Raw genomic sequence first — 55,243 nt, 5'->3', positions numbered from 1 at the left:
GCTGTTTGACGCCTCACGGTTCTGTCTCCCCGCCAGGATTATGTTCCCGGTCGATGGGGTCAGCGTGCCAGAGCCCTTTACCGAATCGCTTAATAAGCCTGGTTAATCAGCGTTCACCGGTGTGGCTTCGATTCTCATGATTGATAGAAGCTTGGCTGACATGATTGACGAGACCTTGCAGCGTCCCGCACAATTCGTCACAGCACGGCCGCGATTTGCTTGAAGTTCACGGCGATCGGGCACATCTGTGACGTGATATCTTCCCTTCAAGCCAGCAGGACAGCTTCGTGACCTTGACGACATCGCGCACGCCTTCGCCGGCCACCGGCGCCGCTTCCGATCTGTTCGATCAGTCCGGCCTGCAGACACTCGCGGAGCGGCTCGTCGCCGCGGCGCGCCGCGCCGGTGCCGATGCCGCCGATGCCATTGCAGTGCGCCACGTCTCGCAGTCGGTGGAAGTGCGCGACGGCCGGGTTGAAGAAGCCGAGCGTGCCGAAGGCGACGATGTCGGGCTGCGCGTTTTGGTCGGCCAGCGTCAGGCGGTGGTGTCCACCAATGACATGTCGGCCGATCTGATCGAGCAACTCGCCGAGCGCGCGGTGGCGATGGCGCGCGTTGCGCCTGACGATGCCTATGTCGGTCTTGCCGATCCGGCGCTGCTGGCGCGCGACTTCCCCGATCTCGATCTGCTCGATCACGTCGTGCCCAGCGCTGCGGATCTGGAGAGCCGCGCCATGGAAGCCGAGGCGGCGGCGCTCGCGGTCAAGGGCGTCACCAAATCGGGCGGCGCGTCGGCGTCATCGGGCATCCGCGGCATGGTGCTGGTCACCAGCTCCGGTTTTGAAGGCGCGTTTCTGCGTTCCAGCCACGGCGTCTCGATGACGGCGATCGTCGGCGACGGCACCGCGATGGAGCGCGACTATGATTACAGCTCGGCGGTGCACGCCGCCGATCTTGAGGACTCGGCGAAAGTCGGCCGCACCGCGGGCGAGCGCGCGGTGGCGCGTGCCAATCCGCGCAAGGTCGCGACCTGCAAGGCGCCGTTGGTGTTCGACCCGCGTGTCGCCGGCTCGCTGGTCAGCCATCTGATCAACGCCGCCAAGGGCTCGGCGATCGCGCGCAAGACCAGCTTCCTCAATGGCCGGCTCGGCGAGCGGCTGTTCAATCACGGCGTCAGCATTATCGACGATCCGCTGCGCCGCCGCGGCCTGCATTCGCAGCCATTCGATGCCGAGGGCGTTGTGGTGCAGCGCCGCGCCATCGTCGATGACGGCGTGCTCACCAGCTGGCTGCTCGACTGCGCCACCGCGCGCGAGCTCGGGCTCACCAGCACCGGCCACGCCCATCGCGGCGTGTCGTCCTCGCCCTCGCCGGGGCCTTATAATCTGCATCTTGCCGCCGGCGAACTCAGCCCCGAGGCCTTGATTGCCGACATCAAGCAGGGCTTTTACGTCACCGACCTGATCGGGGTCGGCGTCAATCCGGTGACCGGCGATTACAGCCGCGGCGCCGCCGGGTTCTGGATCGAGAATGGCGAACGCTGTTATCCGGTCAGCGAGGTCACCATCGCCGGGCATCTGCTGGAGATGTATAAGCAGTTGACGCCGGCCAGCGACCTGACGTTCCGCTACGGCACCAATGCGCCGACGCTGCGCATCGAAGGGATGACGATTGCAGGCCGCTGACCTCGATAACACGATCGCTACCGACCGCAGCGCCGACGCCGCGCTGCTCGCCGACACGGTGCGGGAAGCCGGCGCGCTGGCGCTGTCGATGTTTCGCACCGAGCTGCGCAACTGGACCAAGGGCGCGTCATCGCCGGTGTCGGAAGCCGACATTGCGGTCGATGAATTGATCCATGCCCGGCTGCAGACCCCGCGGCCGGATTATGGCTGGCTGTCGGAGGAGAGCGTCGACAATCCGCTGCGGCTGCAAAAATCCCGGGTCTGGATCGTCGATCCGATCGACGGCACCCGCGGCTATCTGGCCGGCCGCGAGGATTGGTGCGTCAGCGTCGCGCTGGTGGAAAATGCCGCGCCGGTGCTGGCGGCGGTGTTCGCCCCGGTCAGCGACGAATTCTTTTTTGCGGTCCAGGGCGCGGGCGCGACGCTGAACGGCATGCCGCTTGCGGCCAGCGGCGGCGTCGATTTCGAGCTGTCGCGGGTCGCCGGGCCGAAGCCGCTGCTGGAGCGGCTCGGCCTTGCTGAGCCGCCGTTGACGCTGCATCCGCGCATCAGTTCGCTGGCGCTGCGGTTGTGCCGGATCGCCGATCGCCGGCTCGATTTGGCTTTTGCTGGTGGCCAGAGTCGAGATTGGGATTTGGCCGCGGCCGATTTGATCGTTCGAGAGGCGAATGGTAGATTGACCGACCTCGCGGGCGATTGCGTCGTCTATAATCTCCCCGAAGTGACGCATGGCGTGCTGGTGGCTGCGGGGCACGAGCGTCATGCCCGCATCGTCGAACGTCTCAGGGCCCGGCTGTCGCAGTGAGCGTTTCGCGATATCCGTCCGCCGCGCTAGGAAAGCCGAATGTCTGAAGACCCGCAATTGCTGCATCTCGTGCTCGGCGGCGAGCTGATCGATCTCGAAGGCAACACCTTCAAAGACTTATCGCAGGTGGACATCGTCGGCCTGTTTCCGGATTACGCGTCGGCTCACGCCGCCTGGCAGGCCAAGGCGCAGCAGACCGTCGATAACGCCCATATGCGCTATTTCGTGGTGCACCTGCACCGGCTGCTCGATCCGGGCCAAGACGCCAAGATCGCCGGTTGACGATGCGGATCATCCACCGTTCGCGCGCCACGGCGGTCGTGGCCGCTGTCGTTGCTCTGCCAGCTGCCCAACCGCGAGTGGACGCGAATGGCTGATCGGTTGCCGCTGCCTCTGCGCCTGTACCGGCGACTGTCGGCGGCGCTCACGCCGCTCACACCCTTGTTGATCCGCCGCCGCCTGGTGCGCGGCAAGGAAATCGCCGAGCGCGTCTCGGAGCGGCGCGGTATTGCCACCGTGGCCCGGCCGCATGGCCCGTTGATCTGGATTCACGGCGCCAGCGTCGGCGAGGTGCTGGCCGCCGCGGGGCTGATCGAGCGGCTGCGCGCCATGAACATGCGCATCCTGCTGACCTCGGGCACCGCCACCTCGGCGGCGATCGTGGCACGGCGCTTTCCGCCCGACATCATCCACCAATTCATTCCGCTCGATACGCCGCGCTATGTGGCGCGCTTTCTCGATCACTGGCAGCCGAGCCTGGCGCTGTTCATCGAATCCGACCTGTGGCCGAACCTGATCCTGGCCAGCGCCGCGCGGCGGCTGCCGATGATGGTGATCAATGGCCGAATGTCGCCGCGCTCGTTCCCGCGCTGGCAGCGCGCCTCGGCGACCATCGCGGCGCTGCTTGGCCGCTTCGACATTTGCCTCGCGCAATCGCCGGCCGACGCCGAGCGGTTCGCCGCGCTCGGCAGCCCCAATGTGGTGACCACCGGCAATCTCAAGCTGGACGTGCTGCCGCCGCCCGCCGACGACGCCAAGCTGGAACGGCTGATGGCGCTGACCCGCGGCCGGCCGGTGTGGGTCGCGGCCTCGACCCATCATGGCGAGGAAGAATTTCTGCTCGAGGCGCATCGCGCGCTGCAGGCCCAGTTCCCGCAATTGCTGACCGTGATCGTGCCGCGCCATCCCGACCGCGGCGAAGCGGTCGCCTGCATGGTGGCCGCTGCCGGCCTGCAGGTGGCGCTGCGTTCGCGCGACGAGATGCCGGGCGCCGGCACCGCGATCTATGTCGCCGACACGATCGGCGAACTCGGGCTGTTCTACCGGCTGGCGCCGGTGGTGTTCATGGGCGGCTCCTTGGTCGAGCATGGCGGCCAGAACCCGATCGAGGCGATCAAGCTCGGCGCCGCGATCCTGCACGGTCCGCACGTCACCAATTTCATCGACGTCTATGAGGCGCTCGATCGCGCCGGTGGTGCCATCAAGGTCGATAGCGCCGAGATACTGGCCCGCGACGTCGCCAAGCTGTTCACCGACGCCGCGGCGCGGCAATCCGCCGTCAAGGCCGCCGATGGCGTGGTCACCGGGCTCGGCGGCGCCTTGGAGCGCACGCTGGCGGTGCTCGAGCCCTATCTGCTGCAATTGCGCATCGAAAAGGATGCCGCCAATGCGTGAGCCGGCGTTCTGGCAGCGCCGGTCGCTGCCGTCCGCCGCGCTGCTGCCGCTGGCCGCGCTTTATGGCGCGATCGCCGCTTGGCGCATGAAAAAGCCCGGCCTGACGCCCTCGGTGCCGGTGCTGTGCGTCGGCAATTATCACGGCGGCGGCGCCGGCAAGACCCCGACCACGCTGGCTGTGGTGCGACTGCTGCGCGAGCTTGATGAAACCCCGGTGGTGCTAAGCCGCGGCTATGGCGGCCGGCTGCAAGGTCCGGTGCTGGTCGATCCGGCCACCCATCAGGCCGGCGATGTCGGCGACGAGCCGCTGATGATGGCGCGCGAGGTGCCGGTGGTGGTCGCCAAGGACCGCCAGGCCGGTGCCGCGCTGGCGCTGTCGCGCCGGGCCAGCGTGATCGTGATGGACGACGGCTTTCAGAACCCGGCTCTGGCCAAGGATGCCGCGCTGATCGTGATCGATAGCCAGCGCGCGATCGGCAATGGCCGGGTGATGCCGGCCGGTCCGCTGCGTGCGCCATTGCCGCTGCAGCTCGAACGGACTTCGGCGCTGGTGATTGTCGGTGACGGCCGGGCGGCCGAGCCGCTGGCGGCAGCGGTGCGCGAGCAGGGCGGGCGGGTGCTGCGCGCTGCGTTTCAGCCGGATGCGGCGGTGCTGGAGCGACTGCGCGGCCGGCGGCTGCTGGCCTTTGCTGGGATCGGCGATCCGGATCGGTTTTTTGCCACGCTGCGCGGCCACGGCCTTGAGGTCGCGGCGACCGTGCCGTTCCCGGACCATCATCCGTTCAGTGCCGCCGAGATCGCCGAGTTGGCGGAGCGGGCGCGGCGTGACGGCCTGGTTCCGGTCACCACCGACAAGGATCTGGCGCGGCTTGGCGCCGTGCCGGAGCTCGAAGCGGCCGGGCTGACCAGCTTTCCGGTGACCCTGGGCTTTGATGATGAAGCGGCGCTGCGCCGCTTTCTGGCCGTTCAGCTCGCCGCGGCGCGCGACCGGCGTAGGACCGGCGCGCGGCGCTGAACAAGGTCAGCGCTTGAACGCGCTTGGGTGGTGGCGCTCCAGCACGGCGGCCGGGGTCGCGTAGGCTTCCTTGAGGTCGACGCTCCAATATTTCAGCTCGTCGAGCGGGATATGCACGCCGGTCACGCCGCATTTCACGTAAGTGCCCGGGGAAACGACGCGGAAATCGCCGTCGAGATATTGAACCTGGGCTTCGCCAAGCCCCGAGGGGCCGAATTTATTCAGCACGTTGCTCTCCCGATCTGGTCAGCGTCTCTCGCGCGGGGGGGATGCCCCACAAATAGGACCTTTGCCGGCGATTTGAAACCCCGTCAGCCGGGGTTGTAGGACATCGGCTTGGGCTCGGGATCGTCATGGTCGGCCGGCATGGCGGCCTGGTCTTCCATATTGTCGATCGCATAGAGCAGCGAAGCTACCCGGCGCGCCGACGACCGCCAGTCCGCCAGCCGCTGATAATTGTCGACCACCCAGTTGATCGCGCCCTGCACGGTGACGAACGCCGCCGCGCTCTGGGTCACCTCGCCGAGCGTCATCATGCCGCTGCCGTATTTCGGCACGCACATGATGTAGGCCGCGATCGGCGCCATCAGGAAGTTGGAATGCGAGACCAGCGTGGTCTTGATCAGTTGCGTGCGCAGATCGCGCCAGGACGCCATCACGCCGTCGAGCCGCTGCTGTAGCCGTTCCCTGATGGTCCGGGCCTGGCGGGGCGTTTCGGGGTGATCGCCGCGCATCACCTCGGCGGCGGCGCGGAATTCCGCTTCCGCCTGGTTCTTGCCCTCGATCACGCTCTGCATGCGCCGGCCCATCAGCAGCATCAGCGAGGTCATGATGGTCGAGTACAGGATCACGCCGATCACCAGATAGCCGGGGATCTCGGTGTAACCACCGAACAGCCGGAGTTCCAAACTGCCGCCGACCGTCCAGAGCACGCCGAAAAAGGTGGCCGCGGTCAGGCCCGAGGAGATGAACGCCAGCGTCAGGTCGATCGGCGCGTCGGTGGCGACCCGGACGTCCTCGGCGATCCGGTATTCGGGATTCTCGGCGCCATCGACGCCGGAGGGGAACGGGCCGTCGTGCTTCTTCTTCGACCAGGCGAGGATGATCTCCTTGGTCATCGACTCGCGCCATTTGCGCTGCGTGGTCATCCGGCCCCACACCGAGATCGCGGCGAGCGCGACGCTGCCGGCGGCGAGCGGAAAGAACAGCTTGGCCTGGTACCACATCGCGTAGCTGTCGCGGCGCTCGAGCGCGTCGAAGAAATGCCGGTTCCAGAGGTTGAGATAAACCTGCACTGCAAGCTGCAGCAGCACCACGCTCAGCATCAGCACCACAAGGGCAACCACCGAGCTACGGCCGCTGAACCAGAAGCGGCGCGATATCTCGCGGAACAGCGCCAAGCGCCGAATGTCGGAGGGGGTGGTGGAGGTCAGTAGGCTCATCGGGATGCGATTGTAAGCGCTGCTCTGGCCACGGTGAACCGGATAGTCCGTCTAACGCGGCGTTGCAGCGCAGCACATCGCCCGGCGCAGGACTGACGCGGCAAGTTTAATTGGTTTTGCGGCGAAGTGGATGCCGGCCGGCAACGATCAACAAGCGGCACTGAGCCCGTCGGCGAACTCGCCATAAAGCTGAGGTCGCTTTGAGACACAACGCGGACGGGTGCTGCGCAGGCCGTTGATCCCGGTATTCAACCGAGGCGTTCGATTAATTTTCATGTAACGCCGCGGCGCTCTACTCGGGCGCGGATAAGGAGGGCCTATTGCAATGATGACGCTTGAGACCACCGACTTGAAGGAAGCCCGTCGCTCGCGCATCGCGCAGTTCAGCGGGCGCAGCGCAACGCTGACGGTGGGCGGAACGTCCGTGACAGGATTGGTACGCGCCGTTCGCGAAGACAAATCGGGTGAGGTGCCGCGCTGGCTGGTAACGGTGATCGCCGATCCGCCGCGTGTGGCATCAGCACGGATCAGCCGCGCCCAGGCTTGATCGGCGTGGTCGCCCGTTCGGGCGGCACGAAATGCGCGGCATTGCCACCGATCCTGGTTTTGGCCTTGGCCAGTTCCGCCCGGGAGACGACGTTGAGATGCACTTCGTCGGGGCCGTCGAGATAACGCATCGCGCGCCCCCAGGTCCACAAATAGGATAGCGGCGTATCGGGCGACAGCCCCATGGCGCCGAACACCTGCATCGCCCGGTCGACCACCCGGGTCTGTAGCTGGGCCGCCACCACCTTGATCGCCGAGACATCGACCCGCGCCGCGGCATTGCCGTGGCGGTCCATGCGATGGGCGGCCTGCATCACCAAGAGCCGCGCCTGATCGATCTCAAGCCGCGACTGCGCGATCCAGTCACGCAGATTGCCGAATTCGGAAAGATGCGCACCGAAGGCGCGCCGCTCCAGCGCGCGCTCGCACATCAGCTCCAGCGCCAATTCGCATTGCCCGATGGTGCGCATGCAATGATGCACCCGCCCGGGACCGAGCCGCTGCTGCGCCAGCTTAAAACCCTGACCCTCGACGCCGAGCAGGTTTTCGGCCGGCACGCGCACGTCGCGGAACAGCAATTCGCAATGCCCCTCCGGCGAGTGATAGTGCATGATCGGGATGTTGCGCACGATCTCGATGCCGGGCGTATCGATCGGCACCAGCATCATCGAATGGCGCTCGGCCGAGCCCAGCTCCAGATCGGGATTGGTGATGCCCATCACGATCGCCAGCCGGCAATGGGGATGCAGCGGTCCGGTGATGAACCATTTGCGGCCATTGATCACGTAGTGATCGCCGTCGCGGATCATGGTGGTGCGGATGTTGCGCGCGTCCGACGAGGCGGTGTCAGGCTCGCTCATCGCAAAGCAGGAACGGATTTCGCCGATCAGCAGCGGATCGAGCCAGGCGGCGCGCTGCTGCGGCGTCGCGGCCAGATGCAACAGCTCCATATTGCCGGTGTCGGGCGCGTTGCAGTTGAAAATCTCCGGCGCCCAGTGCACCCGGCCCATGATCTCGGCGAGCGGCGCGTATTCGACATTGGACAGCCGCTGGCCCGGCTCGTCGTCGCGCAGTCCCGGCAGGAACAGGTTCCAGAGGTTTTCGGAGAACGCCCGCGATTTCAGCCGCTCGATCAGCTCAAGTGGATAATGCCCGGCGGCAACAATGCGATGCCAGTCATGATTGGCGGGCTCGACATAGAAGCGCATGAAATCGCCGAGCTGAGCCCGCAGCCGCTCGACCTTGGCGCTGTGTTCAAAATCCATCCCGGCAGCCGATCAATCGCGTTTCAGGCTCAGGATGTAATGCACGATTTCATCCGCGTCACTGGGCTGAATGATGATGTTCGGCATGTTGGCGTGCGGCGTGCGCAAGAACACCTTGAGCGACAGCGCGGTGGTCGCTGGCATATTGGCGATCTTGCGCAGGTCCGGCCCCTGGCGCTTGTCGGTGCGGACCACGGCATCGCCGTCGATGGCGTGGCACTCGACGCACCACGCTTCGACCAGACGTTGCCCCTTGCTGGCCTGCGCCGGCGCAGTGCCGTCGGCGCGATGCAGCCTGACCAGCAGCAACGCCGCCGCCACCACCAGCGCCGTGACGATCAGCCGGACCCAGCCGGTGCGGGTCATGGTCGCCATCAATGCGTCGCCGATGACGGGGGCGGCAGGTCATGCTCCAGCGCATCGACCGTCACCGCATTGCTGCAATAGGCCTCGTAATGCGCGGCCAGCGAGCCATCGGCGATGTCGTGATCGCATTCCTTCTTGTGCTGGCACAGCGCGCACACGCGCTCCATGTCACGCAACACCAGCGGCTGGGTGCGGGCCACGGCCTGTTCGTCGATGCCGACCGACTTGAGCAGATGCGGCAGTTCCTCGACGCTGTGCGAACCATGGCGCACCAGTTCATCGAGATCGGAGGACGTCACGCCGAGATCGTGCGCGATCCGGCTGAATTCCGCGGCATCGAACTGACACATCTCGGAGACTTCCTGACGATGCTTCAACCAGTCAGCAAACACTCCGATCAGCCGATCGACCAGTGGGTACGGCGTAGTGCTGGGCATGATGCCCTCCGCATTGCTGATTCATGGTACAACTATCCGCTCGCCTCGCGGCCGCAACATTGCGGTAGATCAACCTCGCGAGGCTGAAAGCGCTAGTCGAAACAATGGTTTGCGGTTTTGTCCGGGGAATTGCGGAGGGCGTCGCGGCTGTTAGTGCCGTCCGCCGCCATAGTGCCGGGCCGGGCGCAGGCGCGCCGGCTCGGGGTGCCGGCCATGGATCGCCCAGCGCAGTTCGTCGCGGATGGGGTCCACCGGCTTGATCTCGTCGAGATACACCGGCTTGGAGAAGTAATAGCCCTGCGCGTAGCGAATCCGGGTCGCGGTCTGCAGGTACAACACCTCTTCCAGCGTCTCGACGCCTTCCGCGATCACGGTCATGCCGAGCGCGTCGCTGATCGATTCGATCGCACGCAAAATGCTCTGGCTGCGCGGCCGCTGATGGATATCGGTGATGAACGACCGATCGATCTTGATTTCATCGGCGGTGATATCAGCCAGCGCCGATAGCGATGAGTAGCCGATGCCGAAATCATCGATCGAGATCCGTACCCCGATCTGGCGCAGCATCGGCAAGATCTCGGTCTGGAATTTCGATTTGGCGACGAACGCGTCTTCGGTGACTTCGACGATGAACCGTTCCGGGCAGCCGGTCGCCGCGAGCGCCGCGGTGAAGGACGTCATGAAGGCGAGGTTGCAGGCCTGCTTGGCGGCGACGTTGACGCTGATGCTGACATCGGCGCCGAAGGTTTCGTCGATCAGGTCGATCGATTGCATGATCTCGTCCAGCACCAGATGGGTGAGTTCGTCGATCAAGCCGAGTTCGACCGCCAGATTGATGAATGATCCCGGCGCCAGGATCTCGCCGTTCTCGTCGCGCAACCGGACCAGCGCCTCGATGCCGCGCACCTGCTGGGTGCGCATCTCGACCTTGGGCTGAAACGCGCAGCAGAAGCGCTTGTCGAGAATCGCCCGCCGCAGCGCCTGTTCGGTCTGCATGCGCTGCTGCGCTTCCTGCTCCATCGCCGCATCGAAGATCACCGCGCCGCCTTTGGTGGCGTTCTTGATCTGATACATCGCGACGTCGGCATTGTGGCGCAGCTCGCCAAAAGTGCGGCCGTGCTCGGGATAGATGCTGACGCCGATCGAGGCCGAGGCAAACAGCTCAGTGTTGTCGATATAGAACGGCGCGCGCAGCCGCTGCACTACGAACTCGACATAGTCGTCGACTTCGCTGCGGCTCAGCACCGGGGTCAGCAGCAGCAGGAATTCGTCGCCGCTGATGCGCGACAGCATGTCGGTGCTACGCAGATTGTGGCTGATGCGCTTGGTGAATTCCACCAGCAGCGAGTCGCCGACCGCGTGGCCGTAATAATCGTTGATCTGCTTGAAATTATCGAGGTCGAGAAATGCCAGCGCAAAGCTCTGCTCGCTGTGGAGCAGACCATTGGCTTTGGTTTCGATCACGCTGCGGTTCGGCAGGCCGGTCAGCTCGTCGAAATAAGCGCGCTCGAACAGGTTTTGTTCGAGCAGCTTTTGATCGGTGATTTCGGTGGCGCTCGACAGCAACAGATCGAGGCCGGCAATCCGCACCGGCTTGTGCGCGGTGCGGAATATCCGGCTGCCGTCCGCGCCGAGCACGGTCTCTTCGCACACCACGCTGCGGCGTTCGCGTAGCAGCTCGATACCCACTTCCCGGCGGCGCAGCAGCGCGTCGCTCGGCGGCGGGCTGTCGGGCGCGATCCGCACCAGATCGCTGGCCGGCAACAGGAATTGCGTGGCAGCCGCTTCATTGACGAGCAGAAAACGGCCGTCGCGATCCTGCACGGTCACCGCAGCAGGAAGCGATGCGACGATGCGCTTCAGCATCGCCAGATCGGTCGCCTGGTCTGGGCTTAGCCTTCCCTGCAGCAATGGCGCGGGGGCGTCATCGTCCGGTGCGTCGCCAGCAGATGTGGGCAGCTCGCTGTTATCAGCATTGAACATGGTGCCGGCACTGTGTCAGCGGTCGTTGTAGTTTTGGTTAAGTGGGGGAGCCAAAGCGTTCGCAATCGCGGTACTGCTGTGGGGCGGCTTGCGGCGCGGCGAATTGTCGTTAACAGAGCATCACCAGCCGCGATTTCGTTTCGCGGAAAACCAACGGGGAGAACGAGAGGGCACGGTTGGAGGGCAAGGTTGCGGTGATCACCGGCGCAACCAGCGGCATCGGTCTGCGCACCGCCGAGGTGTTCGTGGCGGAGGGCGCCAAGGTGGTGATCGCCGGCCGCCGCGTTGCGGCCCGCCGAGACCGAACTATTGATCCGTGCCCACCATGACCGGATGCTGGAGGGTGGCGGCTCATTGTATGACTGCCTGGCGCAGGAGGCCGAACGCTCGTTCACGGCGGTACCTTGCGATAGGATTCGGCATGCAGCAAGCACGCGGCGCGGGGCCGCGCGCGCCGGGTGCTTGCACAAGTGGCTGGCGTTTGCAGTCCGCGCGGCGGTGCAATGCGGCCGTTTCCGGCCAAGTGCGGCGCTTCCGCCGGCGTGCTGCTGGGGCTGATTTCTGGCTGCGATTTCAGGCGTTTGCCGCAAACCGCGACGCGGCGCCGCAGCCGATCTGAAGGGGGCAATCTTGAGCGGCGCATTGCCGCTCCCCACTTGTCGGCTGTGCCGCGGGTTCGTAAGCCGCGGCTCGGAGGAGAACACGATGAGTTATTTCAAGACCGCAATCCTGCTGGCCGGGATGACGGCGCTGTTCATGGGCGTCGGCTATCTGATCGGCGGTTCCTCGGGCGCTCTGATTGCGCTGGCGGTCGCCGCGGCCACCAACGTCTTCGCCTATTGGAATTCGGACAAGATGGTGCTGTCGATGTACGGCGCCCAGGAGGTCGACGCCCGCTCTGCGCCCGATCTGGTGCGCATGGTGGCCGATCTTGCCGGCAACGCGCAGCTGCCGATGCCGAAGGTCTATATCATGGACAATCCGCAGCCGAACGCGTTCGCCACCGGCCGCAATCCGGAGAACGCCGCGGTCGCGGTCACCACCGGCTTGATGCAGTCGCTATCGCGCGAAGAACTCGCCGGCGTGATCGCCCATGAGCTCGCGCATGTGAAGAACCACGACACGCTGTTGATGACGATCACCGCGACCATCGCCGGTGCGATCTCGATGCTGGCGCAGTTCGGCATGTTCTTTGGCGGCGGCAACCGCGAGGGCGAGAACAACAATGGCGGGCTCGGCATCATCGGCTCGATCCTGATGATGATCCTGGCGCCGTTCGCCGCGATGCTGGTGCAGATGGCGATCAGCCGTTCGCGCGAATACGCTGCCGACGATCTCGGCGCGCGCATCTGTGGCCAGCCGGCCTGGCTCGCCTCGGCGCTGGCCAAGATCGAGAACGCCGCGCATCAGGTGCCGAATTACGAGGCCGAGCGCGCGCCGGCGACCGCGCATATGTTCATCATCAACCCGCTGACCGGGCAGGGCATGGACAATCTGTTCGCGACCCATCCCTCGACCCAGAACCGGATCGCGGCGTTGCAGCAGCTCGCCGCCAAACTCGGCATCCGCCCGCCGCAGCCGGCCGCCGCCCCCGCGCGGCGCGGCCTGTGGGGTGGTCGCGGCCCCTGGGGCTGACCATCGCCTGAGCCCATCGCTGTCCACCATCACGAGCCGCGGGCATCCCCCGCGGCTCACGGCGTTTGATACCAACGGCGATTGACACCAACCCATCTGCACGTCATGGCCGGGCTTCGTCCCGGCCATCCACGTCTTTGATCTTGCTGCGCGTTCAAGACGTGGATGCCCGCGACAAGCGCGGGCTTGACGGGTCAATGGCATGAGCCGCTGGTATTATAGCGTTTTCGAGCGAAGTGGATCCCGGTTCGCGTCAACAAAACGCGTCAGAACATACAGCTCTAACGGTGTCAGGGACATCCTCCCTTGTGTCCGGTTCCAGGATTGGCAAGCTGGCGGTCTCTGCAACGGAGTTCTTTGGCAATGCTCGGTCGTATTTTGTTGATTGGTTCGCTCTGTCTGTTTGGTGCCACGGCGGCGCGCGCCGACGCCACCATTCCCACCAAGGATATTGCAGGCGCGCGCGATAACCCGCTGCTGAAGCGCTACGAAGGATCGTTCATCGTCAGCTATGAGCGGCTGGCCTTCTCCGATTTCAAGCTTCCGACTGCGAAGCTGGAGCGCACCGACACGATCGACCGATCCAATAACTACGTATTCAAGCCGAAAACCGAGCTGGAAGTGGAAGGCGCACGCACCCGGATCGCCTATCTGTTGCCGGCTGGGCGCTCGCCGCTCGAAGTGCTGCGCAATTATCAGGACGACGTGCAGGCCGCCGGTGGCGAAATCCTGTTCAGCTGCAAGGGTGAGGAGTGCGGCGGCGACCCGACCCGCTCCAGCTCCGGTGGCGGCGGCGAGATGAGCCTGATGATGTATTTCGTCACCGAGGCGCAGCTCAAGGACGCGCCGTTCTCAAACGGCTCCTGCGCGCTGACCTCGCGGATCGGCGATCAGCGGTTCTTCAGCGCGAAAATTCCGCAGGCTGGGGGCGACGCCTATGTCACGGTGCAGACTTTTCAGGTGAAGGACGATCTGTACTGCAAGGCGTTCCACGAGCGCACCGTGGCGCTGGTGCATATCGTTGAGCCGAAGCCGCGTGAGCAGAAGATGGTGCTGGTCAAGGCCGATGACATGGCCAAGAGCATCAACGCCACCGGGCGCGTGGCGCTGTACGGCATCTATTTCGACACCGACAAGGCCGAGCTGAAGCCGGCCTCCAACCCGACGCTTGCCGAGATCGCCGATCTGCTCGGCCGCGATCCCAAGCTTGCGGTGCTGATCGTCGGCCACACCGATAATCAGGGCGCGTATGACTACAATATCGATCTGTCGCGGCGCCGCGCCGATGCGGTGGTCAAGGCGCTGGCTGCTAACTTCCGCATCGATCCGAAGCGGCTGCGCGCCGCCGGCGTCGGCATGGCGGCACCCGCGGCTTCCAACGACGCCGAGGACGGCCGTGCCAAAAACCGCCGGGTCGAGGTGGTCAAGCTGAACTGATACCCACCGCGATTGATACCAACTACTGCGCACGTCGTGGCCGGGCTTGTCCCGGCCATCCACGTCTTTGATCTTGCGGCGCTTTGTAGACGTGGCTGCCCGCGACAAGCGCGGGCATGACGGTTATTGGTACAAGTGGATGGTATTATATCATGCGACGACCATGATGCTCAGCGCCGCGTTTCGCGGCAGCCGGCGGCTTCGGCTTCCTCCACCGAGCAGAACCAGCGCGTGCCTTTGCTGACATGCATCTTGATCTTGGCGTACCAGCGGCTTTCCGGCCGGTGATAGATGCAGTGCCCGGAGCGGTTGACGTTGCCCTTGATGGTGCATTCCGGCGACGGCGCCACCGGGCCGGAAGCCGAGGCCAGCAGGATCGCGCTGGCAGTGTCCGGCGGCTTCACCGCGCCGAGCACCGTGGTCTTCTTGTTGCGCACCCGCCAGTCCCACGGCGCGAAGAACGCGCCAGCCCACAGCCCGGCCTTGGCGGCGCGCGCGGCCTTTTCCTCGGCTTCGTAGTCGCGCGCATATTTGACGAACGCCAGCGCCCAGCCGTGCTGCACCAGCCATTTCTGGATGTCTTCGCCGTCGACCGTGCACTGCGCCAGCATGCGGCCGCGCCGGTCGAGATGCAGGGTCTTGCAATGCCAGCTCTTGGTGCCGACATGGCGGATCAGCTCGTCGCGCGCCGCCACGCCGCAGCTCCAGCGCTCGCCTTTGCTGTCGAGGCACAACTGATCGACCGACGGCGCATCGACGCCGTGCAGCCTGATCCTGGTCGAACCGATCACGATCTGATCGGCCTCGCGGATTTTCGGCACGCCGTTGATCTCGGCGGCATTGGCCGTCATCGGCATCATCAGCGCGATCAGCGCCGGCAAGAGCAGTCGTCGCATGGTCGTCATCACCCGCAATCACCACCGTCCCAGCATGGCAAGCGATTGTGATGCGAGTTCGGCACGCGCGCCAGTGCAGATCAGCACAGGGCCGGCATGCCGGCAGCGAAAGTCGCGCGCTCAGGACAGCGGTTGGTGCTGACGTAGCACGCGCCGCGCCAGCGCCAGCGCCATCAGCACGAAGGCCGAGGTCACCTCCGGGCCGCCGACCAGAATGCGGGTCGGCGTCTTCATCTTGTTCCACTCATAGGCCTTGAACGGCACCTTGCGACCGCCTTCGCCGAGCTGGTTCAGGATACAATGCAGCGGCGCCGCAAAATGGCGTGGCTCGGCGCCGAGATGGCCGAGCGCCAGCAGCGCCAGCGCGGCGTCGAACGGGTTGATCTCATGGGTGATCAGCTCATCTTCGACATAGCGCAGCACGCGCTCGCGCATCTCGGCAAAGGCCTGATCGGGATCGATGACGCGCTGAGCCGCTTCGGGCAGCGCGCGGAACGCGGCGTAGCAGCGCCCGAAATAGGCGGCGTACAATTCCGGCAGATAGTAGATGTGCGAGCGCGGATCGGCAAAAGCGCCGCTGCCGATCAGGCGGCGGTGGAAACCGATGATCCGTTGCAGCGTGGCGAGCCGCGAAGGCGTCTCCAAGATCTGCCAGCGCTCGAGATGGCGCAGCGACACTTCCACGACGTCGAGATTGAGCGTCGGGTCGAGATCGTTGCCAAACGGCCGCTCGCCGGCAAAACTGTCGATCCAGGTGACGATCGCGCCGTCATAATCGATATGCTCGTTGAGCGGCACCGTGACCTGCGGGGCGTTGCCGCCGGCGCGGATCTGGTACAGCGCGTAGAAATCGATCAGCGGCTGCTGCAGCATCGGATCACTGGCGCCGGCCTTGGTGGCGGCGGAGAACGCGCAGGCCGTGGTGTCGCAATCGGGCACGTACACGTCGAAGCCGAGCCGCTGCTTGATGTCTGCAAAAAACCGGCTGAAGCGCGGATGCGGCGGCGGTGGCAGCGCGGTCACCACCGCAAAGCGGTCGCGATCGCGGCCGCGCACGAATTCGCGGCTGGTATTTAGGCAAAACGCCACCATCTCGTCGATCGCGTTGCGGGCGTCCGCGACTTCCTCGGTGGTGGCGAGTTCGGTGTCGAGATAGCTGAGCAGCGCCTCGATGAAGAACGCATCGTAATAGGCGGTGCGATGCCTTATCTGCACCGGCGACCACATCGGTTCGGCGATCCCGGTCCAGGGCGGGTTGATGACATCGCGCGCCGGCGAGCGGGCGATGAACACCCGCGCCAGATTGAACAGCAAGGTCGAGTTCTTGTAGCCGCGCGCGTTCAGCCCGGTGAGCGCCATCTGCAATTCGCGGCCGCGGCAATCGGGGTCACCGAGCAGATTGAAGGTGGCATAGGCCGGGATGAAACCATTGCGCTCGAACGAGCCGAGCAGATGCGTGCCGCAGGCGCGGATCGCCGCTTCGATATCAACGAGCCGCGGCAGATGGCTCGGAGCGCTGACCGGCTTCGGCTTGGGATGCGACAGCGTGATGGTGTCGAGCAATTGCGCGACCGGCGCGCCGATCGCCTGCCAATCGGGCTCGGCGTCGTCGCGCGCGGCGAGCAGCGCATCGCGCAGCGCGCGAAACCGGATCGGGTCGTTCAGCTCGGGCAGGCCGGCGCGGCGCAGCAGCGGCCGCAGCGCCGGATTGCCAAGCGCGGTGCGATAGAAATCGGCGAGATGATTGCTGCCGCGCTTTGGGCGCAGCAGCGCGCCGTCGCAGATGTCATAGAGCGAGGGGCCGTCCTTGACGGCGGTCAGCGCGCGATAGGCTGCGCCGGCCATGCGGAAAACATCCATCTGAAGGTCCAAGCGATCCGCGTTTTCAGTTCCGCCAGATGGCGTGTCCGCCGCTCCGGCCAAGCTGCAAGCCGATGTTGAATCGCACGAACCACCGCCGATGACAAATCGCGCGGCGCCATGGCCGCGCGGCGCAGCGCCGCGGCGGCAAGCTCGATGGTGAGATGGTGAAAAAAACAGAACCGCGCGTGGCGGTTCTGTTATCATGGTGCTGTGAGCTGCGGGCAGGGCGCGCTGGCGCCGCGCCCGTTACTTCCAGTCGAGGTCGTGGCGCGCCATGATTCGGCGCACTTCGTCGACGAGATCGAGTTCCGGCACCTTGCGCTGCGCGTCGGCCTGACGCTGCAGATAATCGTCGCGGTCCTTGTCGAGCGCGGCCAGTTCGGCGCCGAGCCGCAGATCCTTGACGATCACTTGCGGACCTTCCGGATCGTTCTTCTCGTCCGAGCCCTGGATGATCACGCAAGGCGCGTTGCGCTTGTCGGCATATTTGAGCTGGTTGCCCATGCTCTTGGGATTGCCGAGATAGAGTTCGGCATGGATGTCTTCGGCGCGCAGCCGCGCGACCATCTTCTGATAGTCGGCGATCCGGTCGCGGTCGAACACCGTCACCACCACCGGGCCGAGCGCCGGCGCGGTGTTGATCTTGCCGATCAGCGTCAGCGCCGCCTGCAGCCGCGATACGCCAATCGAGAAGCCGGTGGCCGGCACCGGCTCGCCGCGGAACCGCGACACCAGCCCGTCATAGCGCCCACCGCCGCCGACCGAGCCGAACCGCACCGGGCGGCCCTTGTCGTCGTTGGTCTCGAGCAGCAGCTCCACCTCATAGACCGGGCCGGTATAGTATTCGAGGCCGCGCACCACCGAGGGATCGATACGCACGCACTCGCCATAACCGCCGGCATCGGCGAGGCTGGCGATCATTGCCAGTTCTTCGACGCCTTCGGTGCCGATCTTGGAGTTGGCAACGCGCTCGCGCATATTGGCGATGGTCGCGGCATTGTCGCTGCCGCGCGCGCTCGCGCCGGCGTCCTGCGGATTGCCGATGAAGCTGATGATCTCGCTGATCTGCGCGTCATTGAGGCCGGCGCCCTTGGTGAAGTCGCCTTTGCCTTCTTCGCCGCCATCCCAGCGTCCCGGACCGAGCAGCTGAATGATATCGGCGATCGGGAATTTGTCGGCCTTGTCGATGGCGCGCATCACGGTCAGCCACTGCGCGTCGCTGTCGATGCCCTGCGCTTCGCGGATGCCGTCCAGCACCTTGCGGTTATTGACCTTCACCACATAGCTGCCGCGCGGGATGCCCAGCGCTTCCATCGCGTCCGCGGCCATCATGCACATCTCGGCGTCAGCGGCCGGCGAGGCGCTGCCCACGGTGTCGGCGTCGAACTGCATGAACTGGCGGAAGCGGCCGGGGCCGGGCTTCTCGTTGCGGAACACCCAGCCATGCCGGTAGCTGCGATAGGGCTTTGGCAGGTTGTCGAAATTCTCGGCGACGTAGCGTGCCAGCGGCGCGGTCAGGTCGTAGCGCAGGCTGATCCACTGCTCGTCGTCGTCCTGCAGCGAGAACACGCCCTCATTGGGCCGGTCCTGGTCGGGCAGGAACTTGCCGAGCGCGTCGGTGTATTCGAAGGCCGGGGTCTCGACCGGCTCGAAGCCATAGCGCTCATAGACCTCGCGGATGGTCTCGACCATCTGGCGGGTGGCGGCGATCTCCGCCGGGCCGCGGTCGGCCAGCCCGCGGGGCAGCCGGGCGCGCAATTTGGCGGGTTTCTTAGGTTTTTGCATCTTGTCGGACATGGCGGGCGTCGTATCAGCGCCGCGGCGGAGCGGCAAGCCAGCCGTGCGACCAGACGCCCATTGCCGGGGCCGGCCCGGCGGAATAGTTGATCCTGCTCAAATGGATGGCTTTCGCCGTTTCCGCGCGGGCCCGAAGCTGGTAATCTACCTAATGGCTGGCCAGTGTGCCCGCGATCCCCCCAAAAGAGGACAGACATGCTCGACAAAAGCCCAGCGTCCGCCGTCAGTGCGCCGAACGATCTTGCCGCGTTCTGGATGCCGTTCACGGCGAACCGCGCTTTCAAGCGCACGCCGAAGATGATCGCTGGCGCCAAGGACATGCATTATTTCACCACCGATGGCCGCAAGGTGATCGATGGCGCCTCGGGCATGTGGTGCACCAATGCCGGCCATAGCCGCGACGCGATTGCCGCCGCGATCGCCAGCCAGGCCAAGGAACTCGATTTCTCGCCGCCGTTCCAGTTCGGCCAGCCCAAAGCGTTTGAACTGGCGACCCGGATTGCGCAATTGGCGCCGGCCGGGCTCGAGCAGGTGTTTTTCTGCAATTCCGGCTCGGAAGCCGGCGACACCGCGCTCAAAATTGCGCTCGCCTATCATGCCATCCGCGGCGAGGGCACCCGCACCCGGCTGATCGGCCGTGAGCGCGGCTATCATGGCGTCGGCTTTGGCGGCACCGCGGTCGGCGGCATCGGCGCCAACCGCAAAATGTTCGGCAACCTGATCGCCGGCGTCGACCATCTGCCCGCCACCTATGATCGCGACAAGCAGGCCTTCACCAAGGGCGAGCCGGACTACGGCGCCCATCTCGCCGACGAGCTGGAGCGGCTGGTGGCGCTGCACGGCGCCAACACCATCGCGGCCGTGATCGTCGAGCCGATGGCCGGTTCGACCGGCGTGCTGCCGGCGCCCAAGGGCTATCTGCAGCGGCTGCGCGAGATCACCCAGAAGCACGGCATTCTGCTGATTTTCGACGAGGTGATCACTGGGTTCGGCCGGCTCGGCTACGGCTTCGCCGCCGAGCGCTATGGCGTCACCCCGGACATGATCACCTTCGCCAAGGGCGTCACCAACGGCGCGGTGCCGATGGGCGGCGTGGTGGTGCGTGACACCGTGCATGATGCGTTCATGACCGGCCCCGAGCATGTCGTTGAGCTGTTCCACGGCTACACCTATTCCGCGCATCCCTTGGCCTGCGCCGCCGGCCTGGCCACGCTCGACATCTACCGCGACGAAAAGCTGTTCGAGCACGCCCGCCAGCTCGAAACCGTGATGGCCGATGCGGTGATGACCCTGAAGGGCCAGCCCAACGTGGTCGATATCCGCACCGTCGGCGTCACCGCCGGCATCGACCTCGCGCCGATCGCGGATGCGCCCGGCAAGCGCGGCTATGACGCGATGAATGCCGGCTTCCATGACCACGACCTGATGCTGCGCATCGCCGGCGATACCCTGGCGCTGACCCCGCCTTTGATCGCCAGCGACGCCGACATCGGCGAGATCATCGACAAGGTCGGCCGGGTGATCCGCGCCGTGGCGTGACCCAGCGGCGATCGGCGAATGAATCCAGTGGATTGAGTCGCCGATTCGCCAATGATGGCTCACCTCTTGCCCGGCGGGCGTATACCGTAAGGCGGGAACCGGCCTTGCGGCCGGACGGCGTCACTTTGATCACTGGGGCTGAGGCTGGTCGGCTGGCGCTCGCCGGCAGGCTTGCGCCCTGGAGAAAACCCGCGTTCGATGATTCGCATTTCCACGATATTCATCGCCATCTGCATGGTGCTGGTTTCGGCCTCACTGGGGATGGTGCTGTATTCGATGGCCCGGTTCAGCTTTGGGGAATCGGCGATCGTCGCAATGACGGTGCTGACCTTCATGCTGCTGTACAATGCGGTGTCGATGCGGCTGCGCGAGCGTAATGACGCCACCGGTCAGGTCGAGAGCCTGTCGCGCGGCACCGCCGATCTGGCGCGCCAGGTCGCCGAATTCGGCCGCCGGCTGTCGGTGCTGGAAAGCAAGGCCGCGATCGCGCCGGTCAGCAATGGCAACGGCCATGGCGCCGAGCAGTTGCAGGCGGTCGCCGGCGAGATCGGCGAGCTCGGCACCATGGTCAAGCATCTGGCCAGCAGCGTGTCCGCCCATGAAGATTTGTTGATGGAACTGGCCAAGCTGGCGGAAGCGCAGGCGTTGGCGATGCCGCCGCCCGCCGCGCCGGCCGCTGCTGTGCCGCCGCCGCCCCCGGTGGCGCCGGCACCGATCGTGGCCGCTCCGCCGCCCGTCGCGCCCATGGTCGCGGCCCCGGTCGCTCTGGCCCCGGTTGCCGCTGCGCCGATGGCGATGAGGCCGCCGGCCGCGCCGCCGATCGTACCGACCGTGGTGCCGTTGCCGATGGCGCCGGCCGCCGCGGCTGCGGCGCCGGTTGCGCCAGTTGCCCCGATCGCGATGCCGCAGCCCGAGCTGGTGTCCGGAACAGGGCCAGATCTGCGGGTGGTACAAGCGGTGCAGGCCGCGGTCGAGGCCAACCGGCTCGATCTCTATCTGCAGCCGATCGTCAGCCTGCCGCAGCGCAAGGTACGGTTCTACGAGGCGGTCACCCGGCTGCGCGATGCCGACGACCAGGTGCTGACCGCCGAACAATTCATCGACGCCGCCGAGAGCGCCGGGCTGATGACGCGCATCGACTACATTCTGCTGTTGCGCTGCATGCAGGTGCTGCGCCGGCTGCTGGTGCGCAACAAGGATGTCGGCGTGTTCTGCAACCTCGCCGCGGCCACGCTCAGCGACCGCCGCGCCTTCGCGCAGTGCCTGTCGTTCCTGGAGGCCAACCGCGCGCAGGCCTCGTCGTTCGTCATCGAATTCAAGCAGAGCGCGTTCCGCAATTTCGGTCCGCTCGAGATCGAGCATCTGGCGGCGCTGGCGCAGCGCGGCTACCGGTTCTCGATCGACCACGTCACCGATCTGCGCATCGAGCCGCGCGAACTGGCCGATCGCGGCGTGCGCTTCTTCAAGGTGCCGGCCGCGCTGCTGCTGGAGCATAGCGAGCAGGTGCCGGCCCATATCCATCCGCATGATCTGCCCGATCTGCTCGGCCGCTATGGCATCGATCTGATCGCCGAGCGCATCGAGGGCGAGCGCGCGGTGGTCGATCTGCTCGATTACGACGTGCGCTTCGGCCAGGGCTTCCTGTTCGCCGCGCCGCGTCCGCTGCGCCCGGAAAACGCCAACCAGGCCCGGCCCGCGACCGCCGCGCGGGCGGTCAATTCCAATAAGAACTCGCCGTCCGATAGCAATCGGACTGAAGCGTCACGCCTCACTGGCAATGCCGCGTTGGTGCGGCGTGCGGCTGGCCCGTACTGAACCCCTCGGACCTGATGACAACACTCCGTTACGTCGATCATTTGCGCGACCTCGTTGGCGAGGTCGATGTGCTGTTCAGCGACATCTGGGGGGTCGTGCATAACGGCGTCGCCGCCTTCCCGGAGGCGTGCGCCGCGCTGCGCACCGCCCGCGACCAGGGCCGCACCGTGGTGATGATCACCAACGCGCCGCGCCCCGCGGACTCGGTGCAGCGGCAGTTGCGGCAGTTCGGCGTGCCCGATGATTGCTACGACGCGATCGTGTCGTCCGGCGATCTGACCCGCAACTATGTCGCCGACCATCCCGGCCAGTCGGTGTTCTGGCTCGGCCCGCAGCGCGACAATTCCATCTATCGCGGGCTCGACACCGTGCTGACCCCGCTCGACCAGGCCGATTACATCATCTGCACTGGGCCGTTCGACGACGAGACCGAATGCGCCGAGGATTATCGCGGCATGATGGAACAGGCGCTGGCGCGGCGCCTGACGCTGGTCTGCGCCAATCCCGACATCGTGGTCGAGCGCGGCGACCGGCTGATCTATTGCGCGGGCGCGATTGCCGAGCTGTATCGCGAGATCGGCGGCGAGGTGATCTTTTACGGCAAGCCGCATCTGCCGATCTATCAGCGCGCCGCCGCGATCGCCGAGAGCCTTCGCGGCGCGCCGACTTCGCCGGCGCGGGTGCTGGCGATTGGCGATTCAGTGCGGACCGATCTGATCGGCGCGCAGTCGTACGGCATCGATTGTCTGTTCGTGACCCGCGGCATCCACGCCGAGGATTTTAACGGCACCGGCACGCTCTCGCCGGCGGCCGCTCAGCAATTGTTCGGCGAGCCGCCGTTGGCGCTCACGCGCGACCTGCGCTGGTAGTTATCACCGGGGTCTGCACCACTAAGTTGAGTATTGCTGCGGTGTGTTGTCGCGGCGGGTCGTCTGCAGATACGAAAAACGCGCCCAATGGGCGCGTTGCAGCAGTCCATCCAGATCGGTGCAGGCTTACGCCGGCACCGGATCCGGAAACACTGCTTCGATCTTGGTCTTCAGCGTCGCCGCGTTGAACGGCTTGACGATGTAGTTGTTGACGCCGGCCTTCTTCGCCGCGATCACGTTTTCGGTCTTCGATTCCGCGGTGATCATGATGAATTTGGTCATCGCCAGATTGGGATCGGCGCGAACTTCCTTCAGCAGATCGTAGCCGGTCATCGGCTCCATATTCCAGTCGGAGATCACCAAGCCGTATTTCTTGGTGCGCATCTTGGCCAGCGCTTCCGAGCCATCGCTGGCGTCATCGATGTCTTGGAAGCCCAGTTGCTTGAGAAGATTGCGAATGATGCGGATCATGGTGTTGTAATCATCCACCACCAGTACCGGCATCGACAGATCGACCGCCATCTTGAACTCCCACAGCGCGCGCGGGGCGCGTTGAACACACCAATTGAACAATTATTGCCGGGGTGCCCGACATGTTTGAAGGAGGGGAAAACCGCCGTCCTTGGAGGCTCATACCTAGCATCCGTGGTTAAACAGCGCGTTAACCCCCCACGCGCGGTTGCGCTCTTTGCGGCATCCACGATGTTGCAATGCCAAGGAAATTTGGCGCCGCGGCAGGATTGCTGCGCCGATCGTCGATCTCGACTAAATTTCTCCTAATCACCAGTGTCCGCAGTGCGAAACAGTTCGCGCCGCGGCCAGTTCCGGGCTAGTGCTGGATCATGAACTATCGTCACGCCTTTCACGCCGGTAACTTCGCCGACGTCATCAAACACATCGTGCTGGTGCGGATCCTCTGCTACTTGCAGGAAAAGCCGACCGCGTTCCGGGTGATCGACACCCATGGCGGCGCCGGCCTGTACGATCTGACCAGCGCCGAAGCGACCCGCGGCGGCGAATGGCTGACCGGGATCGCGCGCGTGCTGCAGGCCCGGTTCACGGACGAGGCCGAACAGCTGCTGCGGCCCTATCTCGATATTGTGCGCGCCTTCAACCCGCCCGGCCAGTTGATCGCCTATCCGGGCTCGCCTCTGATCGCGCGGGCGCTGCTGCGGCCGCAGGACAGCATGGTGGCCTGCGAGCTGGAACCGACCGCACGGAAATCGCTGATCAACGCGCTGCGCCGCGACACCCAGGCGCGGGTGGTGGACCTCGACGGCTGGGTTGGGCTGCCGGCGTTTGTTCCACCGCAGGAGCGCCGCGGGCTGGTACTGATCGACCCGCCGTTCGAGCGCAAGGATGAGTTCGAGCAGGTGGCCGAGCGCTTAGCGATCGCCTCGGCGAAATGGCAGAGCGGCGTGTACTTGATCTGGTATCCGGTCAAGAGCCGCCGGGCCACCGACACGCTGGCGAGCCAGGTGGCGGAGATCGCCGCGCGCGGTCCGAAGCCGGGCAGCTGCCTGCGCCTTGAGTTCAGCGTTGCGCCGCCCTCCGAGCAAAGCGGGCTGGTGTCGAGCGGGCTGCTGATTGTCAATCCGCCTTGGACGCTGGCCGATGAGCTGCGCGTGATCCTGCCCGAACTCGTCAGGCCGCTCGGCCAGGGCGGGCCCGGCCGCTACCGGCTGGAAATCGCGAAGCCGTGAGCATACTCCGTTGCGAAAAGTCGCAACTACCCCGTAGGCAATTCGTAACAAACCGTATTATGCTTACGTCTACTGGACTGGCTTGACGTTCCGCTTTCGCAAATGGGAGCGGCGGAGTGATACGGCCTCGACGCGTATTTCACCGGCAGGTCGCCCCCTGCCTCGATCGCATGGCCACGCTTTCCGCGCGCAATGACCGGTCGACCGATCTGTTGCGCGCGTGCGTGACGGGTGGAAGCAATGCGGGGGAGAGGAGTGTTTCCCGATGGCGATGACGGGAACGGTGAAGTTCTTCAACGGCGAACGCGGATACGGCTTTATCAAGCCGGACGATGGCGGCCGCGATGTGTTCGTCCACATCACGGCAGTCGAACGCGCCGGCTTGAAGGACCTGATCGAGGGCCAACGGATCAGCTTTGAAGTCGAGCCGGACAAGAAGGGCAAAGGCCCCAAGGCCGTCAATCTGGTCGTGTCGTAGCGCGACGCGGCTAAGTAGTTTTGCGGGGTGCGGCGCGAGCCGCGCCACCGCATGGCTTTGGCTGCGCTGCGGATAGGCGCGGCGGCATCGGCAGTGTTTTGTCGAAGGTGCTGTTTGTTGAAGGTGCTGTTTGTTGAATGCGGTGTTTTGTTGAAGGCGATGTTTTCCGGCAGGCCGTGGGGCCGGTGCAAATACGCTGAAGGCAGCACCTGCTGACGACAATGCCGCTGAAGGGGGCGCTAAAGGGGCAATGTCTCGCTGACGAGACAAGGCCGCTGTAGCGGCATCTCCGCTCATTCCGCAGTGGCGTATCGGGCGCAAGATCTTGGGCGCATAGCCGCGTTTCAGGCGGCGCGGTATTGGGGCTGCGGCCAGCCGGAACGCTGGCCTCGGCACTGGCCGCGTTTGTAGCTACGTTTGTAGCTCGCGGTCAGCGTCCCTCACTCACCAAGGGCTGCGGTTCGGATCGGGCCCGCAACGCTCGGCAATCTGGAAGCAGCACGGAGCGAGCGAGGTAGCTCTCGGCCGGTGCTCTGGCTTGCCGCGCGGCGAGCTGTTGGCTCAGCGCTCGCGGATATGGCCGGTCTGAAATGACAAAACGCCCGGCCGTTGGTGCGGCCGGGCGCTGTTTGGCTGTCGAAGCTTCTTGTTGTGCCCCTAAAAGTGATAGTTGACGCCGAGACGGACGACGCCGAACTGATAGCCGTTCGAGGCGCCGGTAGATGAGAAGTAGCTGTTGTTCAGGTCGACATAGAGATACTCGACCTTGGCGCTCCAGTTGGACGTCAGGCCGAACTCGGCGCCGACACCGACCGTCCAGCCGGCATTGGTGTGGGACTCGGACCAGCCCGCGAACTGTCCCTTGAGTTCACCGAACGCCAGACCGCCGGTGCCGTAGAACATCACGTTGCTGAAAGTGTAGCCAATCCGGCCACGCACCGTGCCGAACCAGGGATTGGAGAATTTGTACTGGGCGAAGGTGTCCTCGGCGCCAGACAGCTGCAGGTCGCCTTCCAGGCCATAGACCAATGCGCCGGACTGCCAGTTGTAGCCACCCTGGATACCGCCGTTCAAACCGGAGGGTTTGGCGGCGTTGTTGTGGATGTCGCCCCAGCCATAGCCGAGATTGCCGCCGAGATAGGGGCCGGCCCAGCTATAGGCGTTCAGCGGCTGGTTGACGGTGTAGGGCGCGCGCGAACCATACGAGAAATCGGCGGCCTGGGCCGAATACGGCGCCGCGAGCAGACCCGCTGCCACCGCTGCCACCGCTGCCATCGCCGTCATTGCGATCCTGCACATCTTAGATGCTCCTTCGCTGCACCGGCCGGGTTCGGTCGGCGGGCAAGCGAGGTGTTGGATGGTTACCGAATTGCCTCTCTTACCGTTCAAATTTATCGAAAATGGGCAGTTAAGCAGTTGTTAAACCGCAAAGTCGGCCGCGGCGGCATCAATGGCGATGATTAAAGGTTCCTTACCAGGCCAGGATCGCGGCTGTACGCTGTGCCGCCTTGCGCTCGCGGCCGCGGCCGGCCGCGTCCTTGGTCAAGAAAACCCGTGAAAACAACAGTCTAGGATGGCGGGTTGGTTTCTATCAGGCGCGCTTATGCTCTAGTTTAGCGCCATGATCGACGACCCAGAGCCCCGTCCGGACAGCCCGCCCGGTTCCGAAGCTGCGTCCGCGCCGGCGCCCGCGACCAGCCGCGGCGCTGCGACGCAGGACATCGACGCTGCGACCGCCAGCCTGGCGCAGGAGGACGATGACGAGGGCCGGTTGCCGGAGCCGATCGAGCCGGAATTGGAGGAGCAGGGCGGCGAGTCCGGCCGCAACAGCGGTATGGCGATCGGCCGCTCGGCGATCGCGCGCGCGGTGCGGCTGGCGCCGACCTCGCCCGGCGTGTACCGCATGCTCAATGCCACGCGCGACGTGCTCTATGTCGGCAAGGCCAAGAACGTCAAAAAGCGGCTGGCGTCCTATGCCCGGCCGACCGGCCATGTGCTGCGCATCGCGCGCATGATCGCCTCCACGGTCGAGGTCGAGGTGATCTCGACCGCGACCGAGCCCGAGGCGCTGCTGCTGGAAGCCAATCTGATCAAGCAGCTGCGGCCGCGCTTCAACGTGCAGCTGCGCGACGACAAATCGTTTCCCTACATCCTGATCACCGGCGACCATTGGGCGCCGCAGATCCTGAAGCATCGCGGCGCGCAGTCGCGGCCGGGCCGTTATTTCGGGCCGTTCGCCTCGGTCGGCGCGGTCAACCGCACCATCACCGCCTTGCAGCGCGCGTTTCTGGTGCGCTCCTGCTCGGACTCATTCTTTGAAAGCCGCACCCGGCCGTGCCTGCTGTATCAGATCAAGCGCTGCGCCGGGCCGTGTACCGGCGAGGTCGATTTCCCCGGCTATAGCGCGCTGGTGCGCGAGGCCACCGACTTCCTGTCGGGGCGCAGCCGCGCCGTGAAACAGCAGCTCGCCGAGGAGATGGAGAAGGCGTCCGAAGCGCTCGAATTCGAGACCGCGGCGCTGTACCGCGACCGGCTGGCGGCGCTGGCCGCGGTGCAGTCGCAGCAGGGTATCAATCCGCGCACCGTGGAGGAGGCGGACGTATTCGCCGTGCACCAGGAGGGCGGTTACTTCTGCGTCGAGGTGTTCTTCTTCCGCACCGGCCAGAACTGGGGCAACCGCGCGTATTTCCCGCGCGCCGAAAAGACTTTTACCGCCGAGGAAGTGCTGGGCGCGTTCCTGACGCAGTTTTACGACGACAAGCAGCCGCCCAGGCTGATCCTGCTGTCGCACGCCATCGAGGATAGCGAGCTGCTGACCGAGGCGCTGGCGGTCAAGGCCGGCCGCAAGGTCGAGATCGTGGTTCCGCAGCGCGGCGAGAAGAAAGAGCTGGTCGGCCACGCGCTGACCAATGCCCGCGAGGCGCTCGGCCGCAAGCTCGCCGATACCGCCACCCAGACCCGGCTGCTGGAAGCGCTGGTGACCACGCTGCAACTGCCGCGGGTGCCGCAGCGCATCGAGGTTTACGATAACAGCCACATCCAGGGCACCAATGCGGTCGGTGCCATGATCGTCGCGGGGCCTGATGGCTTCATCAAGAACCAGTACCGCAAATTCAACATCCGCTCCGAAACGCTGAACCCCGGCGACGACTATGGCATGATGCGCGAAGTGCTGGAGCGCCGCTTCAAGCGGCTGCTGGCCGCGCCGGCCGACACGGCGGCGCCGGCGCGGGAGGATGACGTGCCGCAATGGCCGGATCTGGTGATCATCGACGGCGGCCGCGGCCAGCTCAACGCCGTGATGGAGATCGTCGCCAAGCTCGGGGTCGACCGGGTGATGCTGATGGCGGTCGCCAAGGGGCCGGACCGCGACGCCGGGCGCGAAACGCTGTTCATGCCGGGGCGCGAGCCGATCAAGCTCGAACCGCGCGACCCGGTGCTGTACTTCATCCAGCGGCTGCGCGACGAGGCGCACCGATTCGTGATCGGCTCGCATCGCAAGCTGCGCAAAAAGGATATTCGGGAGGCGGGATTGCAGGAGATCCCCGGCATTGGACCAGCGCGCAAACGGGCGCTGCTGCACCATTTCGGAACCCTGAAGGAGATCGAGCGCGCGTCGCTGGGCGATCTCGGCAAGGTGCCGGGCATCAGTGCGGAAAGCGCCAGGCGAATCTTCGACTATTTTCACCCACAACCGGGCTAGGGATTACGTGGCAATGGTTTTAGAACTGGTCTGCGTCGCGAGGCCCCCGCTTTGCCGGGAGAGCCGTCCAGAGCGAAGGTTGACCTTGGTGCGCCAGCAGGGTTGGTAGAGCGTATGAACACCGTTTCGACCCGAAGGGTAGCGAAGCACACGCTGGCTCTTCCCAACATCCTCACCTACGCCCGGATCGCCGCGGTCCCGGTGGTGGTCGGTTGCATCTATGCGCAATCGATCATGAACGGCCCGCTCTGGCTGCGCTGGGTCGCTCTGGCGGTTTTCGTATTCGCTGCGGTCACCGACTTTTTCGACGGCTATCTGGCGCGGATCTGGGACCAGCATTCCGCGTTCGGCCGCATGCTCGACCCGATCGCCGACAAGCTCTTGGTGTCGTCGTGCCTTTTGATGCTGGCGGCGGATGGCATCATCTATGGCTGGACGCTGTGGGCGGCGATCGTGATCCTGTGCCGCGAAATCCTGGTGTCCGGGCTGCGCGAATATCTGGCGGCGCTGCGCGTCAGCGTGCCGGTGACCCGGCTCGCCAAATGGAAGACCACCGTGCAGCTGGTGGCGATCGGCTTTCTGCTCGCCGGCGAGGCGGGCGACCGGGTGCTGCCCTGGAACAGCATGATCGGGCTGTCGCTGCTGTGGGTCTCGGCGCTGCTGACCATCTACACCGGCTATGATTATTTCCGGGCCGGCATCCATCACCTGATCGAAGAGGACGCGGCATGAGGGTGAAGTATTTCGCCTGGGTACGCGAACGGATCGGCAAGGATGAAGATGATTTTGAACCGCCGGCCGAGGTGCGCACGGTCGGCGACCTGATCGGCTGGCTGGCGCAGCGCGACGACAATTACGCCGCCGCGTTCGATCGGCCGCAGGTGATCCGCGCCGCGATCGATCAGTGCCACGTGCAGGCCGACGCGCCGCTCGCCGGGGCGCGAGAGGTGGCGCTGTTTCCGCCGATGACCGGCGGCTAGCGCCGCGATGGCTGCGCCTGTCACCATCCGCATTCAGGATGCCGATTTCGATATCGCCGCGGAGATCGATGCGCTCAGCCATGGCCGCAGCGAGATCGGCGCGGTGGTGTCGTTCACCGGCCTGTGCCGCGGCCGCGACGACGGCCGCGATGTCGCGGCGCTGACGCTCGAACATTATCCCGGCATGGCAGAGGCTGAAATCCGCCGCCATGTCGATACCGCGCTGGCGCGCTGGCCGCTCAGCGCGGTCACGGTGATCCACAGGGTCGGCCGGCTGGTGCCGGGCGATCGCATCGTGCTGGTCGTGACCGCCTCGGCGCATCGCCAGGCGGCATTCGCCGCCGCGGAATTTCTGATGGACTATCTCAAGGCCCATGCCCCGTTCTGGAAGCGCGAGGAACGCGCGGACGGCAGCGCCTGGGTCGAGGCACAACAGCATGACGACGCGGCTGCCGCGCGTTGGGAGAAGCAATAATGGCCACTATCGACAGCACCAGCCAGCCGTCTTCGGCGCTCCTGCCGCCGGCCAAGCCGGGCGAGCTGTTCACGCTGCTGGATTTTCTGCGCTACGCCGTCAGCCGGTTCGTGGCCGCCAAACTGGTGTTCGCGCATGGCACCACCGATCCGGTGTCGGAAGCCGCGTTCCTGATCGGCGAGGCGCTGCACCTGGCGCCCGATCAGTTCGACACCTTTGCCCATGCCCGCGTCAGCACCGCGGAAGCTGAAAAACTGATCGATCTGATCGAGCGGCGTATCACCACCCGCAAGCCGGCGGCCTATCTGGTCAACAAGATCTACATGCGCGGCGTGCCGTTCTATGTCGATGAGCGGGTGATCGTGCCGCGCTCCTTCATCGGCGAATTGCTGTCGTCGCATTTCGGCGATCCGCAGCTTGGTGACAGCGCCGCGCTGATCGACAACCCCGACGCGGTCGAGAACGTGCTCGATCTGTGCACCGGCTCGGGGTGTCTGGCGATCCTGGCCGCGCTGCATTTCCCAAATGCCCATGTCGATGCCGTCGATCTGTCGGCCGACGCGCTGCAAGTCGCGGCGCGCAACGTCGCCGATCATGATCTGTCCGATCGCATTGCGCTGCATCAGGGCGATCTGTTCGCACCGCTGCGCGGCGCGCGCTACGACCTGATCATTTCCAATCCGCCCTATGTGGATGCCGCGGGCATGGCGTCGCTGCCGCCGGAATGCCGCGCCGAGCCGAGCATGGCGTTCGACGGCGGCGCCGATGGCATCGATCTGGTGCGCCGGATTCTCGAAGCGGCGCCGACGTATCTCGAGGCCGATGGCGGGCTGCTGTGCGAAGTCGGCCGCTGCCGCGACGCCATTGAGGAGGCGTTCCCGGAGCTGCCGCTGCTGTGGCTCGACACCGAGGATTCCGAGGGCGAAGTGTTTTGGATCGCCGCCGCCGATTTGTGAGGCAACAATCGCCCTCACGCGGTCATTCCGGGGCGCGCGAAGCGCGAACCCGGAATCCAGAAGTTGTTGTCAATGGATCGAGATTCCGGGTCTGCGCCGCCGCGCGGCGCATCCCGGAATGACGGCCTGAATCGTCACCCCGCACTGACTCGTCATGCCCGCGCTTTGTCGCGGGCATCCACGTCTTGAAAGCGTTTCAACGGGCAAAGACATAGATGGCCGGGACGAAGCCCGGCCATGACGTGCCAATGAGTGATGATCAGTCGTTGGTGTCGGGCGCGCCGAATTTCAGGAACGTAAATTCCGTGTCGTCGTAAGCGCGGCGTTCCAGTTCGGCAAACCCCTCCGGCGCGGTGAAGCCGGCATCCTTGGCTTCCTCGACAATCACCAGCGCGTCCGGCTCGAGCCAGCCGCCATCGCGTAGCGAGGCCAGCGCGCGCTCGGCGAGCTGCTTGCGGTACGGCGGATCGCAAAACACCAGCGCAAACGGCTCGACCGGATGGGCCGGGCCGAGCTTGGTGGCGTCGCGGCGATAGATCTTGCTGACACCGCCAAGGCCCAGCGCCTCGACATTGTTGCGCAGCAGGGCGCGCGCCTCGGCGCCGTCATCCACAAACAACGTGAATTTCGCACCGCGCGACACCGCCTCGATGCCGAGCGCGCCGGTGCCGGCAAACAGGTCGAGCACCCGGGCATCCAGCATCGGGTTGCCATAGGCATGGGCGAGAATGTTGAACAGCGACTCGCGCAGGCGGTCCGCGGTCGGCCGGATCGCTTGCGAGCTCGGTGCTGCCAGAGTGCGGCCTTTCAGCCGTCCACCAACGACACGCATCATATCGCTCCGCTTAGTTCTCCCTCCCCCCGCGAGCATCGCGAGTGGCGGGGAGGGTGGCCGGCCGCAGGCCGGTCGGGTGGGGGGCTCAATGACCCCTCTACATTGAGGTGATCAGGGATTTCGTCATCAGCGCCGATGCCGTGGTCCCCCCACCCCGACCCTCCCCCGCAAGGGGGGAGGGAGCAGGCAGGGGACCATCACGAGGCTTACGAACAGTGGCGGTGATAGCACCGCCACCGCCAATATCACTCCTCGCGCGGGCCGAGGTCGCGCTTGCCCTTGTAGCCGCGCTTCGGGCGTTTCGGCGGGCCGCCAAGGGTGGCTTCCAGCTCGTTGCGCTCGCGCGCTTCGTCGCTGCCGGCGCGCTGCACCAGCACGCGGCGGCCCTTGCGGTCTTCAACCGTGGAGCGCTTCAGCACCGGCTTCTTGACGACCACCGGATCAAGATCGGTGTCGCCCTTGCTGGGCAGCTGCCGGGCGAAATTGGCGCCGGAGGCGGCGATGATCCGCTCGCCGAGCTGCTCGCGCAGCACCCGGGTCTTGACCTCATCGACCTGGCCTTCCTCGATTTCGCCGAGCTGGAACGGGCCATACGACACCCGGATCAGCCGGTTCACTTCGAGGCCGAGATGGCCGAGCACGTTACGCACTTCGCGGTTCTTGCCTTCGCGGATCGCCACCACCAGCCAGACATTGGCGCCCTGGTCGCGTTCCAGCTTGGCTTCGATCGGGCCGTACTTCACGCCGTCGACCTCGACGCCGTCGGCGAGCTGATCGAGCTGCGCCTGGGTGACCTCGCCATGGGCACGGACCCGATAGCGTCGCAGCCAGCCGGTGTCCGGCAGTTCCAGCGTTCGCGCCAGCCCGCCGTCATTGGTGAGCAGCAGCAGCCCTTCGGTGTTGAAGTCGAGCCGGCCGATCGAGATCAGCCGCGGCAGCCCTTCCGGCAGATGGTCGAACACCGTCGGCCGGCCTTCAGGGTCGGAGTGGGTGGTCATCAGCCCGCGCGGCTTGTGATACAGGAACAGCCGGGTGCGCTCCGGCGCCGGCAACGGCTTGCCGTCGACGGTGATCACGTCGCGGTCGGTGACGTCGAGCGCCGGCGAGTTGATGACGCGGCCGTTCACGGCGACGCGGCCTTCAGTCACCCACAATTCGGCATCGCGGCGCGAGCACAGCCCGGCGCGCGCCACCACCTTGGCGACCCGCTCGCCGGCCTTCTTGGCCGGAGCCGGACGCGCCGGGCGGCGCTCGTCGGCCGGGCGCTCGCGATAGGCGCCGCGGCCGCCAAAGGCCGGACGCTTGGCGAAAACCTTGCTGTCGTCCTCATTGTCGCGGCGCGGCCGGTCCGAGAACCGCGGACGGTCGCCGCGTTCACCACGCTCTCCGCGTTCGCCACGCTCGCTGCGCGGATGCTCCTGCCAGCGATCCTGGCGCGGCCGATCGAAGCCGGGACGATCCTCGCGCGAACGCGAAAAACGCGGACGCTCTGCGCCGCGCTCATCACCGCCGCGCTCAGCGCGCCGCTCGTCGCCGAAGCGGCCACGCGGCTTCTTGTCGGCAAAGCCCTTGTCGTCGTCGCGCTGCCACGGCTTGCTGTCGCGGCGCGGCCGATCGCTGAAATCGCGCTCGCCATGGGGCTTGCGATCGCCGAATTTGCGGTCGCCGAACGGCTTGCGCTCACCAAACGGCTTGCGATCGCCGAACGGCTTGCGGTCGCCGAACGATTTGCGGTCGTCGTCCTTGCGGAAACCTTCGCCGCGCGGCGCGCGCGGTTTGCGATCGTCAAACTTACGATCATCGAACTTGCGATCGTCGAACTTCCGTTCGCCGAAGGATTTGCGCTCGCCAAAAGACTTGCGCTCGCCGAACGGTTTACGTTCACCGAACTTCTTGTCCGAGAACCGGCCTTCACCACGTCCTTCACCACGTCCTTCACCGCGCGGGCGGAAATCCTCGCGCGGGCCGCGCGCTGGACGATCGTCGCGGTCAAAGCGCGGCTTGCGCTCATCGTCGCGCCGGCCGCCAAAGCCGCCGCCGGCCTTGGCGTAGGGCTTCTTGTCGAACGACTTTTTGCCAAAGCCGCGACCTTCCTCGCCGCGCTCCGCGCCGCCGCCAAAGCCGCGCTTGGCGAATTTCTTCTCCGGGCCGCGCGCGGCGCCGGAACGGCCCTTGCCGCCGGGTTTGCCGCCCGGCCGGCCAGCGCCTGGCCGGTCACGCCGGCCGCGCGGAGAATCGTTGTGTTTGTCGGTGTCGCGGGGCATGAAAGTCTCGTTTCGGTGTCCGGGATCTGGTGGGAACGGCGGCGTCAACGGGTTCGCGTCGCGACTGGCTGTCGTCGAGGCGAAGTCTCACGCAAAACCGGCATCCACTTTTGCTGAAAGCGGTCTCCTAGCAGAGTTTTGTCGAAGACACGAGGCATGTCCGCACCATCTTTCATGGATTTGGCGCTCGAAGCCGCCGAGGCCGCCGGCGCCGCGGGCGAAGTGCCGATCGGCTGCGTGGTGGTGCACGGCCAGCGGGTGATCGCCAGTGCCGGCAACCGCACCCTGACCGACCGCGATCCGACCGCCCATGCCGAAATTCTGGCGATCCGCCAGGCGGCGGCGCTGCTCGGCAGCGAACGGCTGATCGACTGCGATCTCTATGTGACGCTGGAGCCCTGTACCATGTGCGCGGCCGCGATCTCGTTCGCGCGCATCCGCCGGCTGTATTACGGCGCCGCCGATCCCAAGGGCGGGGCGGTCGATTCCGGGGTGCGGTTCTTCGCGCAGCCGACCTGCCATCACGCGCCGGAGGTCTATTCCGCGCTTGGCGAGCAGCGCGCCGCCCGGCTGTTGCGCGAATTCTTTCAGGCGCGGCGCTAGCTTTTGTCTCTCAGAACAGCCAACGCGGCGTCTGCTGCGCATAGGCGGTCCAGGCCGCGCCGAACCGTGCGGCGAGATGCTGTTCCTCGCGGCGGATCGCCAGCCGGTCGACGAGCAGCGCCGAGACCGGCGCGCCGACGATGAACCAGGCATTGCCGCCCGCAAGGCCGATGCCGAGCAGCAGCAGCGAATTGCCGAGATAGATCGGGTTGCGGCTGAAGCGGAATGGGCCGGAGGTGACGAGCTGATCGGCGGCGCGGTGCGGCAGCACGTTGGTGGCCGCGCGGCGCATGGTGGTGATCGCCCACACATCGAGGCCAAGGCCGATCGCGACCAGCAGCACGCCGGGCAGCGTCAGCCACCACGCCTCGAACAAGGGTAGCGGCAAGATCATGCCGAGCCCGATCGCGGCCAATGCGGTCGCCACCATCAGCATCGGCGGCCAGGGCAGTTTGTTCGGGCGGTTGGCGCGATCGTCGGTCATGGTCATGAAGCTCCGTGGCCGTTCGTTATACGACAATGGTGCGGAGCTGCAATTTTGCCAGCGGTCCCGGTTCCGCGCCAAGCCGAACCCGGACCGCTGTGGAGTTCGTGACGCCTTGGCGTCAAGCCTGGTGTTTAGTTGCTGCCGCAGGTGCAGTTGCCGCAGCAGCCTTCCTTGCTGCCATGGCCATGCTCATGGCCGTGATGGTGGTCATGGTGATGGTGGTCATGATCGTGGTCGTGGTGATGGTGGCCATGATCATGGTGATGATCGTGACCATGCTCATGATCATGGGCGTGCGGTGCCGAGGTCTGCAACCGGCCGGCGACATAGTCGGTCACCGCGGTGACCGGGTCGGTCTCATCGGTGGTCAGAGCGGCGATGCCGCGCGCCGCCATCCGGTTGATGAAGCCGGCGCCGGCGCTGCCGGCGATCACCACTTGCACGCTGTCGAGCGGGTGCGGGCCATCGCCCTTGAATTCGTGGATCGCCTGATCCTTGGCCAGTTCGATCCGCTCCACCTCGGCGCAGGGCTGGCCGGCGGCGGCTTCAAACACCATGAATCGGCGGGTCATGCCGGCATGGCCGGTGATGGTGCGGAAATTCTGGCTGGCAACGGCAATACGCATCGGGGTCTCCAATCGGGCCAAAAAAACGGCCGGCGGCGCGGATTGCTCGCGTCGCCGGCCGCGGAGGTAGCTGGCGGGATCGATCAGGCGGTCTGGCCGATCACGATCTTGCTGTCGGACAGGAAGTCGTAGGGTACCAGCGCCAGATTGGCCGGCGCCGGGCCGGCGCGTACGCGGCCCGAGGAGTCGTATTGCGAGCCGTGGCACTGGCAGAACCAGCCCTGGTAGTCACCCTGATGATAGGTCGGAATGCAGCCGAGATGGGTGCAGATGCCGACCACCACCAGCCACTGCTCATGGCCAGCCTTCACGCGCTGCTCATCGGACTGCGGATCGCGCAGGCTCTGCAGGTCGGTGTTGCGGGCGAACGCAATTTCTTCGGGCGTGCGGTGATTGATGAAGATCGGCTGGCCGCGCCAAAACACCTTGATCGATTGGCCTTCGGCGATCGGCGCCAGATCGACTTCGATCGGCGCACCGGCGGCCACCGCGGAGGCGTCCGGATTGAGCTGCGAGATGAACGGCCACGTCACCGCAGCAGCGCCGACGGCCGCAACGGCGCCGGTGGCCACGAACAGGAAGTCGCGGCGAGTGGGTGTGGCAGGTAGGGCTGTTGTCATTTAGGACCTCCTATCGGCATGGCGCTTGGCGCCATCGCCAGTGAAACGGCAAACAGATCGATCGAGCGGCGCGTGTTACGCCTTGCGCAGCTCCGTGGCAGTACGGGCAAGGATCGCCACCAGTTCGGCTTCAGCTTCCGGATTGCGGGCCAATTGCTGAGCGGCGACTTGTTGTAAATTGAGTAGTGCGGCCCGGAGCAGCGCCGGCAGCCCGGAACCGAGTTCGTCGCGGCTTTCGGCCTGATCATCGCTGCGCTGGCGCAGCGCGCGTTCGCCGAGCGCGGCCAAGCGGCTGAGCACCGCTTCGGCGATGGCGCGATTGTCGGCGAAGTGACCGCGGCCTTCCTCGGTGAGCACATAGAGCTTCTTGGTGCCTTCCTGCTGCGACGACAGGTAGCCGAGATCTTCCAGGAAAGTAAGGGTCGGATAGACCACGCCGGGGCTCGGCGCATAGACGCCGGCGGTCTTTTCTTCTAGCACCTTGATGATGTCATAGCCGTGGCGCGGCTGCTCGGCGATCAGCGCCAGCGCGATCAGGCGCAGATCACCCTGTGCCAGAATCCGGCCGCGCATCATTTCGCCATCGCCGCCAAACCCGCGGCCCAGGCCCCGACCAAAGCCGCGACGGCCGCCACCATGGCAGCCGAGGCCGCCGCAGCGCCGTCCACCATTGTCGCTCATGCTCATGGGCTAGGTCTCGCCTTCGATAACGAGCTTTAAGATATAGCGGGAAACATATCCCTTCAAGATATATCTTTAGAGGTTCTAATCAGTCCGACCGGTGGTCGGGAGCAAGGCTGAGGGCCGGATGCCAGCGGCCGCGCGGGGGGGCGTCAAATCGGCGCTATACACCACTCAACAGATTGAAATTGTGTTGAGACGCTGCCGGCGACCACCGCGCGGAATTCGCGGCGCAACTTTGCGTGGAGCGGCGCGGCGGGCGCGCTTGTGCCGGTTTAGGGGGCGCGGCACAATCTCCGCCTCAAACGCGGCCGGGCAGCGGCCGCCACCAACAACGGAAACGCCTCGTGACTGACACCTTGACTTCGTCCGCCTCCCATCCGTCCCAGGCCGCGGCTCGCTCCGGCCCGCTCGCCGGCCTGCGCATCGTGGAATTCGCCGGGCTCGGGCCCGGGCCGTTCGCCGCGATGATGCTGGCCGATATGGGCGCCGAGGTGGTGACGCTGACCCGCGGCGCCCAGCAGCTCGGCCTGCGCGGCGGGGTGATGATGCGCGGCCGCCGCGAGATCGTCGCCGATCTGAAAGACCCGCAATGCGCCGCCGCGGTGCTGAAACTGCTGGACGGCGCCGATGCGCTGATCGAAGGCTTTCGCCCCGGGGTGATGGAGCGGCTCGGCTTTGGTCCCGATGTGGTGCTGGCGCGCAATCCGCGGCTCGTTTACGGCCGCATGACCGGCTGGGGCCAGTCCGGCCCGCTCAAGAACGCCGCTGGCCATGACATCAATTATATCGCGCTGACCGGCGCGCTGGCTGCGATCGGCCCCAAGGACAAGCCGGCGCCGCCGCTCAATCTGGTCGGCGATTATGGCGGCGGCGCGCTCTATCTGGTGGTCGGCGTGCTGGCCGCGCTGCTCGAAGCGCAGCGCTCTGGCCAGGGTCAGGTGGTCGATGCCGCGATGTGCGACGGCGCGGCCTCGCTGATGTCGCTGTTCTGCGAATTGGCGGCCGCCAAGCGCTGGAAGGATGGCCGCGACAGCAATCTGCTCGATGGCGGCGCGCATTTCTACGGCACCTATGAGTGCAAGGACGGCGAGTTCGTCGCGCTTGGTTCGATCGAGCCGCAGTTTTATGCCGAGCTGCGCAAGCTCGCCGGGCTCGACGATCCGCTGTTCGACCGGCAGATGAGCCCGAAGGATTGGCCGGCGCTGAAAGAGAAGATGGCCGAGGTGTTCAAGACCAAGACCCGCGCCGAATGGTGCGCGATCATGGAAGGCACCGACGTCTGTTTCGCGCCGGTGCTGTCGCTGACCGAAGCGCCGCACCATCCGCATATGGCGTCCCGTCAGGTGTTCGTGGAGCATGACGGCATCACCCAGCCGGCGCCGGCGCCGCGGTTCTCGCGCACGCCCTCGGCAATCCGCGCCACCGAAAGCGCCGATCTCGCCGCGGTCACTGAGGAGTGGCAGCGCGCGCGTTGATGATCTGAAGTCTGATGCGGCGAGGCGTGAGCTCTGGCTACGCCTCCCGCTATTTGCCTTCGCGCAGCCAGGTGGCGGCGAGGGCGCCGAGCAGCAGCAACAGCCCGATCAAGCCCGCAAACACCGGCAGCACGCCGACGCCGGTGACGACGCTGGCGTCGCGCATCCGCACGCCGAGCCAATTGTCGCCGCGGAATGAACCCGCCGAATGCACCGGCACGATGCGCGGCAGCTCCACTTGGCCGGCGCTGGCGATGCGCCGCGCCGCGCCGCCGGTCGCTTCGCTGAGCGGCTTCAGCACCTCGGTGGTCGAGGTCACTTCCGAAAACTCTTTCGGGTTGAGCGGCCCGACATTGATCAGCGCTTTCAGATTGCCGTCGCTGGCCTGCCACAGCCCGAGTTCATCGGCCGGAACGGTGGCGCGCCAGGCGCCGGGATCGCCGGCGCTCAGCGTCAATTCGCGGCGGATGCCGGACGGCGAGGTCACCGTCACCGGCTTGACGCTGTCGGCCATGGTCTGGCGCAGCACCATGAGATCGCGGCCCTGCACCGACAGTTTCAGCGCTTCCTCTTCGAGGTCGGGCTGCTTCATCAGCCAGTGCGACATACGCCGCAGCAGATCGAGATGCGGGCCGCCGCCCTCAAAGCCGCGCGCCCACAGCCAGATGTGGTCGGACAGCAAGAGCGCGACCCGGCCCTCGCCATAGCGCGACAGCAAGAGCAGCGGCTTGCCGTCGGCGCCGGTCATCACCGGCGGCACCGCGACATTGCGGGTATCGACCGTGCGGAAGAACCGGCTCCAGCGCGGCGGCTCGGAGGCCGAGCCTTCCAGCCCGCGCGTCACCGGATGGCGCTTGCCGCTGTCGCTGAGATGGGCGTGGAACGGCTTTTCGGTGACGCCGACCGGCTCGGCCGGCAGCACCGTATCGAGCGGCGTGCGCCAGATCGAGGTGATTGAGGCGTAGTCCGGCCCGGCCGACACCAGCACCGCGCCGCCATTCTTCACATAGCGCGCGATGTTGTCGAAATAGGCGATCGGCAGCACGCCCTGCCGCGCGTAGCGATCGAAGATGATCAGCTGAAACTCGTTGATCTTCTGCTGGAACAGCTCGCGGGTCGGGAAGGCGATCAGCGACAATTCGTTGATCGGCGTGCCGTCCTGCTTCTCCGGCGGGCGCAGAATGGTGAAATGCACCAGATCGACGCTGGCGTCCGATTTCAGCAGATTGCGCCAGGTGCGCTCGCCGGAATGCGGCTCGCCCGACACCAAGAGCACGCGCAGCTTGTCGCGCACGCCGTCGATCGCGATCACCGCGCGGTTGTTGACCAGCGTCAGTTCGTTCTCGACCGGCGAGGCTTCGATTTCCACGATATTGGCGCCGGCGTGCTTGATCTCGATTTTCACGCTGGCGATTTCGCCGCTCGCCATGGTGCGCTCGGCCACGGTCTCGCCGTCGCGGCGCACTGCAACGCGGGCACGGCCGCCGCTAATGCCCTGATCATCGAGCCGGAACGTCACGGTCTGAAACTGGCCGACAATGCCAAAGCGCGGCGCGGCGGTGATGGCAATGCGGCGGTCGCGCTCGTCCTTGCTGCCGGTGATCAGCGCATGCACCGGCGCCTGAAAGCCGAGCGCGGCGGCATTGGCCGGCACGTCATGAACGCGGCCGTCACTGATCAGGAACGCGCCGGCGACCCGGTCGGTCGGCACATCGGCGAGCGCAGAGGCGAGCGCGCCGAATAATTGCGTGCCGTCGGTCTCGCCATCGGCGCGGCCGGCTTCGACCACGCGCACTTCCAGGCCCTTGATCTGCTGCAGCCGTTCCAGCAGCGCCTCGCGCGCCGCGGCGGTTTCCTGCCGGCGCGTGCCGAAATTCTGGCTCGGGCTGTTGTCGATCACCACCGCGGCGACGGAACTGAGCGGTTCGCGCTGCTCGCGCGTGAACGACGGGTTGGCGAGCGCCAGCACCAGCAGCGCCAGCGCCGCGATGCGCAGCAACGCGCCGCGCCGCCGGCCGATCAGCAACAGCGCCGCGATCAGCAGCACCGCGCCGAGCGCGACCCACAGCACCAGCGTCGGAACCAGCGGTGCGAACACGATGCCGTAGTGCATCAGCACTCCTTCCTTCCGCTGTCATTCCGGGGCGCGCGCAGCGCGAACCCGGAATCCAGAGGTTGTTGGATCGAGATTCCGGATCGATCCGCTGCGCGGATCGTCCGGAATGACGAGCTGATTGTGTTGCGGACGCCCATCCTACTGCCCCAGCCGTTCGATCAGTGCCGGGGCGTGCACCTGGTCGGCCTTGTAGTTGCCGGTCAGGGTGTACATCACGATGTTGACCCCGGCGCGGAAAGCGAATTCGCGTTGGCGCGGCTCGCCGGGCGTCATTGGCAGCATCGGCAGGCCATCGTCGCGCAGCGCCCAGGCGCCGGCGAGATCGTTGGAGGTGATGATGATCGGCGACACGCCGTCGCCGCCGCGCGCCGGCCGGGCCGCGCCGTCATCATCGTCATCGCCGCGCGGCAGTGTTTCGACCCAGGTCTGGCCGCTCTCGAACCGGCCGGGGAAGTCGCGCAGCAGATAAAAGGTTTTGGTCAGCACATGCTCGCGCGGCACCGGCTCGAGTTCCGGCACGTCGAGCGAGGAGAGCAGCGTGCGCAGCGTCGCCATGCCGGGGGTCTGCGCTTCGCCATTGGCGCCGGGCGGCGCCTCGATCGCATCGCGGGTGTCGAACAGCACGGTGCCGCCCTGCTTCATATAGGCGTCGATCCGGTTGATTGCTTCCTGCGGCGGTTTGGGCGCGCCGGCCACCACCGGCCAGTAGATCAGCGGATAGAACGCGAGCTCGTCCTTGGCCGGATCGATGCCGACCGGATCGCCAGCTTCAAGCGCGGTGCGCTGCGCCAGAAACAACGTCAGCCCGTTCAGCCCGGCTTTGACGATGGCATCGACATCGGCATTGCCGGTGATCACGTAAGCGAGCCGGGTCTGCGACACCGCCTTGATGGCGGCATCATCCGTGGCCGCGGTTTTGGCCACGGGGTTTTTGGGCGGGGTGTTGCGCGCTTTGCCTTGCGCCAGCGCTGCCGACGATGACAGCGCCAGCGTCGCCGCCAGTGCTGTGATCAAGACGGCCGCGGTCGCCGAGCGGCGGCGCAGCAGCATCGCAAGCCCGCCGCCGAGTAGCGCGATGATGATGGCGTCGAGTACGAACAGCCCGAGCGCCGCGCTCAGCAGCATGCCGCGCAGATCGTTCGGCTCGCCGGTGCCATAGCTGGTGCGGCGTGCGGACAGCGGCGAGGTGTCGAGCGCGGTCAGTTGATCGGTCGCGGTCAGCGCATTGAGCGCCACCGGGCCATCGGCGACGCCGTAGAAGCCGGGCGGGTGGTCGGCATTGGCGCGGCCACGGAAATCGGCGTCCATCGGCTTGGCGGTGGCGGGCGGCGGGCCGAGCGCGCCAAAGCCGTCGAGCGTGCGCAGCGGCGCCACGGTTTCCGCAGTGGTTTCGCCATTGCCGCTTCCGCCGGGCGCGGCGGTGTAGCCGGACAGATCGACAATCCGGCGCAGCATTTCGACAAAGCTGCCCGACATCGGCAGGTCGGACCAGCGCATGTCGGCGCTGACATGGAACAGCACCAATAGCCCCTTGCCGCGCCGTTCGCCGGTGACCAGCGGCGTGCCGTCGGCGAGCGAGGCCCAGCTTTTGGCGGGCAGGCTGGCGTCGGGCTCGGCCAGCACCTGGCGGCTGACGGTGACGTCCTTTGGCACGGCGAGCCCGGCGAACGGGCCATCGGCGGCGAAGGCTGCGAGGCTTTGCGGCTTTTCCCAGGTCAGGCTGCCGCCGAGGCTACGGCCGCCGCGCCGCAGCCGCACCGGCACCAGATCGTCGTCGGATTTGGCCAGATGCGGACCGGCGAACCGCACCAGCACGCCGCCGCTTTCCAGCCAGGTCTTGAGCCGGTCGCGCAGCTCCGGCGACAGCGTGCCGACATCGGCCAGCACCAGCATCGGCAGTTTCTGGTCGAGGAACTGGCCGATCGCCTGCTGCACCGCGCCGCGTTCGCCGACCCGGACATCGGCAAACGGCCCGAGCGCCCGGGTCAGATAAAAGGTCTGCGCCAGCAGCGGCTGCGCAATGTCGGCGGACGAGCCCGACACCACGCCGATCGCGCGGCGCCGCCAGCGCTTGTCGAGCAGATGCACCGCGCCGGCCGATCGCTCGCTGGCGATTTCCAGCCGGGTGATGTCGTTGCGCAGCTCGACCGGCAGCTCGAACGAGGTTTCGGTTTCGCGCTCCTGCGCGGTGAAGGCAAAGCGCGCTTCGCCGATCGGCGCGCCCTTCTGGTCGAGCGCGCGCACGCTGCCGGCTTCGGCGCCGCCACCGGCGCGCAGCACTTTGACCGTCATTTTGGCGGCGTTGTTGTCGGCGGCAGCCAGCGCATGGGCGGGCGGCGCGCCCTCCATGATGGTCAGCGGCCGCTGCTGCACCACGCGGGCAAGGCCGCTGACGAAGTCGGCGCCGCCGCCGCTATCGACGCCGTCGGTGAGCCAGACCAGCTCGGCATCGCCGATCGATTGCAAGAGCCGCTGCAAGGCGGGCAGCGCGTCGGCGCGCTCGACCGCATAGGGTTTGGGCGACAACTGGCGCAGCGCGACCCGCGCGGTGCTGCCGGGCTGCAGCGAAAGTTCGCGGGTTGCGGCGGATAGCGGCAGCAGCGCCACCGCGCGGCGCGCGCTATCGGCTTCGGCGATCAACTGATCGGCGGCGCTCAGGCGCAGTTCCCAGCTCGGCGCGGCGCTCCAGCCATCATCGATCAGCAGCACCAGCGGCGCATTGCCGGAACTGCCGGCGCTTTGCGGATTCCACACCGGGCCGGCGGCGGCCAGGATCACCAGCGCCGCGGCGGCAAGGCGCAGCGCGGTCAGCCACCAGGGCGTGCGCGCCGGGGTTTCTTCTTTGGGCGCGATCTCGAGCAGCAGCCGGGTCGGCGGGAAATCGATCCGCCGCGGCCGCGGCGGCATCACCCGCAACAGCCACCACAGCACCGGCAGGCTCAAAAGACCAAGGAGCAGCAGCGGCTGGGCAAAGGACAGCGGCAGACCGATCATGCGCTGCGCCCCACTTTGACGCCGGGGCTGCCGGCTTTGCTCGCCATCAGCCCGGCATGCAGATAGAGCAGCAATTCCGCCGCCGAGCGGCTGGTGGTGTGAGTGGTAAACAGCCAGCCGAGCTTGCCGGTTTCGGCGCGGATCGCGTCGCGATGGGCGGCGACGCGCGCCACATAATCCTGCGCCCAGCTTTCGGCGCGGCCGGTGGTGATCACTTCGCCGCTTTCCGGCTCGACGAACTCGACCCGGCCGGAATAGGGGAAAGTCTCTTCAGCAGGATCGACCACCTGCACCAGCGTACCGTGCGCGCCGGAGGCCGACAGCCCGGCTATCAGGCCGCGGATTTCAGCGATCGGCGACCAGAAATCCGACAACACCACGATTTCGGCGAGCGCGGTCGGCACGAATGACGATGGCAGGCTCGGGCGCGGCGCGCTGTCATGCAGCATCGCCTGCGCGATCTTGTCGATCACGTTGCCGTTCGAGGTCGGGTTCATCAGGCCGGGCACGCCGACCCGCTCGCCGCCCGCCACCAACAGTTCGGCGAGCGCGAAGGTCACGATCAGCGATCGTTCCAGCTTGCTGTCGCGCACGCCCCTGGACGCAAACGCCATCGAGGCGGAGCGGTCCGGCCACAGCCACAGCGTATGCGCCGCCTCCCATTCCTGCTCGCGCACATAGAGATGGTCGTCGCGCGCCGAGCGCCGCCAATCGACATTCTGCGACGGCTCGCCCGACACAAAGCGGCGATATTGCCAAAAACTCTCGCCGGCCCCGGCGCGGCGCCGGCCATGCACGCCATGAATGACATTGGCGGCGATGCGCCGCGCCTCCAGCATCAGCCGCGGCAGCGAGGCGGCCAGGCTGCGGCTTTCGCCGTCAGCGCGCCGGATCGCAGTGGTTTCGGTGAGCGGCTGCGTTGCCGGCGCCATCAACCGATCCGCGATCTGAGCTGGCCGATCACCGCGGGCACGGTATGACCTTCCGCACGGGCGGCGAAGGTGAGCGCCATGCGGTGTTTCAAGATCGGTTCGGCGAGGTCGAGCACGTCGTCGATCGACGGTATCAGCCGGCCGTCGATCAGCGCGCGGGCGCGCACCGCCAGCATCAGCGACTGGCTGGCACGCGGGCCGGGGCCCCAGGCGATCAGCTTGCCGGTGGCGCCGGCATCGGGGCCGGGACGGGCTGAGCGCACCAGCGTCAAAATCGCTTCCACCACGGAATCGCCAACCGGCAGCCGCCGCACCAGCCGCTGCGCGCCGATCAGCGCTTCGGCGGTCATCGCCGCCTTGGCGAGCGTTTCGTCGGCGCCGGTGGTCTCGAACAGGATGCGCCGTTCGGCGTCGCGGTCGGGATAGTCGACGTCGATCTCCATCAGGAAGCGGTCGAGCTGCGCTTCCGGCAGCGGGTAGGTGCCTTCCTGTTCCAGCGGGTTCTGGGTCGCCAGCACGTGGAACGGTTTTGGCAGATCATGGCGCGCGCCGGCGACCGTAATGTGCTGTTCCTGCATCGCCTGCAGCAGCGCTGATTGGGTGCGCGGGCTGGCGCGGTTGATCTCGTCGGCCATCAACAGCTGCGCGAACACTGGCCCCGCGATGAAACGGAACGAGCGCTTGCCCGCGGCGCTTTCCTCCAGCACTTCGGCGCCGAGAATGTCGGACGGCATCAGGTCGGGCGTGAACTGGATGCGCTTGGCGTCGAGCCCAAGCGTGGTGCCGAGCGTTTCCACCAGCTTGGTCTTGGCAAGGCCCGGCACGCCGATCAGCAGCGCATGGCCGCCGGACAAGATGGTTACCAGAGTGTTTTCGACGACGCGGTCCTGGCCGAAGATCACGGTGGCGATCGCATCGCGCGCCGCGCGGATCTGTGCCGACGCCTGTTCGGCCGAGCGAATGATCACGTCTTCCAGCTTCTCGACAGCGTCTGTGCCGGACATCGATTCTTCCTTCCGTGCGACGCGGAGCGCGTCAGGGCAACTGACCGGCCTTCGTTCCACCACGAAGGAAAGCCGTGTTATTCGTTCGCGTTCCGAGGAGGCATTATGCGGGCGGATCACAACCGACCGCATCACGATCCGGCGAGTGAAACAACCTTTGCGTCTTCGGAATTTGCAGCAAACATGGCAATCTTGAAAGTCAGGTCAGGAAACAATGGCGAAGCAAGGGCAAGGCGCAACTCCAAGTCTCGACGGCCTCACGGCCGCGGCGAGCAAAGCGAGCGACGCCGGCCGCGGCCTGCCGCCGGTGCATCTCTGGAACCCGCCTTTCTGCGGCGATCTCGACATCCGGATCGCGGCCGACGGCACTTGGTTCTATCTCGGCACGCCGATCGGCCGGCCGGCTTTGGTGCGGCTGTTCTCCACCGTGCTGAAGCGCGAGCATGACAAATACTATCTGGTGACGCCGGTCGAGAAGGTCGGCATCCGTGTCGATGACGCGCCGTTTCTGGCGGTCGAGATGATCAAGGAACGCAGCGATGTCGGACCGCTGCTGCGCTTTCGCACCAATGTCGGCGATTGGGTGACATGCGATGCCGAGCACGGCTTGCGCTTTGCCAAAGCGGACGATGGCGGGCTGATGCCCTATGTTCATGTGCGCGCCGATCTGTGGGCCAAGCTGACGCGGCCGCTGTACTACGATCTGGTTGACAGCGGCGAGGAGCGGATGGTCGATGGTAAGGCGCTGTTCGGGGTGGCCTCCAGCGGCGCATTCTTTGCGATGGCCGATGCGGAAGAGGTGAGGGCCGCGATGTGAACCGCCCGGTGTTGCCGACCAGTGCCGCGGAATTGCGCGTCGACACCTCGGAGTTTTTCGAGCGCGCGCAGCAGCGGTTGCGCTTTGAGGTGCCGGCGGCGCTTACCGATCCGACGCTGCTGCCGACCAGCGGCGATGCCGACACCGATCAGATGTGGGAAATGATCGCGGCGGAATTTCCGCTGCGGCCGGCGGCGGTGCTGGTGCCGGTGGTGGCGCGCGCGGAGCCGACCGTGCTGCTGACGCTGCGCGCGCCGCATCTCAACAGCCATGCCGGTCAGATCGCCTTTCCAGGCGGCAAGATCGATGCGAGCGATGCCTCGCCGCTCGCCGCCGCGCTGCGCGAGGCTGAAGAAGAGATCGGGCTCGATCGCGGTTTTGTCGAGCCGATCGGTTATCTCAACCTTTATGCCACCAGCTTCGGTTTTCGTATCTTGCCTGCGCTGGCGCGGGTTGCGCCCGGCTTTGAACTGGCGCTCAATAGCTCGGAAGTCGATGACGCCTTCGAGGTTCCACTTTCGTTTCTGATGAATCCCGCCAATCACCAGTTGCACAGCAAGGAATTCCGCGGCGCGATGCGGTCCTACTACGCGATGCCGTTCGCGGAGCGCTATATTTGGGGCGCCACCGCTGGTATCCTGCGTGGTCTGTACGAGCGAATCTATCTGCCATGATCCGTCCCATTCTGACCGAGATCGGGATCTTCCTGATTCCCTTTGCGGTCTATGCGCTCTATCTGGTGGCAAGCCGTTCTCGCCTTTTCGCGCAGTCGTCGTGGCCAGGGCATGTGCTCGCCAAATTGGCGCTCGGCGCGCTGCTGCTCACCATCCTCAGCTTGGTGCTGCTGGCGGACTTCTCCGGCGCGCCCCCGGTCTCCACCTACGTCCCCGCCCATATCGAAGACGGCCGGCTGGTCCCCGGCCAGAGTCAATAAGGGGGCGGGGGTGAGTACGGTTGTAATGCTGAGCAATGCGCCCTGGCTGCGGACCGGACCGGCCGCGCGGGTGCTGGCCCTCCTCAACACGGACGGCGAAGAAGCGCGGGTGATCGGCGGTGCGGTGCGCAATGCTTTGCTCGGCGTGCCGCTCGGCGATGTCGACATCGCCACCACCGCCTTGCCCGAGGAGGTGGTCCGCCGGGCGCAGGCCGCACGCATCAAGAGCGTGCCGACCGGCATCGAGCACGGCACGGTCACGCTGGTGCTGGATGGCACGCCGTTCGAGATCACCACGTTGCGCGAAGACGTCGAAACCTTTGGCCGCAAGGCCAAGGTGGCGTTCGGCCGCGACTGGCAGCGCGACGCGGAGCGCCGCGACTTCACCATCAACGGGCTGTCGGTGACCGCCGACGGCGTGGTCCATGATCATGTCGGCGGGCTCGCCGACATCGCCGCGCGGCGGGTGCGCTTCATCGGCGATCCGGACCGCCGCATCGCGGAAGACTATCTGCGCATTATGCGCTTCTTCCGGATTCATGCCGCCTATGGCCACGGCGAACCGCCGCGCGACGCCTATCTCGCCTGCATCCGCGGCCGCGACGGCCTGGAGACGCTGTCCGCCGAGCGGGTGCGCATGGAGCTGCTCAAACTGATGGTGACGCCCGGCGCGCTGTGCGCCGCGACCGCCATGGCCGATGGCGGGCTGCTGCTGCGGGTGCTCGGCGGCGTGCCTTATCTGGGGCCGTTTTCGGCGATGATCCGCGCCGAACAATCGCTGGGCCTTTCGCCCGATGCTGTGCGCCGGCTCGGCGCGCTGGCGGTGGCGGTCACCGAGGACGCGCGGCGGCTGTCGCAGCGGCTGCGGCTGTCCAATGCCGAAACCAAGCGGCTCGATTCCATGGGCCATCGCTGGTGGCGGCTGGCCGGCATGGACGAAACCATCGCGCGGCGGCGGCTCTATCGGCTGGGTGCGCCGCGCTACCATGACCGCATGATGCAGGCCTTTGCCCGCGCCGGCCGCGATGCCGATTTCGCCAAGTGGCAGCATCTGATCGGGCTGCCGCAGCGCTGGCAACCGCCGACTTTCCCGCTGAAGGCGGCCGATTTCATCGCGCGCGGCGTCGCGCAGGGGCCGGCGCTCGGCCACGTCGTGGCGCTGGCGGAAGACGCTTGGCTGGCCTCGGATTTCGCGCTTGATCCGACGACGCTGAATGCGATCGCCGATCAGACCGTGGCACGTTACGCCCGCGACCATCTGTTGTAGCGGGGCGGCTGTGTAGCGGGCCGCCACATCGGCCGGGATCGGATCAGCGGATGCCGATCACCTTATGGGTCTGCACACTGAGCCGCCATTGCGGATGGTGCAGGCAATAGTCGATCGCCGCCTGGGTATGTGCCGCGGCATCGGGGCCATCGAGCGGTTGCAGCGAAAAATACTCGAACGGCAGCCGTGCGAACCGTTCCGGCTCGGCGCCCGCCTGCGGAAAGACCAGCTTCAGCTCATCGCCATGCTGCAGCACCAGCTCGGTGCCTGCCTTGGGACTGACGCAGATCCAGTCGATGCCATCGGGCGGCAGCATGGTGCCATTGGTCTCCAGCCCGACCGAGAAGCCGAGATCATGCAGCGCATCGATCAGCGCGGCATCGACTTGTAACAGCGGCTCGCCGCCGGTCAGCACCACATAGCGTTCCGCCTCGGCGCCGAGCCATTGCGCCGCAATCGCCTCAGCCAGCTCGGCGGCGTTTTGATAACGCTGCCCGAGCGTGCCGTCGGTGCCGACAAAGTCGGTGTCGCAGAACTGGCAGTCGGCCTTGCCGCGATCCTGCTCGCGGCCGCTCCACAGATTGCAGCCGCTAAAGCGGCAGAACACCGCGGCGCGCCCGGCCTGCGCGCCTTCGCCCTGCAAAGTGAGAAAGATCTCTTTTACGGCGTAGCTCATGGCGCGCCCTGCGAAGTGGAGGTTTGCCAGCTGGTCTGCCGCAACGCTTCACCGGCCACCATCGCCGCGGCGACTGCGATATTGAGCGAGCGTAACCCAGCTTGCACCGGAATCACCAGCCGGGCATCGGCCACCGCCGCCACCTCGTCCGGAACCCCGGCCGATTCCCGGCCGAGCAGCAGCACATCGGTCTGTTCGTACCGGAACTGCCAATAGGGGATTAATCCTTTAGTTGTAAGCAACACCAGCCGGCAGCCGGTTCGATCTCGCCACTCGGTGAACTTGGTCCAGGAATCGTGACGGACGATCTGCACCTGGTCGAGATAATCCATGCCCGCACGCCGGAAATGCCGATCCGACACCGGGAAGCCGGCCGGCTCGATGATATGCGCCTCGACATTCAGGCACGCGCACATCCGCAAAATGGTTCCGCAGTTTTGCGGGATGTCGGGCTGGAACAGGGCGATCCGCATCTGGTGCCAGGCTTCCTTAACAGTCCCGAAAGCACTGTCTGATCATAAGGCTGCATCAGATTCAGGCATTGCGGGTCACTAGGCCGATAGCGGGCTTGCGCTATTTCGGCAAGGGTGCCAATAGAACGACCCTGGACTGGCTGTTCCAACGCTAATCGTTGGTGAAGTGGTCATATTGCCGCGCCTTCGTGGATTGCGGATATCGTAAGCTGCTCTCGGAGCGTGAGTGTGTGTGGCCGCCGCATCGCGCGGTGCACCAGCTAGAGAAGACAAGAAAGGGCTTGTTGTCATGACGACAGAGGTTTCGACGGAACCGACTCGCCGTGATTTTCTATACATCGCGACCGGTGCCGTAGCTGCTGTCGGCGCGGCCGCGGTGGTTTGGCCGTTGGTTACGCAGATGAATCCTGACGCGTCCACGATTGCGGCCGGTGCGCCGATCGAGGTCGATCTTGGTCCGGTTGCTGAGGGCCAGGAAATCAAGGTGTTTTGGCGCGGCAAGCCGATCTACATCATGCACCGCTCTGCGCAGCAGATCGACGAAGCGCGCACGGTGTCGCTGTCGAGCCTGCCCGATCCGCAGAGCGATCAGGAACGGACCAAGGAAGGTTATGAACAGTGGCTGGTGGTGGTCGGCATCTGCACCCATCTTGGCTGCATCCCGATGGCCCGCCAGGGCAATTACAACGGCTTCTTCTGCCCCTGCCACGGTTCCCAGTACGATTCCTCGGGCCGCATTCGCCAGGGGCCTGCGCCGGCCAACCTCCCGGTGCCGCCCTATCAGTTCGTCTCCGCCAGCAAGATCCAGATTGGCTGACGTCACCCCATCCTCCATTAAGCATCGCTGCCATCATTCCTAGGATCGCGACATGAGTGGACCTTCAACCTATCAACCACAACACAAAGTCCTGCAGTGGATAGAACAACGACTGCCGGTGATGAACTTTGTGAACTCCTCCTTCGTGGCGTGGCCGACGCCGCGCAACCTCAACTACTGGTGGACGTTCGGCGCCATCCTCTCGATGATGCTGGTGGTGCAGATCATCACCGGCGTTGTGCTGGCGATGCACTACACCCCGCACGCCGACATGGCCTTCGATTCGATCGAGGCGATCGTCCGTGACGTGAACTATGGCTGGATGATGCGTAACATCCACGCCGCCGGCGCCTCGATGTTCTTCATCGCGGTGTATGTGCACATGTTCCGCGGCCTGTATTACGGGTCGTACAAGGAGCCGCGCGAGCTGCTGTGGATCCTCGGCGTCATCATCTACCTGCTGATGATGGCCACCGGCTTCATGGGCTACGTGCTTCCCTGGGGCCAGATGAGCTTCTGGGGCGCCACCGTGATCACCAACCTGTTCTCGGCCATTCCGCTGGTCGGCGACAGCATCGTGACGCTGCTGTGGGGCGGCTACTCGGTCGGCAACCCGACGCTGAACCGCTTCTTCTCGCTGCATTACCTGCTGCCGTTCGTGATCGTCGGCGTGGTGGTGCTGCACGTTTGGGCAGTTCATGTCACCGGCCAAAACAACCCGACCGGCGTCGAGGCCAAGACCGAAAAGGACACCGTGCCCTTCACGCCCTATGCGACGCTGAAGGACCTGGTCGGCATGTCTGCCTTCCTGATGTTCTTCTCGTGGTTCATTTTCTACATGCCGAACTATCTCGGCGAGGCCGACAACTACATCCCGGCCAACCCGGGCGTGACCCCGCCGCACATCGTTCCGGAATGGTACTACCTGCCGTTCTACGCGATCCTGCGCGCCATCCCGAACAAGCTGCTCGGCGTGGTGGCGATGTTCGGCGCGATCCTGGTTCTGCTGTTCCTGCCCTGGCTCGACAGCTGCAAGGTTCGTTCGTCGCGCTATCGTCCGCTGGCCAAGCGCTTCTTCTGGGCGTTCGTCGCGGTCTGCTTGCTGCTGGGCTGGCTGGGTGCCAAGCCGGCGGAAGGCGTCTACACCGTGATGTCGCAGGTGCTCACCGCTTGCTACTTCGCCTACTTCCTGGTGGTGCTGCCTGTGCTGTCGCGTAAGGAGAAGACCTTGCCGTTGCCGAACTCGATCGCTGACGACGTGCTCGCCAGCTCGGCCTCCAAGGGCAAGTCGCTGGCCTCGGTCGCCGTGATCGCTGCGCTGGCCGGCACCCTGGTGGTCGGCGCCAGCCAGGACGCCAAGGCCTCGGCGGGTGGCAACGTGCCGCCGTCGCTGGAGTGGTCGTTCGCCGGCCCGTTCGGCACCTTCGACCGCGCTCAGCTGCAGCGTGGCTACAAGGTGTACAAGGAAGTCTGCTCGGCCTGTCACTCGATGAAGTATGTCCACTACCGGAACCTCACCGAGCCGGGTGGACCGGGCTTCACCGTCGAGCAGGCCAAGGCGTTCGCTGCCGAAGCCGCGCCGATCAAGGACGGCCCGAACGACTCCGGCGAGATGTTCGATCGTCCGCGCCGCCTTGCCGACCCGTTCCCGTCGCCCTATCCGAACGAAGCCGCTGCGCGGTTCTCGAACGGCGGTGCGGCTCCCCCGGACCTGTCGGTGATCACCAAGGCTCGTTCGTATGAGCGTGGTTTCCCGCAGTTCCTGATCGACCTGGTCACCCAGTTCCAGGAGCAGGGCCCGAACTACGTGGCTGGCTTGCTGCGCGGCTACGAAGACACTCCCCCGGAGGGCTTCGTTCTCCCGGACGGCGCGTACTACAACAAGTACTACCCGGGCCACGCCATCAAGATGCCGCAGATGCTGATGGATGGTGTCGTCACCTATGAAGACGACACGCCGAACACCGCGGATCAGTACGCCAAGGACGTCACCGCATTCCTGATGTGGGCTGCTGAGCCGCACATGGAAGCCCGGAAGCGCCTCGGCCTGCAGGTCATGATCTTCCTGGCTCTGCTGACCGGCCTTCTGTACTTCACCAAGCGCCGGGTCTGGGCCAACGCCCACTGATCGAAGCGATTGGACAACGACAACGGAAAAGCCCCTTCGGGGGCTTTTTTTGTTGCCTGCTCGCCAGCGGCAATCCCTCGGCGTCAGCGCAGCCGCACCGCGACCGTTATCTCCGCCAGGCGATAGCGTCCGTGCTGGAGATGTGGGGGCGATCTGCCCGCGCGGTGGTGCTGCGAAGCGCCCGTGCACCACGGTCGTTTCGGCGTTGTGATGATGCCGATCATGCTTTGCGGCGCTCGCCGGGCAGCCTGGATTGCAGCCGCACCTGATTGCTCGCTGTGCGATCTGTGCGATCGTATTATCAGTTCCTCAACGCATTCAGCAGGATCGGCGGCACAGAACACGGTGCGGCGCGCCTCCGGTAAAATTTGAGCTTTCGACTGAACGGTTGTCGAAAAAAGTGCTGCGATAACGTCGCCTCAGAAGTGAGGGTAGTCATGGTCGAACAATCATCAACGCCAGCTCCGAACGTCGTCGATTTCGTCGACTATCAGTTGCAGCGCAAAACCACTCGCGCCACGGCGCTGAAGCCGCGCATCTGCCGGCATTGCGGCGCCGTGCTCGGCGCCGGCGAGTCCGAGGACGATTGCTCCACCGCCTTGATCAGCTGCACGCCGGGTTGGATCTAAGGAGCGGCCGCCGCTCCCACCCCCCGGATCGGCGAGCCCAGCCTGAGCTGCGCCGCCGCCGCCGGATCGACTGCCGCGCCCGCGGCAGCTGTGCTGAGCGGCCAAGAGTGCCGCCTCAGCTGCCTTTCCCGTCCGCGCCCCGCCGGCGGTTGACCGTTCCGGCAGATCCGCTCGCTGCTCGGAAAGACTGTTTCAAAATGCGACAATTTTCATTCGACACCAGCGGTGGCTTAATAGCTGCTCCGCGAAAAACTCACGAATCGCGGCGAGACAGATATCCCATCTATCAGATATGATGTTTTGAACATCATAAGTGGAGCGGCTATGACCCTCGGTGATGCAAGCACGCATAAAGTCCGGACTGGCGATGGCCATCGGCGGGCGTGCTGCGCGCCGGAACGCCGGTTCTGCGGTAGTGGTCGGGGGCGCCGCTCATGATGTCGGCCGTCGCCCTGCAACTGAGCTGTGTCGGCGCGTTGCTCGCCGTCTCGGTGCTGGCGGTGATGCTGGCGCGCTGGCGGATCGGCAATGCCGTGGTCTATGGCGCCACCTTGCTGCTGTGCGGTGCCGCCTGTTTTGGCGCGCTGCGGGTGCTGGTCACCGGCGCGGCGCCGGGGCCGGGCCTGGTGCTGCCGATCGGCCTGCCATGGCTCGGCGCGCATTTCCGGCTCGATGCGCTGTCCGCGTTCTTCCTGGTGGTGATCAATCTCGGCGGCGCGCTCGCCAGCCTGTATGCGCTCGGCTACGGCCGCCACGAACACGCGCCGCAGCGCGTGCTGCCATTCTTCCCGGCGTTTCTAGCCGGCATGAATCTGGTGCTGCTGGCTAACGACGCATTCTCCTATCTCTTGAGCTGGGAATTCATGTCGCTGGCGTCATGGGCGCTGGTGATGGCGCATCATCGCCAGAGCGGCAATGCGCAGGCCGGCTATGTCTATCTGCTGATGGCCAGTTTCGGCACGATGGCGCTGCTGCTGGCGTTCGGCTTCCTTGCAGGTCCCGCCGGCAACTACGCCTTCGACGCCATCCGCGCCGCCCCGCATTCCGGCGCCGCCGCGACCCTGGTGCTGGTGTTGATGCTGCTCGGCGCCGGCTCCAAGGCCGGCCTGGTGCCGCTCCATGTCTGGCTGCCGCTCGCCCATCCGGCCGCGCCCAGCCACGTCTCGGCGCTGATGAGCGGCGTGATGACCAAGGTGGCGATCTACGGCTTCATTCGCGTGGTGTTCGATCTGCTCGGCCGTCCCGACTGGACCGCGAGCGTGGTGGTGCTGTTGCTCGGCGGCGTCACCGCGGTGATGGGCATTCTCTATGCGCTGATGGAGCGCGACCTGAAGCGGCTGCTGGCCTATTCCACGATCGAGAATGTCGGCATGATCTTTGTCGGCCTCGGGCTGGCGCTGGCGTTTCAGGCCAATGGCCAGGGTCTGCCGGCGGCGCTGGCCTTCACCGCGGCGCTGTTCCACATCTTCAATCACTCGCTGTTCAAGAGCCTGCTGTT

General features: G+C 65.8%; 54 protein-coding genes and 1 pseudogene (2 of these 55 cut by a window edge). 29 read left to right on the top strand and 26 right to left on the bottom strand.

What is annotated here, in order from left to right:
* A protein-coding gene (locus tag BJ122_RS03950; protein ID WP_110779858.1) for a DUF6101 family protein crosses the window boundary here: on the bottom strand, positions 1-17 show its start. The gene continues 508 nt to the left of window position 1, outside the view; the window shows 17 of its 525 coding nt (coding positions 1-17); its start codon is at positions 15-17; the stop codon falls past the left edge of the window.
* A gap of 276 nt (positions 18-293) precedes the next feature.
* Here BJ122_RS03950 and BJ122_RS03945 point away from each other — a divergent pair, with 276 nt between their 5' ends.
* The 5 genes from BJ122_RS03945 to lpxK all read left to right on the top strand — a co-directional run bounded on the left by BJ122_RS03945 (position 294) and on the right by lpxK (position 5,179).
* The gene (locus BJ122_RS03945) at positions 294-1,685 is read left to right on the top strand and encodes a TldD/PmbA family protein (protein ID WP_110779857.1); all 1,392 of its coding nucleotides are present in this window, start codon (positions 294-296) and stop codon (positions 1,683-1,685) included.
* Positions 1,672-2,490 (top strand): 3'(2'),5'-bisphosphate nucleotidase CysQ, encoded by an 819-nt coding sequence (locus BJ122_RS03940; protein ID WP_283808422.1) that lies wholly within the window; start codon positions 1,672-1,674, stop codon positions 2,488-2,490. Before BJ122_RS03945 ends, BJ122_RS03940 begins: the two co-directional genes overlap by 14 nt.
* Before the next feature lie 39 nt (positions 2,491-2,529).
* Positions 2,530-2,772: a DUF4170 domain-containing protein gene (locus BJ122_RS03935; protein ID WP_110779856.1), complete on the top strand. Its 243-nt coding sequence runs from the start codon at positions 2,530-2,532 to the stop codon at positions 2,770-2,772.
* A gap of 87 nt (positions 2,773-2,859) precedes the next feature.
* A complete protein-coding gene (locus BJ122_RS03930; protein WP_110779855.1) occupies positions 2,860-4,164 on the top strand; it encodes a 3-deoxy-D-manno-octulosonic acid transferase in 1,305 nt (434 codons plus the stop codon).
* Positions 4,157-5,179: a tetraacyldisaccharide 4'-kinase gene (gene lpxK, locus BJ122_RS03925; protein WP_110779854.1), complete on the top strand. Its 1,023-nt coding sequence runs from the start codon at positions 4,157-4,159 to the stop codon at positions 5,177-5,179. Before BJ122_RS03930 ends, lpxK begins: the two co-directional genes overlap by 8 nt.
* Positions 5,180-5,185: 6 nt before the next feature.
* On the opposite strand, the gene BJ122_RS03920 is transcribed toward lpxK, so the two are convergent.
* The gene (locus BJ122_RS03920) at positions 5,186-5,407 is read right to left on the bottom strand and encodes a DUF2093 domain-containing protein (RefSeq protein ID WP_027278469.1); all 222 of its coding nucleotides are present in this window, start codon (positions 5,405-5,407) and stop codon (positions 5,186-5,188) included.
* Positions 5,408-5,490: 83 nt separating this feature from the next.
* Positions 5,491-6,621, bottom strand: coding sequence for an SbmA/BacA-like family transporter (locus BJ122_RS03915; protein ID WP_110779853.1), 1,131 nt, complete (start codon positions 6,619-6,621; stop codon positions 5,491-5,493).
* 328 nt (positions 6,622-6,949) lie between these two features.
* Between BJ122_RS03915 and BJ122_RS03910 the strand changes: the two genes are divergently transcribed.
* The gene (locus BJ122_RS03910; protein ID WP_245407601.1) at positions 6,950-7,168 is read left to right on the top strand and encodes a hypothetical protein; all 219 of its coding nucleotides are present in this window, start codon (positions 6,950-6,952) and stop codon (positions 7,166-7,168) included.
* Here the strand turns inward: BJ122_RS03910 and BJ122_RS03905 are convergent.
* From BJ122_RS03905 to BJ122_RS03890, 4 genes are all read right to left on the bottom strand, one after another.
* Positions 7,149-8,432, bottom strand: a complete 1,284-nt coding sequence (locus BJ122_RS03905) for an acyl-CoA dehydrogenase family protein (protein ID WP_110779851.1) — start codon at positions 8,430-8,432, stop codon at positions 7,149-7,151. The genes BJ122_RS03910 and BJ122_RS03905 overlap by 20 nt on opposite strands.
* Before the next feature lie 12 nt (positions 8,433-8,444).
* On the bottom strand, positions 8,445-8,807 hold the full coding sequence (locus BJ122_RS03900; protein ID WP_430694750.1) for a c-type cytochrome: 363 nt from the start codon (positions 8,805-8,807) through the stop codon (positions 8,445-8,447).
* Positions 8,807-9,235: a hypothetical protein gene (locus tag BJ122_RS03895; RefSeq protein WP_110779850.1), complete on the bottom strand. Its 429-nt coding sequence runs from the start codon at positions 9,233-9,235 to the stop codon at positions 8,807-8,809. The genes BJ122_RS03900 and BJ122_RS03895 overlap by 1 nt, the downstream gene beginning before the upstream one ends.
* 150 nt (positions 9,236-9,385) lie before the next feature.
* A complete protein-coding gene (locus tag BJ122_RS03890) occupies positions 9,386-11,101 on the bottom strand; it encodes a putative bifunctional diguanylate cyclase/phosphodiesterase (RefSeq protein WP_245407611.1) in 1,716 nt (571 codons plus the stop codon).
* Positions 11,102-11,337: 236 nt separating this feature from the next.
* On the opposite strand from BJ122_RS03890, the pseudogene BJ122_RS03885 reads away from it, so the two are divergent.
* From BJ122_RS03885 to BJ122_RS03875, 3 genes and pseudogenes are all read left to right on the top strand, one after another.
* Positions 11,338-11,505: pseudogene (locus BJ122_RS03885) on the top strand (SDR family NAD(P)-dependent oxidoreductase); the annotation flags it as partial.
* Positions 11,506-11,923: 418 nt separating this feature from the next.
* Positions 11,924-12,853 carry a zinc metalloprotease HtpX gene (gene htpX / locus BJ122_RS03880; protein ID WP_110779848.1) on the top strand — a complete coding sequence of 310 codons (930 nt, stop codon included), beginning with the start codon at positions 11,924-11,926 and terminating at the stop codon, positions 12,851-12,853.
* A gap of 363 nt (positions 12,854-13,216) precedes the next feature.
* On the top strand, positions 13,217-14,290 hold the full coding sequence (locus BJ122_RS03875; RefSeq protein ID WP_110779847.1) for an OmpA family protein: 1,074 nt from the start codon (positions 13,217-13,219) through the stop codon (positions 14,288-14,290).
* 170 nt (positions 14,291-14,460) lie between these two features.
* On the opposite strand, the gene BJ122_RS03870 is transcribed toward BJ122_RS03875, so the two are convergent.
* The 3 genes from BJ122_RS03870 to hisS form a co-directional block, all read right to left on the bottom strand.
* Positions 14,461-15,186, bottom strand: a complete 726-nt coding sequence (locus BJ122_RS03870; RefSeq protein WP_110779987.1) for a thermonuclease family protein — start codon at positions 15,184-15,186, stop codon at positions 14,461-14,463.
* A gap of 120 nt (positions 15,187-15,306) precedes the next feature.
* The gene (locus tag BJ122_RS03865; RefSeq protein ID WP_110779846.1) at positions 15,307-17,046 is read right to left on the bottom strand and encodes a hypothetical protein; all 1,740 of its coding nucleotides are present in this window, start codon (positions 17,044-17,046) and stop codon (positions 15,307-15,309) included.
* A gap of 249 nt (positions 17,047-17,295) precedes the next feature.
* Entirely contained in the window at positions 17,296-18,846 is a 1,551-nt protein-coding gene (gene hisS / locus BJ122_RS03860; protein WP_110779986.1) for a histidine--tRNA ligase, read from the bottom strand.
* A gap of 195 nt (positions 18,847-19,041) precedes the next feature.
* Between hisS and aptA the strand changes: the two genes are divergently transcribed.
* Complete coding sequence (gene aptA, locus BJ122_RS03855; protein ID WP_110779845.1) at positions 19,042-20,385, top strand: omega-aminotransferase AptA; 1,344 nt, start codon at positions 19,042-19,044, stop codon at positions 20,383-20,385.
* Positions 20,386-20,444: 59 nt separating this feature from the next.
* Here the strand turns inward: aptA and BJ122_RS19525 are convergent, their stop codons facing one another.
* Positions 20,445-20,720, bottom strand: coding sequence for a hypothetical protein (locus BJ122_RS19525; RefSeq protein ID WP_245407618.1), 276 nt, complete (start codon positions 20,718-20,720; stop codon positions 20,445-20,447).
* Here BJ122_RS19525 and BJ122_RS03850 point away from each other — a divergent pair.
* Entirely contained in the window at positions 20,620-22,200 is a 1,581-nt protein-coding gene (locus BJ122_RS03850; RefSeq protein WP_245407610.1) for an EAL domain-containing protein, read from the top strand. The two genes, BJ122_RS19525 and BJ122_RS03850, sit on opposite strands and share 101 nt — an antisense overlap.
* A gap of 14 nt (positions 22,201-22,214) precedes the next feature.
* The gene (locus BJ122_RS03845) at positions 22,215-23,069 is read left to right on the top strand and encodes a TIGR01459 family HAD-type hydrolase (protein WP_110779843.1); all 855 of its coding nucleotides are present in this window, start codon (positions 22,215-22,217) and stop codon (positions 23,067-23,069) included.
* 126 nt (positions 23,070-23,195) lie between these two features.
* On the opposite strand, the gene BJ122_RS03840 is transcribed toward BJ122_RS03845, so the two are convergent.
* On the bottom strand, positions 23,196-23,591 hold the full coding sequence (locus BJ122_RS03840; protein ID WP_027278451.1) for a response regulator: 396 nt from the start codon (positions 23,589-23,591) through the stop codon (positions 23,196-23,198).
* A gap of 320 nt (positions 23,592-23,911) precedes the next feature.
* Between BJ122_RS03840 and BJ122_RS03835 the strand changes: the two genes are divergently transcribed.
* Together BJ122_RS03835 and BJ122_RS03830 are read left to right on the top strand one after the other, a co-directional pair.
* Complete coding sequence (locus tag BJ122_RS03835; RefSeq protein WP_110779842.1) at positions 23,912-24,772, top strand: 23S rRNA (adenine(2030)-N(6))-methyltransferase RlmJ; 861 nt, start codon at positions 23,912-23,914, stop codon at positions 24,770-24,772.
* A 265-nt stretch (positions 24,773-25,037) separates the two neighbouring features.
* Positions 25,038-25,250 carry a cold-shock protein gene (locus BJ122_RS03830; protein ID WP_027278449.1) on the top strand — a complete coding sequence of 71 codons (213 nt, stop codon included), beginning with the start codon at positions 25,038-25,040 and terminating at the stop codon, positions 25,248-25,250.
* A gap of 657 nt (positions 25,251-25,907) precedes the next feature.
* Here the strand turns inward: BJ122_RS03830 and BJ122_RS03825 are convergent.
* The gene (locus BJ122_RS03825; protein WP_110779841.1) at positions 25,908-26,549 is read right to left on the bottom strand and encodes an outer membrane protein; all 642 of its coding nucleotides are present in this window, start codon (positions 26,547-26,549) and stop codon (positions 25,908-25,910) included.
* A gap of 322 nt (positions 26,550-26,871) precedes the next feature.
* Between BJ122_RS03825 and uvrC the strand changes: the two genes are divergently transcribed.
* The 5 genes from uvrC to prmB all read left to right on the top strand — a co-directional run bounded on the left by uvrC (position 26,872) and on the right by prmB (position 31,364).
* Positions 26,872-28,953, top strand: coding sequence for an excinuclease ABC subunit UvrC (gene uvrC / locus BJ122_RS03820; RefSeq protein ID WP_110779840.1), 2,082 nt, complete (start codon positions 26,872-26,874; stop codon positions 28,951-28,953).
* A gap of 114 nt (positions 28,954-29,067) precedes the next feature.
* Positions 29,068-29,685, top strand: coding sequence for a CDP-diacylglycerol--glycerol-3-phosphate 3-phosphatidyltransferase (gene pgsA / locus BJ122_RS03815; RefSeq protein WP_103012258.1), 618 nt, complete (start codon positions 29,068-29,070; stop codon positions 29,683-29,685).
* A complete protein-coding gene (gene moaD / locus BJ122_RS03810; protein WP_103012259.1) occupies positions 29,682-29,933 on the top strand; it encodes a molybdopterin converting factor subunit 1 in 252 nt (83 codons plus the stop codon). The genes pgsA and moaD overlap by 4 nt, the downstream gene beginning before the upstream one ends.
* Before the next feature lie 7 nt (positions 29,934-29,940).
* A complete protein-coding gene (locus BJ122_RS03805) occupies positions 29,941-30,408 on the top strand; it encodes a molybdenum cofactor biosynthesis protein MoaE (protein ID WP_110779839.1) in 468 nt (155 codons plus the stop codon).
* Entirely contained in the window at positions 30,408-31,364 is a 957-nt protein-coding gene (prmB, locus tag BJ122_RS03800; RefSeq protein ID WP_110779838.1) for a 50S ribosomal protein L3 N(5)-glutamine methyltransferase, read from the top strand. Before BJ122_RS03805 ends, prmB begins: the two co-directional genes overlap by 1 nt.
* A gap of 259 nt (positions 31,365-31,623) precedes the next feature.
* Here prmB and rsmD read toward each other — a convergent pair whose 3' ends face one another.
* Positions 31,624-32,235 (bottom strand): 16S rRNA (guanine(966)-N(2))-methyltransferase RsmD, encoded by a 612-nt coding sequence (gene rsmD / locus BJ122_RS03795; protein ID WP_430694749.1) that lies wholly within the window; start codon positions 32,233-32,235, stop codon positions 31,624-31,626.
* 209 nt (positions 32,236-32,444) lie between these two features.
* Positions 32,445-34,463, bottom strand: coding sequence for a pseudouridine synthase (locus tag BJ122_RS03790; RefSeq protein WP_110779837.1), 2,019 nt, complete (start codon positions 34,461-34,463; stop codon positions 32,445-32,447).
* Positions 34,464-34,619: 156 nt separating this feature from the next.
* Here BJ122_RS03790 and BJ122_RS03785 point away from each other — a divergent pair, with 156 nt between their 5' ends.
* On the top strand, positions 34,620-35,066 hold the full coding sequence (locus tag BJ122_RS03785; protein ID WP_027278440.1) for a nucleoside deaminase: 447 nt from the start codon (positions 34,620-34,622) through the stop codon (positions 35,064-35,066).
* A 10-nt stretch (positions 35,067-35,076) separates the two neighbouring features.
* On the opposite strand, the gene BJ122_RS03780 is transcribed toward BJ122_RS03785, so the two are convergent.
* The 4 genes from BJ122_RS03780 to BJ122_RS03765 all read right to left on the bottom strand — a co-directional run bounded on the left by BJ122_RS03780 (position 35,077) and on the right by BJ122_RS03765 (position 37,486).
* Positions 35,077-35,550 (bottom strand): methyltransferase family protein, encoded by a 474-nt coding sequence (locus tag BJ122_RS03780; RefSeq protein WP_110779984.1) that lies wholly within the window; start codon positions 35,548-35,550, stop codon positions 35,077-35,079.
* 134 nt (positions 35,551-35,684) lie between these two features.
* The gene (locus tag BJ122_RS03775; protein WP_110779836.1) at positions 35,685-36,179 is read right to left on the bottom strand and encodes a NifB/NifX family molybdenum-iron cluster-binding protein; all 495 of its coding nucleotides are present in this window, start codon (positions 36,177-36,179) and stop codon (positions 35,685-35,687) included.
* 83 nt (positions 36,180-36,262) lie between these two features.
* Entirely contained in the window at positions 36,263-36,799 is a 537-nt protein-coding gene (gene petA / locus BJ122_RS03770; RefSeq protein WP_110779835.1) for a ubiquinol-cytochrome c reductase iron-sulfur subunit, read from the bottom strand.
* A 75-nt stretch (positions 36,800-36,874) separates the two neighbouring features.
* Positions 36,875-37,486, bottom strand: a complete 612-nt coding sequence (locus tag BJ122_RS03765) for a PadR family transcriptional regulator (RefSeq protein ID WP_110779834.1) — start codon at positions 37,484-37,486, stop codon at positions 36,875-36,877.
* Positions 37,487-37,827: 341 nt separating this feature from the next.
* Here BJ122_RS03765 and BJ122_RS03760 point away from each other — a divergent pair, with 341 nt between their 5' ends.
* Positions 37,828-38,958, top strand: a complete 1,131-nt coding sequence (locus BJ122_RS03760; RefSeq protein ID WP_110779833.1) for a CaiB/BaiF CoA transferase family protein — start codon at positions 37,828-37,830, stop codon at positions 38,956-38,958.
* Positions 38,959-39,007: 49 nt separating this feature from the next.
* Here the strand turns inward: BJ122_RS03760 and BJ122_RS03755 are convergent, their stop codons facing one another.
* The 4 genes from BJ122_RS03755 to BJ122_RS03740 form a co-directional block, all read right to left on the bottom strand.
* Positions 39,008-41,071: a hypothetical protein gene (locus BJ122_RS03755; protein ID WP_110779983.1), complete on the bottom strand. Its 2,064-nt coding sequence runs from the start codon at positions 41,069-41,071 to the stop codon at positions 39,008-39,010.
* A gap of 141 nt (positions 41,072-41,212) precedes the next feature.
* Complete coding sequence (locus tag BJ122_RS03750; RefSeq protein ID WP_110779832.1) at positions 41,213-44,068, bottom strand: DUF4159 domain-containing protein; 2,856 nt, start codon at positions 44,066-44,068, stop codon at positions 41,213-41,215.
* Positions 44,065-45,000, bottom strand: coding sequence for a DUF58 domain-containing protein (locus tag BJ122_RS03745; RefSeq protein WP_110779831.1), 936 nt, complete (start codon positions 44,998-45,000; stop codon positions 44,065-44,067). The genes BJ122_RS03750 and BJ122_RS03745 overlap by 4 nt, the downstream gene beginning before the upstream one ends.
* Positions 45,000-46,004 (bottom strand): AAA family ATPase, encoded by a 1,005-nt coding sequence (locus BJ122_RS03740; protein ID WP_110779830.1) that lies wholly within the window; start codon positions 46,002-46,004, stop codon positions 45,000-45,002. The genes BJ122_RS03745 and BJ122_RS03740 overlap by 1 nt, the downstream gene beginning before the upstream one ends.
* 214 nt (positions 46,005-46,218) lie before the next feature.
* Here BJ122_RS03740 and BJ122_RS03735 point away from each other — a divergent pair, with 214 nt between their 5' ends.
* From BJ122_RS03735 to BJ122_RS03720, 4 genes are read left to right on the top strand one after another with little or no spacing between them, the layout of a single operon-like run.
* On the top strand, positions 46,219-46,821 hold the full coding sequence (locus tag BJ122_RS03735) for a DUF1285 domain-containing protein (protein ID WP_110779829.1): 603 nt from the start codon (positions 46,219-46,221) through the stop codon (positions 46,819-46,821).
* A complete protein-coding gene (locus BJ122_RS03730; protein ID WP_245407600.1) occupies positions 46,818-47,495 on the top strand; it encodes a CoA pyrophosphatase in 678 nt (225 codons plus the stop codon). Before BJ122_RS03735 ends, BJ122_RS03730 begins: the two co-directional genes overlap by 4 nt.
* Complete coding sequence (locus BJ122_RS03725) at positions 47,492-47,755, top strand: DUF6111 family protein (RefSeq protein WP_110779828.1); 264 nt, start codon at positions 47,492-47,494, stop codon at positions 47,753-47,755. Before BJ122_RS03730 ends, BJ122_RS03725 begins: the two co-directional genes overlap by 4 nt.
* A gap of 25 nt (positions 47,756-47,780) precedes the next feature.
* Positions 47,781-49,022, top strand: a complete 1,242-nt coding sequence (locus tag BJ122_RS03720; RefSeq protein ID WP_430694756.1) for a CCA tRNA nucleotidyltransferase — start codon at positions 47,781-47,783, stop codon at positions 49,020-49,022.
* A 43-nt stretch (positions 49,023-49,065) separates the two neighbouring features.
* On the opposite strand, the gene queE is transcribed toward BJ122_RS03720, so the two are convergent.
* Together queE and BJ122_RS03710 are read right to left on the bottom strand one after the other, a co-directional pair.
* The gene (gene queE, locus BJ122_RS03715; protein WP_110779826.1) at positions 49,066-49,698 is read right to left on the bottom strand and encodes a 7-carboxy-7-deazaguanine synthase; all 633 of its coding nucleotides are present in this window, start codon (positions 49,696-49,698) and stop codon (positions 49,066-49,068) included.
* Positions 49,695-50,171, bottom strand: a complete 477-nt coding sequence (locus BJ122_RS03710; RefSeq protein WP_110779825.1) for a tRNA (cytidine(34)-2'-O)-methyltransferase — start codon at positions 50,169-50,171, stop codon at positions 49,695-49,697. Before BJ122_RS03710 ends, queE begins: the two co-directional genes overlap by 4 nt.
* A 289-nt stretch (positions 50,172-50,460) precedes the next feature.
* On the opposite strand from BJ122_RS03710, the gene petA (BJ122_RS03705) reads away from it, so the two are divergent.
* The 3 genes from petA (BJ122_RS03705) to BJ122_RS03695 all read left to right on the top strand — a co-directional run bounded on the left by petA (BJ122_RS03705) (position 50,461) and on the right by BJ122_RS03695 (position 53,745).
* Positions 50,461-50,988, top strand: a complete 528-nt coding sequence (gene petA / locus BJ122_RS03705) for a ubiquinol-cytochrome c reductase iron-sulfur subunit (protein ID WP_110779824.1) — start codon at positions 50,461-50,463, stop codon at positions 50,986-50,988.
* 52 nt (positions 50,989-51,040) lie between these two features.
* On the top strand, positions 51,041-53,116 hold the full coding sequence (locus BJ122_RS03700; protein WP_110779823.1) for a cytochrome c1: 2,076 nt from the start codon (positions 51,041-51,043) through the stop codon (positions 53,114-53,116).
* A 437-nt stretch (positions 53,117-53,553) separates the two neighbouring features.
* Positions 53,554-53,745, top strand: coding sequence for a hypothetical protein (locus tag BJ122_RS03695; protein ID WP_245407599.1), 192 nt, complete (start codon positions 53,554-53,556; stop codon positions 53,743-53,745).
* 192 nt (positions 53,746-53,937) lie between these two features.
* Here the strand turns inward: BJ122_RS03695 and BJ122_RS19395 are convergent, their stop codons facing one another.
* Complete coding sequence (locus tag BJ122_RS19395) at positions 53,938-54,120, bottom strand: hypothetical protein (protein WP_210205429.1); 183 nt, start codon at positions 54,118-54,120, stop codon at positions 53,938-53,940.
* A gap of 62 nt (positions 54,121-54,182) precedes the next feature.
* On the opposite strand from BJ122_RS19395, the gene hyfB reads away from it, so the two are divergent.
* Positions 54,183-55,243: the 5' portion of a hydrogenase 4 subunit B gene (hyfB, locus tag BJ122_RS03690; protein WP_110779981.1), read on the top strand. 955 nt of this gene lie beyond the right edge of the window; the window shows 1,061 of its 2,016 coding nt (coding positions 1-1,061); its start codon is at positions 54,183-54,185; its stop codon lies off the right edge, out of view.

The organism is Rhodopseudomonas faecalis, from assembly GCF_003217325.1.
Lineage (GTDB): Bacteria > Pseudomonadota > Alphaproteobacteria > Rhizobiales > Xanthobacteraceae > Rhodopseudomonas > Rhodopseudomonas faecalis.
This window is presented reverse-complemented; position numbering and strand designations above follow the sequence as displayed.

Excerpts from the sequence above, each read along its gene's own strand:
- BJ122_RS03825 (WP_110779841.1), bottom strand. The coding sequence starts at position 26,549 with ATGTGCAGGATCGCAATGACGGCGATGGCAGCGGTGGCAGCGGTGGCA.
- BJ122_RS03780 (WP_110779984.1), bottom strand. The coding sequence starts at position 35,550 with ATGACCGACGATCGCGCCAACCGCCCGAACAAACTGCCCTGGCCGCCG.
- BJ122_RS03805 (WP_110779839.1), top strand. The coding sequence starts at position 29,941 with ATGGCTGCGCCTGTCACCATCCGCATTCAGGATGCCGATTTCGATATC.
- prmB (WP_110779838.1), top strand. The coding sequence starts at position 30,408 with ATGGCCACTATCGACAGCACCAGCCAGCCGTCTTCGGCGCTCCTGCCG.
- petA (WP_110779835.1), bottom strand. The coding sequence starts at position 36,799 with ATGACAACAGCCCTACCTGCCACACCCACTCGCCGCGACTTCCTGTTC.
- aptA (WP_110779845.1), top strand. The coding sequence starts at position 19,042 with ATGCTCGACAAAAGCCCAGCGTCCGCCGTCAGTGCGCCGAACGATCTT.
- BJ122_RS03845 (WP_110779843.1), top strand. The coding sequence starts at position 22,215 with ATGACAACACTCCGTTACGTCGATCATTTGCGCGACCTCGTTGGCGAG.
- BJ122_RS03700 (WP_110779823.1), top strand. The coding sequence starts at position 51,041 with ATGAGTGGACCTTCAACCTATCAACCACAACACAAAGTCCTGCAGTGG.
- BJ122_RS03775 (WP_110779836.1), bottom strand. The coding sequence starts at position 36,179 with ATGCGTATTGCCGTTGCCAGCCAGAATTTCCGCACCATCACCGGCCAT.
- BJ122_RS03915 (WP_110779853.1), bottom strand. The coding sequence starts at position 6,621 with ATGAGCCTACTGACCTCCACCACCCCCTCCGACATTCGGCGCTTGGCG.
- rsmD (WP_430694749.1), bottom strand. The coding sequence starts at position 32,235 with ATGCTCGCGGGGGGAGGGAGAACTAAGCGGAGCGATATGATGCGTGTC.
- BJ122_RS03865 (WP_110779846.1), bottom strand. The coding sequence starts at position 17,046 with ATGGATGTTTTCCGCATGGCCGGCGCAGCCTATCGCGCGCTGACCGCC.
- BJ122_RS03735 (WP_110779829.1), top strand. The coding sequence starts at position 46,219 with ATGGCGAAGCAAGGGCAAGGCGCAACTCCAAGTCTCGACGGCCTCACG.
- htpX (WP_110779848.1), top strand. The coding sequence starts at position 11,924 with ATGAGTTATTTCAAGACCGCAATCCTGCTGGCCGGGATGACGGCGCTG.
- BJ122_RS03835 (WP_110779842.1), top strand. The coding sequence starts at position 23,912 with ATGAACTATCGTCACGCCTTTCACGCCGGTAACTTCGCCGACGTCATC.
- BJ122_RS03725 (WP_110779828.1), top strand. The coding sequence starts at position 47,492 with ATGATCCGTCCCATTCTGACCGAGATCGGGATCTTCCTGATTCCCTTT.
- BJ122_RS03755 (WP_110779983.1), bottom strand. The coding sequence starts at position 41,071 with ATGCACTACGGCATCGTGTTCGCACCGCTGGTTCCGACGCTGGTGCTG.
- uvrC (WP_110779840.1), top strand. The coding sequence starts at position 26,872 with ATGATCGACGACCCAGAGCCCCGTCCGGACAGCCCGCCCGGTTCCGAA.
- BJ122_RS19525 (WP_245407618.1), bottom strand. The coding sequence starts at position 20,720 with ATGAAGGTCAGCACCGTCATTGCGACGATCGCCGATTCCCCAAAGCTG.
- BJ122_RS03875 (WP_110779847.1), top strand. The coding sequence starts at position 13,217 with ATGCTCGGTCGTATTTTGTTGATTGGTTCGCTCTGTCTGTTTGGTGCC.
- BJ122_RS03785 (WP_027278440.1), top strand. The coding sequence starts at position 34,620 with ATGTCCGCACCATCTTTCATGGATTTGGCGCTCGAAGCCGCCGAGGCC.
- BJ122_RS03720 (WP_430694756.1), top strand. The coding sequence starts at position 47,781 with ATGCTGAGCAATGCGCCCTGGCTGCGGACCGGACCGGCCGCGCGGGTG.
- BJ122_RS03710 (WP_110779825.1), bottom strand. The coding sequence starts at position 50,171 with ATGCGGATCGCCCTGTTCCAGCCCGACATCCCGCAAAACTGCGGAACC.
- BJ122_RS03830 (WP_027278449.1), top strand. The coding sequence starts at position 25,038 with ATGGCGATGACGGGAACGGTGAAGTTCTTCAACGGCGAACGCGGATAC.
- BJ122_RS03840 (WP_027278451.1), bottom strand. The coding sequence starts at position 23,591 with ATGGCGGTCGATCTGTCGATGCCGGTACTGGTGGTGGATGATTACAAC.
- queE (WP_110779826.1), bottom strand. The coding sequence starts at position 49,698 with ATGAGCTACGCCGTAAAAGAGATCTTTCTCACTTTGCAGGGCGAAGGC.
- BJ122_RS19395 (WP_210205429.1), bottom strand. The coding sequence starts at position 54,120 with ATGGCCATCGCCAGTCCGGACTTTATGCGTGCTTGCATCACCGAGGGT.
- BJ122_RS03905 (WP_110779851.1), bottom strand. The coding sequence starts at position 8,432 with ATGGATTTTGAACACAGCGCCAAGGTCGAGCGGCTGCGGGCTCAGCTC.
- BJ122_RS03930 (WP_110779855.1), top strand. The coding sequence starts at position 2,860 with ATGGCTGATCGGTTGCCGCTGCCTCTGCGCCTGTACCGGCGACTGTCG.
- BJ122_RS03790 (WP_110779837.1), bottom strand. The coding sequence starts at position 34,463 with ATGCCCCGCGACACCGACAAACACAACGATTCTCCGCGCGGCCGGCGT.
- BJ122_RS03910 (WP_245407601.1), top strand. The coding sequence starts at position 6,950 with ATGACGCTTGAGACCACCGACTTGAAGGAAGCCCGTCGCTCGCGCATC.
- lpxK (WP_110779854.1), top strand. The coding sequence starts at position 4,157 with ATGCGTGAGCCGGCGTTCTGGCAGCGCCGGTCGCTGCCGTCCGCCGCG.
- BJ122_RS03850 (WP_245407610.1), top strand. The coding sequence starts at position 20,620 with ATGGTGCTGGTTTCGGCCTCACTGGGGATGGTGCTGTATTCGATGGCC.
- BJ122_RS03895 (WP_110779850.1), bottom strand. The coding sequence starts at position 9,235 with ATGCCCAGCACTACGCCGTACCCACTGGTCGATCGGCTGATCGGAGTG.
- hisS (WP_110779986.1), bottom strand. The coding sequence starts at position 18,846 with ATGTCCGACAAGATGCAAAAACCTAAGAAACCCGCCAAATTGCGCGCC.
- BJ122_RS03750 (WP_110779832.1), bottom strand. The coding sequence starts at position 44,068 with ATGATCGGTCTGCCGCTGTCCTTTGCCCAGCCGCTGCTGCTCCTTGGT.
- BJ122_RS03740 (WP_110779830.1), bottom strand. The coding sequence starts at position 46,004 with ATGTCCGGCACAGACGCTGTCGAGAAGCTGGAAGACGTGATCATTCGC.
- BJ122_RS03890 (WP_245407611.1), bottom strand. The coding sequence starts at position 11,101 with ATGCTGAAGCGCATCGTCGCATCGCTTCCTGCTGCGGTGACCGTGCAG.
- moaD (WP_103012259.1), top strand. The coding sequence starts at position 29,682 with ATGAGGGTGAAGTATTTCGCCTGGGTACGCGAACGGATCGGCAAGGAT.
- petA (WP_110779824.1), top strand. The coding sequence starts at position 50,461 with ATGACGACAGAGGTTTCGACGGAACCGACTCGCCGTGATTTTCTATAC.
- BJ122_RS03870 (WP_110779987.1), bottom strand. The coding sequence starts at position 15,186 with ATGCGACGACTGCTCTTGCCGGCGCTGATCGCGCTGATGATGCCGATG.
- pgsA (WP_103012258.1), top strand. The coding sequence starts at position 29,068 with ATGAACACCGTTTCGACCCGAAGGGTAGCGAAGCACACGCTGGCTCTT.
- BJ122_RS03695 (WP_245407599.1), top strand. The coding sequence starts at position 53,554 with ATGGTCGAACAATCATCAACGCCAGCTCCGAACGTCGTCGATTTCGTC.
- BJ122_RS03745 (WP_110779831.1), bottom strand. The coding sequence starts at position 45,000 with ATGGCGCCGGCAACGCAGCCGCTCACCGAAACCACTGCGATCCGGCGC.
- BJ122_RS03935 (WP_110779856.1), top strand. The coding sequence starts at position 2,530 with ATGTCTGAAGACCCGCAATTGCTGCATCTCGTGCTCGGCGGCGAGCTG.
- BJ122_RS03765 (WP_110779834.1), bottom strand. The coding sequence starts at position 37,486 with ATGAGCATGAGCGACAATGGTGGACGGCGCTGCGGCGGCCTCGGCTGC.
- BJ122_RS03900 (WP_430694750.1), bottom strand. The coding sequence starts at position 8,807 with ATGGCGACCATGACCCGCACCGGCTGGGTCCGGCTGATCGTCACGGCG.